This window comes from Christiangramia portivictoriae DSM 23547 (assembly GCF_000423045.1).
Taxonomy (GTDB): Bacteria; Bacteroidota; Bacteroidia; order Flavobacteriales; family Flavobacteriaceae; genus Christiangramia; species Christiangramia portivictoriae.
On record NZ_KE383972.1, the window covers coordinates 81,670 to 138,334 of the forward strand.

Annotated in this window: 63 protein-coding genes (1 of these 63 cut by a window edge); 30 read left to right on the top strand and 33 right to left on the bottom strand. The window is 39.2% G+C overall.

Translation table 11 applies throughout. The annotated features are described in order from the left end of the window. Positions 1-366: 366 nt before the first annotated feature. The 5 genes from G529_RS0112915 to G529_RS0112935 form a co-directional block, all read right to left on the bottom strand. Positions 367-2,352: a hypothetical protein gene (locus G529_RS0112915; RefSeq protein ID WP_026915922.1), complete on the bottom strand. Its 1,986-nt coding sequence runs from the start codon at positions 2,350-2,352 to the stop codon at positions 367-369. A gap of 169 nt (positions 2,353-2,521) precedes the next feature. After that, entirely contained in the window at positions 2,522-3,067 is a 546-nt protein-coding gene (locus G529_RS0112920) for a hypothetical protein (protein ID WP_026915923.1), read from the bottom strand. 185 nt (positions 3,068-3,252) lie between these two features. Beyond that, a complete protein-coding gene (locus G529_RS0112925; protein ID WP_026915924.1) occupies positions 3,253-3,774 on the bottom strand; it encodes a GNAT family N-acetyltransferase in 522 nt (173 codons plus the stop codon). A 172-nt stretch (positions 3,775-3,946) separates the two neighbouring features. Further along, on the bottom strand, positions 3,947-4,747 hold the full coding sequence (locus G529_RS0112930; RefSeq protein WP_026915925.1) for a DUF5694 domain-containing protein: 801 nt from the start codon (positions 4,745-4,747) through the stop codon (positions 3,947-3,949). Positions 4,748-4,908: 161 nt separating this feature from the next. Then, entirely contained in the window at positions 4,909-5,646 is a 738-nt protein-coding gene (locus tag G529_RS0112935; protein ID WP_026915926.1) for an ankyrin repeat domain-containing protein, read from the bottom strand. Between the two features lie 292 nt (positions 5,647-5,938). Between G529_RS0112935 and G529_RS0112940 the strand changes: the two genes are divergently transcribed. Next, positions 5,939-6,403 (top strand): hypothetical protein, encoded by a 465-nt coding sequence (locus tag G529_RS0112940; RefSeq protein ID WP_157514675.1) that lies wholly within the window; start codon positions 5,939-5,941, stop codon positions 6,401-6,403. A 186-nt stretch (positions 6,404-6,589) separates the two neighbouring features. Here the strand turns inward: G529_RS0112940 and G529_RS0112945 are convergent, their stop codons facing one another. The 4 genes from G529_RS0112945 to G529_RS0112960 form a co-directional block, all read right to left on the bottom strand. Beyond that, positions 6,590-7,750 carry a DUF3800 domain-containing protein gene (locus G529_RS0112945; RefSeq protein ID WP_026915928.1) on the bottom strand — a complete coding sequence of 387 codons (1,161 nt, stop codon included), beginning with the start codon at positions 7,748-7,750 and terminating at the stop codon, positions 6,590-6,592. Positions 7,751-7,909: 159 nt separating this feature from the next. Next, entirely contained in the window at positions 7,910-8,560 is a 651-nt protein-coding gene (locus G529_RS0112950) for a hypothetical protein (protein WP_026915929.1), read from the bottom strand. Between the two features lie 53 nt (positions 8,561-8,613). After that, complete coding sequence (xerA, locus tag G529_RS0112955; RefSeq protein ID WP_026915930.1) at positions 8,614-9,771, bottom strand: site-specific tyrosine recombinase/integron integrase; 1,158 nt, start codon at positions 9,769-9,771, stop codon at positions 8,614-8,616. A gap of 165 nt (positions 9,772-9,936) precedes the next feature. Next, on the bottom strand, positions 9,937-11,319 hold the full coding sequence (locus G529_RS0112960; protein WP_026915931.1) for an NAD-dependent succinate-semialdehyde dehydrogenase: 1,383 nt from the start codon (positions 11,317-11,319) through the stop codon (positions 9,937-9,939). A gap of 248 nt (positions 11,320-11,567) precedes the next feature. On the opposite strand from G529_RS0112960, the gene G529_RS0112965 reads away from it, so the two are divergent. From G529_RS0112965 to G529_RS0113015, 10 genes are all read left to right on the top strand, one after another. Further along, positions 11,568-12,200 (top strand): Crp/Fnr family transcriptional regulator, encoded by a 633-nt coding sequence (locus tag G529_RS0112965; protein ID WP_026915932.1) that lies wholly within the window; start codon positions 11,568-11,570, stop codon positions 12,198-12,200. A 68-nt stretch (positions 12,201-12,268) separates the two neighbouring features. Next, positions 12,269-13,069, top strand: a complete 801-nt coding sequence (locus tag G529_RS0112970) for a sulfite exporter TauE/SafE family protein (RefSeq protein ID WP_026915933.1) — start codon at positions 12,269-12,271, stop codon at positions 13,067-13,069. A 196-nt stretch (positions 13,070-13,265) separates the two neighbouring features. After that, positions 13,266-14,567, top strand: coding sequence for a cytochrome ubiquinol oxidase subunit I (locus G529_RS0112980; protein WP_026915934.1), 1,302 nt, complete (start codon positions 13,266-13,268; stop codon positions 14,565-14,567). Positions 14,568-14,569: 2 nt separating this feature from the next. Beyond that, positions 14,570-15,613, top strand: a complete 1,044-nt coding sequence (locus G529_RS0112985) for a cytochrome d ubiquinol oxidase subunit II (RefSeq protein WP_026915935.1) — start codon at positions 14,570-14,572, stop codon at positions 15,611-15,613. A gap of 76 nt (positions 15,614-15,689) precedes the next feature. After that, a complete protein-coding gene (locus G529_RS0112990) occupies positions 15,690-16,004 on the top strand; it encodes a hypothetical protein (RefSeq protein ID WP_026915936.1) in 315 nt (104 codons plus the stop codon). After that, a complete protein-coding gene (locus G529_RS0112995) occupies positions 16,004-16,492 on the top strand; it encodes a DUF2231 domain-containing protein (RefSeq protein WP_026915937.1) in 489 nt (162 codons plus the stop codon). Before G529_RS0112990 ends, G529_RS0112995 begins: the two co-directional genes overlap by 1 nt. A gap of 1 nt (position 16,493) precedes the next feature. Continuing rightward, complete coding sequence (locus G529_RS0113000) at positions 16,494-17,105, top strand: class I SAM-dependent methyltransferase (protein ID WP_051201481.1); 612 nt, start codon at positions 16,494-16,496, stop codon at positions 17,103-17,105. Between the two features lie 71 nt (positions 17,106-17,176). After that, entirely contained in the window at positions 17,177-18,583 is a 1,407-nt protein-coding gene (locus G529_RS0113005; protein WP_026915939.1) for a coniferyl aldehyde dehydrogenase, read from the top strand. Positions 18,584-18,590: 7 nt separating this feature from the next. Further along, entirely contained in the window at positions 18,591-19,292 is a 702-nt protein-coding gene (locus G529_RS0113010; protein WP_026915940.1) for a nitroreductase family protein, read from the top strand. 124 nt (positions 19,293-19,416) lie between these two features. Then, positions 19,417-19,827, top strand: coding sequence for a hypothetical protein (locus tag G529_RS0113015; protein WP_026915941.1), 411 nt, complete (start codon positions 19,417-19,419; stop codon positions 19,825-19,827). A 29-nt stretch (positions 19,828-19,856) separates the two neighbouring features. Here the strand turns inward: G529_RS0113015 and G529_RS0113020 are convergent, their stop codons facing one another. Continuing rightward, the gene (locus G529_RS0113020) at positions 19,857-20,855 is read right to left on the bottom strand and encodes an aldo/keto reductase (protein ID WP_245566931.1); all 999 of its coding nucleotides are present in this window, start codon (positions 20,853-20,855) and stop codon (positions 19,857-19,859) included. A gap of 168 nt (positions 20,856-21,023) precedes the next feature. Here G529_RS0113020 and G529_RS0113025 point away from each other — a divergent pair, with 168 nt between their 5' ends. The 8 genes from G529_RS0113025 (at position 21,024) to G529_RS0113060 (ending at position 29,013) form a co-directional block, all read left to right on the top strand. Then, complete coding sequence (locus tag G529_RS0113025; RefSeq protein WP_026915943.1) at positions 21,024-21,896, top strand: sterol desaturase family protein; 873 nt, start codon at positions 21,024-21,026, stop codon at positions 21,894-21,896. A gap of 29 nt (positions 21,897-21,925) precedes the next feature. Next, positions 21,926-23,266, top strand: a complete 1,341-nt coding sequence (locus tag G529_RS0113030) for an MBL fold metallo-hydrolase (protein WP_026915944.1) — start codon at positions 21,926-21,928, stop codon at positions 23,264-23,266. A gap of 209 nt (positions 23,267-23,475) precedes the next feature. Next, the gene (locus G529_RS0113035; RefSeq protein ID WP_026915945.1) at positions 23,476-23,961 is read left to right on the top strand and encodes an acyl-CoA carboxylase biotin carboxyl carrier protein subunit; all 486 of its coding nucleotides are present in this window, start codon (positions 23,476-23,478) and stop codon (positions 23,959-23,961) included. 31 nt (positions 23,962-23,992) lie between these two features. Then, complete coding sequence (accC, locus tag G529_RS0113040) at positions 23,993-25,435, top strand: acetyl-CoA carboxylase biotin carboxylase subunit (RefSeq protein WP_026915946.1); 1,443 nt, start codon at positions 23,993-23,995, stop codon at positions 25,433-25,435. A gap of 25 nt (positions 25,436-25,460) precedes the next feature. After that, a complete protein-coding gene (locus G529_RS0113045) occupies positions 25,461-27,002 on the top strand; it encodes an acyl-CoA carboxylase subunit beta (protein WP_026915947.1) in 1,542 nt (513 codons plus the stop codon). Positions 27,003-27,068: 66 nt separating this feature from the next. Further along, on the top strand, positions 27,069-27,974 hold the full coding sequence (locus G529_RS0113050) for an NAD(P)-dependent oxidoreductase (protein ID WP_026915948.1): 906 nt from the start codon (positions 27,069-27,071) through the stop codon (positions 27,972-27,974). A 64-nt stretch (positions 27,975-28,038) separates the two neighbouring features. Beyond that, positions 28,039-28,596, top strand: coding sequence for a YeeE/YedE family protein (locus G529_RS0113055; RefSeq protein WP_026915949.1), 558 nt, complete (start codon positions 28,039-28,041; stop codon positions 28,594-28,596). Positions 28,597-28,599: 3 nt separating this feature from the next. Continuing rightward, on the top strand, positions 28,600-29,013 hold the full coding sequence (locus tag G529_RS0113060; protein WP_026915950.1) for a YeeE/YedE family protein: 414 nt from the start codon (positions 28,600-28,602) through the stop codon (positions 29,011-29,013). Between the two features lie 118 nt (positions 29,014-29,131). Here the strand turns inward: G529_RS0113060 and G529_RS15950 are convergent, their stop codons facing one another. From G529_RS15950 to G529_RS0113085, 4 genes are all read right to left on the bottom strand, one after another. Then, positions 29,132-29,656 (bottom strand): nuclear transport factor 2-like protein, encoded by a 525-nt coding sequence (locus G529_RS15950; RefSeq protein WP_051201457.1) that lies wholly within the window; start codon positions 29,654-29,656, stop codon positions 29,132-29,134. Between the two features lie 4 nt (positions 29,657-29,660). Beyond that, on the bottom strand, positions 29,661-30,428 hold the full coding sequence (locus G529_RS0113070; protein ID WP_157514677.1) for a hypothetical protein: 768 nt from the start codon (positions 30,426-30,428) through the stop codon (positions 29,661-29,663). Positions 30,429-30,571: 143 nt separating this feature from the next. Next, positions 30,572-31,264 (bottom strand): LytR/AlgR family response regulator transcription factor, encoded by a 693-nt coding sequence (locus G529_RS0113080; RefSeq protein WP_026915952.1) that lies wholly within the window; start codon positions 31,262-31,264, stop codon positions 30,572-30,574. Positions 31,265-31,325: 61 nt separating this feature from the next. After that, complete coding sequence (locus tag G529_RS0113085) at positions 31,326-31,964, bottom strand: trimeric intracellular cation channel family protein (protein WP_035696128.1); 639 nt, start codon at positions 31,962-31,964, stop codon at positions 31,326-31,328. Between the two features lie 156 nt (positions 31,965-32,120). Between G529_RS0113085 and trxB the strand changes: the two genes are divergently transcribed. Further along, on the top strand, positions 32,121-33,113 hold the full coding sequence (gene trxB / locus G529_RS0113090; protein WP_026915954.1) for a thioredoxin-disulfide reductase: 993 nt from the start codon (positions 32,121-32,123) through the stop codon (positions 33,111-33,113). Between the two features lie 67 nt (positions 33,114-33,180). On the opposite strand, the gene G529_RS0113095 is transcribed toward trxB, so the two are convergent. From G529_RS0113095 to G529_RS16785, 7 genes are all read right to left on the bottom strand, one after another. Beyond that, on the bottom strand, positions 33,181-33,483 hold the full coding sequence (locus G529_RS0113095) for a hypothetical protein (protein ID WP_026915955.1): 303 nt from the start codon (positions 33,481-33,483) through the stop codon (positions 33,181-33,183). 76 nt (positions 33,484-33,559) lie between these two features. Beyond that, positions 33,560-34,402: a GIN domain-containing protein gene (locus tag G529_RS0113100; protein ID WP_026915956.1), complete on the bottom strand. Its 843-nt coding sequence runs from the start codon at positions 34,400-34,402 to the stop codon at positions 33,560-33,562. A 201-nt stretch (positions 34,403-34,603) separates the two neighbouring features. Further along, a complete protein-coding gene (locus tag G529_RS16560) occupies positions 34,604-34,759 on the bottom strand; it encodes a hypothetical protein (protein ID WP_157514679.1) in 156 nt (51 codons plus the stop codon). 1 nt (position 34,760) lies between these two features. Then, positions 34,761-36,536 carry a PspC domain-containing protein gene (locus G529_RS0113110; protein WP_026915957.1) on the bottom strand — a complete coding sequence of 592 codons (1,776 nt, stop codon included), beginning with the start codon at positions 36,534-36,536 and terminating at the stop codon, positions 34,761-34,763. Beyond that, positions 36,529-36,873, bottom strand: a complete 345-nt coding sequence (locus G529_RS0113115; protein ID WP_026915958.1) for a PadR family transcriptional regulator — start codon at positions 36,871-36,873, stop codon at positions 36,529-36,531. Before G529_RS0113115 ends, G529_RS0113110 begins: the two co-directional genes overlap by 8 nt. After that, the gene (locus G529_RS0113120; RefSeq protein WP_026915959.1) at positions 36,870-37,406 is read right to left on the bottom strand and encodes a DUF4870 domain-containing protein; all 537 of its coding nucleotides are present in this window, start codon (positions 37,404-37,406) and stop codon (positions 36,870-36,872) included. The genes G529_RS0113115 and G529_RS0113120 overlap by 4 nt, the downstream gene beginning before the upstream one ends. Positions 37,407-37,424: 18 nt before the next feature. Continuing rightward, the gene (locus G529_RS16785) at positions 37,425-37,550 is read right to left on the bottom strand and encodes a hypothetical protein (protein WP_262489260.1); all 126 of its coding nucleotides are present in this window, start codon (positions 37,548-37,550) and stop codon (positions 37,425-37,427) included. Positions 37,551-37,717: 167 nt separating this feature from the next. Between G529_RS16785 and G529_RS0113130 the strand changes: the two genes are divergently transcribed. The 3 genes from G529_RS0113130 (at position 37,718) to G529_RS0113140 (ending at position 39,370) form a co-directional block, all read left to right on the top strand. Then, on the top strand, positions 37,718-38,179 hold the full coding sequence (locus tag G529_RS0113130; protein WP_026915960.1) for a DUF4442 domain-containing protein: 462 nt from the start codon (positions 37,718-37,720) through the stop codon (positions 38,177-38,179). Positions 38,180-38,237: 58 nt separating this feature from the next. Continuing rightward, the gene (locus tag G529_RS0113135; protein WP_026915961.1) at positions 38,238-39,038 is read left to right on the top strand and encodes a TIGR00266 family protein; all 801 of its coding nucleotides are present in this window, start codon (positions 38,238-38,240) and stop codon (positions 39,036-39,038) included. Positions 39,039-39,172: 134 nt separating this feature from the next. Then, positions 39,173-39,370 carry a hypothetical protein gene (locus tag G529_RS0113140; RefSeq protein ID WP_026915962.1) on the top strand — a complete coding sequence of 66 codons (198 nt, stop codon included), beginning with the start codon at positions 39,173-39,175 and terminating at the stop codon, positions 39,368-39,370. 27 nt (positions 39,371-39,397) lie between these two features. On the opposite strand, the gene G529_RS0113145 is transcribed toward G529_RS0113140, so the two are convergent. The 8 genes from G529_RS0113145 to G529_RS0113180 form a co-directional block, all read right to left on the bottom strand. Continuing rightward, complete coding sequence (locus tag G529_RS0113145; RefSeq protein ID WP_026915963.1) at positions 39,398-40,357, bottom strand: LysR substrate-binding domain-containing protein; 960 nt, start codon at positions 40,355-40,357, stop codon at positions 39,398-39,400. A 121-nt stretch (positions 40,358-40,478) separates the two neighbouring features. Continuing rightward, positions 40,479-40,892 carry a DUF2141 domain-containing protein gene (locus G529_RS0113150; protein ID WP_026915964.1) on the bottom strand — a complete coding sequence of 138 codons (414 nt, stop codon included), beginning with the start codon at positions 40,890-40,892 and terminating at the stop codon, positions 40,479-40,481. A 94-nt stretch (positions 40,893-40,986) separates the two neighbouring features. Beyond that, positions 40,987-42,321, bottom strand: a complete 1,335-nt coding sequence (locus G529_RS0113155; RefSeq protein WP_026915965.1) for a DUF58 domain-containing protein — start codon at positions 42,319-42,321, stop codon at positions 40,987-40,989. After that, positions 42,321-43,325: an AAA family ATPase gene (locus tag G529_RS0113160; protein WP_026915966.1), complete on the bottom strand. Its 1,005-nt coding sequence runs from the start codon at positions 43,323-43,325 to the stop codon at positions 42,321-42,323. Before G529_RS0113160 ends, G529_RS0113155 begins: the two co-directional genes overlap by 1 nt. Next, positions 43,303-44,508 carry a DUF4350 domain-containing protein gene (locus G529_RS0113165; protein ID WP_026915967.1) on the bottom strand — a complete coding sequence of 402 codons (1,206 nt, stop codon included), beginning with the start codon at positions 44,506-44,508 and terminating at the stop codon, positions 43,303-43,305. Before G529_RS0113165 ends, G529_RS0113160 begins: the two co-directional genes overlap by 23 nt. Then, a complete protein-coding gene (locus G529_RS15955) occupies positions 44,501-45,322 on the bottom strand; it encodes a DUF4129 domain-containing protein (protein ID WP_051201458.1) in 822 nt (273 codons plus the stop codon). Before G529_RS15955 ends, G529_RS0113165 begins: the two co-directional genes overlap by 8 nt. Next, positions 45,261-46,121, bottom strand: coding sequence for a DUF7847 domain-containing protein (locus G529_RS0113175; RefSeq protein WP_026915968.1), 861 nt, complete (start codon positions 46,119-46,121; stop codon positions 45,261-45,263). Before G529_RS0113175 ends, G529_RS15955 begins: the two co-directional genes overlap by 62 nt. Next, complete coding sequence (locus G529_RS0113180; RefSeq protein ID WP_026915969.1) at positions 46,114-47,076, bottom strand: stage II sporulation protein M; 963 nt, start codon at positions 47,074-47,076, stop codon at positions 46,114-46,116. Before G529_RS0113180 ends, G529_RS0113175 begins: the two co-directional genes overlap by 8 nt. Before the next feature lie 34 nt (positions 47,077-47,110). On the opposite strand from G529_RS0113180, the gene G529_RS0113185 reads away from it, so the two are divergent. Further along, the gene (locus G529_RS0113185) at positions 47,111-47,824 is read left to right on the top strand and encodes an RDD family protein (RefSeq protein ID WP_026915970.1); all 714 of its coding nucleotides are present in this window, start codon (positions 47,111-47,113) and stop codon (positions 47,822-47,824) included. Here G529_RS0113185 and G529_RS0113190 read toward each other — a convergent pair whose 3' ends face one another. Next, positions 47,825-48,598, bottom strand: coding sequence for a peptidylprolyl isomerase (locus G529_RS0113190; RefSeq protein WP_026915971.1), 774 nt, complete (start codon positions 48,596-48,598; stop codon positions 47,825-47,827). It lies immediately after the preceding gene. Between G529_RS0113190 and G529_RS0113195 the strand changes: the two genes are divergently transcribed. Both G529_RS0113195 and G529_RS0113200 read left to right on the top strand, forming a co-directional pair. After that, complete coding sequence (locus tag G529_RS0113195) at positions 48,597-49,235, top strand: NUDIX hydrolase (protein WP_026915972.1); 639 nt, start codon at positions 48,597-48,599, stop codon at positions 49,233-49,235. The genes G529_RS0113190 and G529_RS0113195 overlap by 2 nt on opposite strands. Before the next feature lie 74 nt (positions 49,236-49,309). After that, positions 49,310-50,113 (top strand): lysophospholipid acyltransferase family protein, encoded by an 804-nt coding sequence (locus G529_RS0113200; RefSeq protein WP_026915973.1) that lies wholly within the window; start codon positions 49,310-49,312, stop codon positions 50,111-50,113. A 33-nt stretch (positions 50,114-50,146) separates the two neighbouring features. Here G529_RS0113200 and G529_RS0113205 read toward each other — a convergent pair whose 3' ends face one another. Both G529_RS0113205 and G529_RS0113210 read right to left on the bottom strand, forming a co-directional pair. Beyond that, positions 50,147-50,782, bottom strand: a complete 636-nt coding sequence (locus G529_RS0113205) for a membrane protein (protein ID WP_026915974.1) — start codon at positions 50,780-50,782, stop codon at positions 50,147-50,149. Between the two features lie 6 nt (positions 50,783-50,788). Then, positions 50,789-51,283 (bottom strand): RNA polymerase sigma factor, encoded by a 495-nt coding sequence (locus tag G529_RS0113210; protein ID WP_026915975.1) that lies wholly within the window; start codon positions 51,281-51,283, stop codon positions 50,789-50,791. A gap of 123 nt (positions 51,284-51,406) precedes the next feature. Between G529_RS0113210 and G529_RS0113215 the strand changes: the two genes are divergently transcribed. The 4 genes from G529_RS0113215 (at position 51,407) to G529_RS0113230 (ending at position 55,715) form a co-directional block, all read left to right on the top strand. Then, positions 51,407-52,714: an NAD(P)/FAD-dependent oxidoreductase gene (locus tag G529_RS0113215; RefSeq protein ID WP_026915976.1), complete on the top strand. Its 1,308-nt coding sequence runs from the start codon at positions 51,407-51,409 to the stop codon at positions 52,712-52,714. A 596-nt stretch (positions 52,715-53,310) separates the two neighbouring features. Continuing rightward, the gene (locus tag G529_RS0113220) at positions 53,311-54,636 is read left to right on the top strand and encodes a 2TM domain-containing protein (protein WP_026915977.1); all 1,326 of its coding nucleotides are present in this window, start codon (positions 53,311-53,313) and stop codon (positions 54,634-54,636) included. After that, positions 54,636-54,950 carry a 2TM domain-containing protein gene (locus G529_RS0113225; protein ID WP_035696129.1) on the top strand — a complete coding sequence of 105 codons (315 nt, stop codon included), beginning with the start codon at positions 54,636-54,638 and terminating at the stop codon, positions 54,948-54,950. The genes G529_RS0113220 and G529_RS0113225 overlap by 1 nt, the downstream gene beginning before the upstream one ends. A 66-nt stretch (positions 54,951-55,016) precedes the next feature. Continuing rightward, positions 55,017-55,715, top strand: a complete 699-nt coding sequence (locus G529_RS0113230) for a LytR/AlgR family response regulator transcription factor (protein ID WP_051201482.1) — start codon at positions 55,017-55,019, stop codon at positions 55,713-55,715. A gap of 316 nt (positions 55,716-56,031) precedes the next feature. Here the strand turns inward: G529_RS0113230 and G529_RS0113235 are convergent, their stop codons facing one another. Continuing rightward, on the bottom strand, positions 56,032-56,665 hold the 3' portion of the coding sequence (locus G529_RS0113235) for an anti-sigma factor (protein WP_026915980.1). The gene runs 170 nt beyond the window's last position; only the last 634 of its 804 coding nucleotides appear in the window; the start codon falls outside the window, past its right edge; it ends in the stop codon at positions 56,032-56,034.

Consider the following 56,665-nt stretch of genomic DNA (forward strand, 5'->3'; position numbering starts at 1 on the left):
TATAAATCCAAAAATATAGAAATTATATAGGAGCAAGAATAATAAACTTAGGATAATTAATGGAAGAATTATATATATGAAAGCGTAACCAATAAGCAATCCATTTTTAATGATCTCCAATCCAAAATAAGCGATTATTAGTATCAAGGAAATAATTAAGAGCGAGTAAAAAGTCCAATGTAAAATAGTTATAAATTTCTTCATCTATTTTTTTTGAAAAATAAAGCACAACGGTTACGGTTATCGCAAGTTGCGGGAGTAGGGATGCGGACTTGTCGGCTTAGTATTGATTCGTTGGTCAAGTTAATTATTTTCTTTCTAACGCTGCCGCCTATTGGCGATGAACCGTTGTTGTAGCCAGTACTTTTACTCAATATTTAAACTTTCATCATACTGTTCACTTTGCCATTCTTGTACCCCATCAACATCATTAAGATATTCAACTAACTCTTTTAAAATAATTGCTTGTATTTGTGATGTGCCAGAATCTAAAATATGTGTTAATCCATGAAATTGTCTATGGTGAAGGTTGTCAAGATGCAATAACGATGTGACCTCATAATTTCTTTTGTAAAGCTCACCTAATTCCCAAGCCACAACTAAATTAACATCTCGTTCTTTTTTATCTTGATTTTCAAACTCTCTAATTAAAGCATCCACATTATATTTATATTCTAAAATATATGGGATTGAAATAAATTCATTTGTTGTTTCTAGCTCAGATACGCCTAATGGATTTGTCACTTTATCAAATACGTGATTTGAAAGCGGTTCTTGAATATAATATTTAAAGACGCCATCGTATTGTTTTATTTGACTTGTAGCGAGTAATTTCAAACCTCTAATAACTCCGCCAGCAATTAATTGATTAAATAAGACAATTACATCTTGCTCAGATTGTGGAATCGATGTAATGGACACTTCATGAATAGGCTTGAAAAAATGTTCATTATTTATTAATAATGGATTGTTTTTCTCATAGGTTTCTTGATCATTAACCCATTTCCTTATTTCTACCTCTTCTTGAATTTTCGGCTTTTCACCTGTATCTTTTTTTAAAAGATGTTTAAATCTCTTAATCTTATTTATTATGGCAACTGAAATATCCTCAGCCAATTCTTTTAGTTCTGGTTGAAATCCTTTTCTTCCTAGGTCTGGATCTGCATTTTTAAAATGAACTAAAATATGAGCTTGATTTTGATAGCCAATATTTGAGGTCAAAGGAATTGTTATTAGATCTCCTTGGGGCATATAATTATTAGCTAATTGTAGACCGCCGCGTAAAATTCGTAATCCTTTTCTAAGATTTGCTATATTATCGTTTAACTCATCCCAAACACTTGTAGAATATGAAAAGTATCCATAGGCAGTTACTTTGAATTCATCTATTAAATTTTTCTCATCATCTTTTATTTTTGTAGACGGAAGTTTTTTCAAATCTTCACTATTATAATATTCAAATAGTCCATTTAATCTTTTAAACTTCTTAGGTAAATTACCAGGATCTTTTCCCGCCTGAATCAAATCCGACTGTGTTTGTAGTATCTGCTTTATGTCACCACTTGCTGTAATTTTAGAATGGGGATAAATATATTTTGCAACCAAATTATCTGATTTGGTGATATTACCGTTTTTATCTACGACCTCAATCTCGAAAAATATTTTATCTTCTTGTTCATCAAATAAATCAATATTGCCCAAAGGAGTTTTAATTAAAAGTAGATATAACCACTGATCTGCATTACTGGCATTGAAATAGGATAAATTTTTTGGCCGAGTATGTTCTCCTCCAAATTTTATTACGAAACTTGAGCCTCTTTCTATTTCATGAAAAATTTTATGTAAATATTCTGACTTTTTTACTTTAGGTCTTTCTATAAGACCTTTAGTATCTTCCACCCAAGCTCTACCATCTTTTACTTCTCCTGAAAAATTAAAATCTGGAGTTTTTGTTGCTATTTGGAAATAATTAAAACCATAACCTAAATAAGTTGCTCCAACACCTTTATTACCCCTAGTTTTTTCTCCATCCTTGAAGGAAATATCTGGAGCTAAAAAATTATAAAATTCTGTTTGTCGAAATCCTATTCCATTATCAGATATTAGAAATGCATTCTCTTGAAGGTCTATTTTTAGATATATTTTTTTAGAATAATTTTCCTCCTCCAACATAATTTTTCGGGTATCAACAGCATCCATTGCATTTTGTATCAACTCAGAAAATGGGTCATATGTTCCAACGTACGATTTCAGAATATTCTTTATCTGTCTTTTTTTTGCAGCAGAAAGCATTTCTGCATCTAAGTTATTATCGGAATTCTGTAGTGGATCCCATTCAGTATTAAAATTCATATTTTATAATTTTCATTAAGTATTGGCTACAACGGTTTCGCTTATCGCAAGTTGCGGGAGTAGGGATGCGGACTTGTCGGCTTAACGTTCTTTCTTTCTTGGTTTCTAAAATTACACTTTTTCGATAAAACCCGTTATTTGCGATGAAGCGGTGTTGGCAGCTGGCTTATTATTTGGATTTTCGTATTAAAACATCATTTTTGTCTCTTAAAGTTTTGAAACTATAGACGCAAGCACATCCTTGTTCCCTTGTACAATTTTCATAAGGAATTACATCATTTTTAATGACTTCTCGTATAGGAAATTCTTTTCCTTCTAATTCTTTACAGGAGTCACAATCTTTAGTAGTTGAAACCACAACATTTAATTCCAAATCAGTAGATTCAAACTTTAATTCTAATTTATTTCTATTCAGACAGTTTTGAATTTCATTGGCTTTTTTTCCTTCTATTTTTCTTCTGAAATAAAGCATTTGAAGATAGATTTCTATATTTCTTTTATAAAATCCAAGAACATCATTTGATTGAGCAGCGTTTTCATTTAAAAGTGTATTAAAAATATGCCATAGAAAATCATTTATATTATCACTGAACTCAATTTTCCATTCTTGATAATAGCTCCGAATATTTTGTTCATTCATACCAAAAGTTTCAAAAAATGACATATAATTTGCAATCAGCCATTTTATTGATTTTCTTTTTTTGGTATTAGTCATTTGTACTTTGTTCGATTTTTCCTAAGCTTGCTGCCAACGGTCTCGATTATCGCAAGTTGGCGGAGTTAGGAACGCGGCATTGTCGGCTTAGACCTGGTTTGTTGGTGAATTTAATTATTTTTTTACTAACGCTGCCGTCTATTTGCGATGAATCGTTGTTAGCTGCTGCCATTGACTACATATCTTTAATTTAAGTCTTTTTTCATTAAAATATCAGTCTGCTTATCTCCACCTAAATCGAATATATGTTTATCAAATTTTTCAAATCCATTTTTTTCATAAAATCGAATTGCTCTTGGATTTTCTTCCCAAACTCCTAACCAAACGTATTGAAGATTTTTCTGTCTTGCGATATTAATTGCTTTAGCGTACAGAGCTTGTCCTATCTTTTTTCCTAAATATTCTTTAATTACATAGATCCTTTCAATTTCTAAAGCATTTCTATCTTTTAATTCTGTCTGTGATTGGTCAAAATTAACTTTCAAATAACCCACTATCTTTTTATCAATTTCAGCGAAATAAATCTCTGAATTTTTATCTGATATTTCCTCACTTACTTTTTCTCTGGAAAAACTTTTCTTCAAATATTCTTCCATGAAAGCTGGAGAGTTTTGAGCACCAAAAGTATCTGCAAAAGTTTGTTTTCCTATATTTTGTAGTTGACTTATATCTTTAAGAGTTACTTCTTTTATTTCAATATTTTCCATTTTTCTTCTTCCTGAATTTTTGTAATGGTTGCAGCTAACGGTCTCGATTATCGCAAGTTGGCGGAGTAGGGAACGCGGCATTGTCGGATTAGACCTGGTTTGTTGGTGAATTTAATTATTTTCTTTCTAACGGTGCCGTCTATTTGCGATGAATCGTTGTTGGCAGCTGTATTTATTCCACAACATATTCTTTTGGATCTACTAAATTTATGTTAGGATTGTGTTCCAAGAACAAATCTAAATATGCTGAATGAGCTCCACCTAAAAGGATTAAAATTCTGTCTTTTGGATCTTTTGGAATATCAGCGAAATGAGAATATATCCCTAAATTTCTTTTATAAAAATCCGCAACAATTTCTACACCTTCAAGACTATCTTCTGTATGCATAGTAGATAAAAAATTATAGAAGTTTAGCAAATCCGATCGCCAGGTTTCTGAATTCATTATTCGAAATTTCTCTAATAAACTCAGATTATTAAATTTCTGTAAGTCTTTAGAATTTTGTTCTAAAAACTCTTGACTATATTCGGAATCTGACTCTTTAGCAAGTCGTATTAGTTTTGGATAGTCAAATCCCAATTTATAATCGATTCCATATATTTTGTTCACTTCTGATAATCTACCAACTTCAAAAGCAATTGAATTTATCTCTTCGCTCCAATTTGTGGTCTGTGTTTGATCAATTTTATATTTCTGATATATCTCGTTTGTGCCTTCTGAAACTTCTTTAGGTACTTCTACACAAATAATAGTCGGGTTAAATTCTACTAATTTTTGAACCAATTTATCCACATCTCTTTTTACAGATGGATTATTTATATCTACTTTAGAAGAATTAGCATCAGTTGTCTTGGAAAGGTGAAATGTTGCAAAATTTAAAACTGTTACTTTATCCCCTTTATTATTTTCTTGTCCAGAAACTTGAGCGATTATTAGGGTTAAAAATAGAAGTGAAATAAATTTAAATTTCATTGTTGAATTTCTTTTAAATATTGCTGCCAACGGTCTCGATTATCGCAAGTTGGCGGAGTAGGGAACGCGGCATTGTCGGCTTAGACCTGGTTTGTTGGTGAATTTAATTAATTTCTTACTAACGGTGCCGGCTATTTGCGATGAATCGTTGTTGTTGCCAGTTATTTTTGTTCTAAGATTTTGATAGTTTCTTCAAGATTATTCTGTTTCGCAAATTCTATAGCACTTAATCCGTGTTTTCCCTTTTTAAATTTATTGGCTCCGTTTTTTAGAAGTAGTTGCACAACGTCATTAAAACCATGTTGTGAAGCAAACATAATTGGTGTAGAATCATCTAAATCGCTTGCGTCTACGTTTGCACCATTTCTAATCAATATGTCAACACAACTGATTTTTCCTGCATTTGCGGCAAACATTAATGCTGTGTATCCAAAATTGTCTTTTTGTTCTATTGAAGCTCCTTTTTTGATTAAATATTCCACAATTAAATCCTTCCCTCTAAAGCTGGCAGACATTAAAGAAGTTAAACCAGTATTTTCGGTTTGGTCAATTTCCGCATTATTTTTAATTAGCAATCTGGTTATATCTAAATTACCTCTTGCTGAAGATGTCAATAAAGCAAAACCATCTTTTATATCCATCTTTTTTGAAGATCCTTTTTTGTTTACGTTAGCTCCTTTATCAATCAATAATTTTACTAATTCATATTGATCTCGATTAGCTGCAATATAAATTGCGGGAAGATATTGATCCGAAAACGAATTTGGATTAGCACCTTTTTCTAACGCTTCAATTCCTTGCTCTCTATTATTGAGAATTAAAGCATTAATTAAAGATTTATCTAAATCTGATTGTTTAGAACTTGGATTATTCTTGAAAAGGTTGGTTAGGAAACTCATTTTTAAAATAATTGGCTACAACGGTCTCGATTATCGCAAGTTGGCGGAGTAGGGACCGCGGCATTGTCGGATTAGACCTGGTTTGTTGGTGAATTTAATTATTTTCTTTCTAACGGTACCGTCTATTTGCGATGAATCGTTGTTGTTGCCAGTTTTATATTGGAAAATTATGATTTTAGTTGTTTCTTAATGAAGGTGTATCCCAAAACCTTCTTTTTTAAAAGGTATATTTATTCTAAATTGGACGTTGTTTGTCTTTTAAAGTTGCTTCTTTTTTAATGATAATTACAATATGAAAATTTTTAGATCTGTATTATTAATATGTTCTCTTTTTCTAAGTATGTCTTTTTATGGGCAAACAGATGATTCTGTACAAAGTCTGAATTCCGTTCTGTATTTCTCAGGTTCGTATTCGACTGATGAACCTATTGGTTTAGAAAAATTGAATGTTCAGGAAGAAATGCCATTTCTTGTGTTATATAATAGAACAACTAATTCCTATGATACTTATTTGAGTAATAATGGTATTTATAGTTACAGTGGCTCAAATACCCATTTTAAAAATAAGTCTAACTTTTTTACAAATCTATTTTTAGGAAATAATTCCTTCTCAGAGAGTAATAGTCTTTTACCAAAAAGTTCTTTATTGTTAGAGGAGGACGGTAGTTATATAGTTCGGGATTCTTTTAATCCGAATGGTGCTTCTAATATTTCTGAAGCTGTGTTAGGTGGAGTTTTAGGTTTACTTTTTAATTAAACCTTTTTTCACTCTTTATATGATGAGTTTTTAACTCTAAACCTCAATTATAAAATTGGCTACAACGGTCTCGGCTATCGCAAGTTGCGGGAGTAAAGACGCGGATTTGTCGGATTAGTTATTTTCTTTCTTGGTTTCTAAAATTACACTTTTTCGGCAATACCCGTTATTTGCGATGAGCCGTTGTTACCTGCTGGCCGTTACCTCAATTATCTCATTTAATAATTCATAATTGTTTTCTTCCAATAGATTTATATTGCCAGAAGTTGCACTCTTTATAACAATATTTGTTTTTCGCAAAGTTTCAATCATAGGCATGATTTGAGAACTATAGTTATTGAAAAATCTAATTAAATCACCTTTACAACACGGAATTTTATAACCACTTTGAGAACTCAATATTAATATTTTATTCTCTCTTAATTTTCCAATTATTTCTCTACTAAACACTCTTTTATTGAAGTTGATATCTCGAATTTTGATCCTTTCGATTATGTCATCGGAATAGATATATTCAAAGGGATCAAGTTTGAATCTATAAATCAAGTAGTTTAGACAAATCAGTTGATTTTTTATTTCTATCTCTGTACTTTCTTGATTAGCATTGACATATTCATTAATTCTGAAGAATATAAAGTCAACTAGTTCTTGATTATAATTTTCATCTTCATTTTCTATTTTACGTAATAATCTAGGAGGATTTTCGGGCCATTCTCTTAGGTGTAAAATATGCCTGTTTAATATCTTAGGAATTTCGTGACTTCTTTGTTCTATCTTTCCTGGTTCATAACATTTTGCAATACTTCCAGTGATAAAGTCTGCAAGTTGAATTAAAGGTTCTGACTTACTATCTGAAAACTGAAATTCTGGACCTCTGAATAATTCGGTTTGATTGTGGTTATTTTCAACATAATTTATAAATCCCTCCATGAATTGATCAGTTCCATGATTATCAGCTACTAGTTTTAAGTAAGGATAGTAGTCATATAATTCGCGATCTAATAAACCATTTACATATTTGAAGAAACTATTTCTAAACTGTAAACCACTATCCTCGAAAATTTTTCTTTTATCTACGATTACACTGTAAATTCTAAAGTCAAGATTTGAAATATCTTTTAGAAATTTTATTCTCTTATCAATATCCCTAAATGCCTTTGAATTAGATTTTACTTCTGGCGCTTGTGTATAGTTGCTTGCAATTTTTTTAAATTCCTCACGAACTTGTGGAATAGATTCTTCGTCAATTATAATTGCACTTACAATGAAAAAGGTCGTTACACCATCTTTTTCAAAGTGTATGCTCTTATCACCAAATTCATCTATGTATCCTATTTTTTTACTCAAAATCTTCTTTTAGGCTTGCAGGTAACGGTCTCGATTATCGCAAGTTGGCGGAGTAGGGAACGCGGCATTGTCGGCTTAGACCTGGTTTGTTTGTTAATTTAATTATTTTCTTACTTACGGTACCGGCTATTTGCGATGAATCGTTGTTGTGAGCTGTAATTATTGCAGGATTTCGTGTTGTTCTAAACCAACTTCAATCTGTTCTTTAAAAACTTTCATTCTTCTATATGCAATTGTAGACATTTCCATTTCGTATTCGATTCCCTTTTTAATTTCCGCATGTAGGTGAATTGCATTTCTTAATCGATAGATGTCTTTTAATTCTTCACCTAGTTTTTCGTTGATCAGATTCAATTTAACTGAAGCATCTACTTTGTCTTCAAATCTAATTGTAGTGATTTCTCTATTAATATCCTTTTGATACATGGTCAGAATTTTTTTTCCGTCATGTTCAAGTTCATTTAATTCATTGCTTACTGAAATCTTTTTATATGTTTTTGTTATAAAAAGTTTTTTTACTTCCAGCTTATCAGGCAGTATTTCAAAAAGTATATGATGGATTACAGCTTCATAAATTGAAGCATAATAAAAAATTTGAATTCTTATCTGTGCATTTTTAAGCCATTCTTCAGCTTGTATGCCTTCAAAAAATTTATATATGTAGCGAATAGCTTTAAATTCTTCTGAAAGCCTTATTCTCAATTTTTGATCATCTATAAAATCGAAATAATTTTCAAACCAATTTTCTTCTGGGAGATGATTAGTTATGTAGCTTTCTATTTCTTGTTTAATTTCGTCTTTAAAGGGCATATTTCAATTTAATTATTGCTCACAACTCGTTATATCCACCCCAATATACATATTTATCCGAGAATGTTTCGGGATAAACGCAGGTCTGACTGTTCTTTATCTCCCTGCTCCAATAGCTTTTTGATGGTGGAATCAAGCGGACTCTCAATTTTCAGCAAATCTTTCTTGGTTACATGCGTATAGATCATCGTGGTTTCTGGTTTGGCATGGCCTAGCAGTTCCTGAATGTATCTTAAATCTGTTCCGTTTTCCAGCATATGGGTAGCAAAACTGTGTCGCAGGGTATGCGGAGTCACCCTTTTCCTGATCTTCGCTCTTTCGCAGGAATCCTTCAGAAACCCACGAATAGCAGAACTGGAGTATTTGCCTCCATTACCTTCAGCGAAGTAACGCTTAGGTTCATAAGTCTGTAAATAATTCAGCAATAATGGCAAAAAACTTTCCGCCATCATTACATAACGGTCTTTCCTGCCTTTCGCCTGTCTAACCAGAATTTGCCTTCGGTCTATATCCAGGTCCCGCAACTCAAGATTGATCAGTTCACCAATGCGTAAGCCTGATGAATAAATAAGAGCTAGAATACTGCGATGCTTCAAATTCCGGGTTAGGCGCAGCAGGTCGATCAACTCTTCCTTGCTAAGAACTGTGGGTAAATAGCTGCTCTTTTTGGGACGCTTTAAGGCATTTAGATCGAATAAAGCGTTTTCTTTAAATTTAAAATAATGCTTTAGCGCGCTAATACACTGCCTGTGTGTACTTATGGAATAACGTTTAAGGGCGACTTCAGACTCTATAAACCTGGCGACATCTTTTTGGGTGTAATTTTCTTTTCCGTAATGAAATTTCAGGAATGCCAGCACAAATGTTGAGTAGGTCTTAACAGTACTAGGGCTATGTCGCAAGCCTTTTAGATAATGCACGAACTTTCGCATCGCCTGCCTCGTTTCAACAGTTTCCACAATGGCGATATCTGGTATCCTGGAAAAATCCAGTAGTGAAGTATTCAGTTCTGCATTCATATCCTCGAAATGTTTGTTTAATGTCTGCAGGTACTGTCTACCAGAAGGAATATAAAAGCAGCTGTGGGTTCTGCTCCAGCGAACATCTTTTAATTGCTTTAGATGGTTCTTTAGCTCCATATCAAACCTAAAATCTATACCAATCTGGTCGGCATTTTTGTGTTTGAAGAGAAACAAATTTAATTGCTTCATAAAAATTTAATTAACCTTCAAACATAAATTAAAATCTGTTTCATCATAGCGTATTACTTGTGAAAACGTTTAAGAACATAATGTGCTGGTCAAGTGGTTAGTAATTGTAAGGCAAAAAAAAAGGGAGCCCAAGCTCCCTTTCCAATTTTAAAATATTTTAAAGGCTTACGCCATCATCACCGCTTTGGCGTTCACAAATTCATGCAATCCAAATCCTCCATGTTCTCTTCCGTAACCTGAATCTTTCACACCACCAAATGGCATGTTAGGTTTTGCCAGACCAAAGGAATTTATAAATACCATTCCGGTATCAAAATGCATTTGTGCCAGTTCTTTAGCTTTGGCTTCATCCTTCGAGAAAATTCCTCCACCAAGTCCAAATCTACTGTCGTTCGCGATTCGCATCGCATCATCTGTATCTTTCGCTTTGATTAGGGAAGCAACAGGCCCAAACAACTCATCATCATAAGCTGGTTGTCCAGGTTCCAGATTTTCAAGCACCGTTGCCGGGTAATAGTACCCGTCTCCTTCAGGAAGTTCACCACCACAAAGGATTTTCGCTCCTTTTTTTACACTTTCCTCAACCTGCTCATGTAGCTCTTCACGTAGATCCTTTCTGGCCATTGGTCCCAGATCGCTGTCTTCGCTGGTAGGATCTCCAAGTTTGATATTCTTCATTTGCTCTACAAAAGCATCTCTAAATTTGTCGTAAACCGCGTCTACTACAATAAATCTTTTTGCAGCAACACAGGTTTCTCCATTATTGTAGAGACGACCCTGTACACAGGTTTTGACTGCCAGCTCAAGATCTGCATCATCAAGTACAATATAAGCATCGTTACTTCCCAGTTCCAGAACGGTTTTCTTCAACGCTTTTCCTGCTTTTTCACCAATTATTCTACCGGCGCTCGGGCTACCTGTCAGGGTGACTCCGCGTACTCGTTTATTTTCGATCACCTCATCACTCTGGTCATGAGAAATCACCAGGGTTTTAAATAAATTTTCAGGTAATCCTGCATCCTTATAGATTTGCTCCAGTAAAATTCCTGTTCCGGTTACATTTTCAGCATGCTTCAGCAATACACCATTTCCGGCCATAAGGTTGGCAATAGAATATCGTACTACCTGGTAAGTTGGGAAATTCCAGGGCTGTATTCCGTAGATCACGCCCATCGGAGAATAGGTGATAAAACCTTTTCCACCTTCCGGCAGTTCTCTTTCTTCATCCTGTAGGCTTTTGGGACCGTTTTCAGCAGTATAATCACAAATGGCAGAACATAGTTCAATTTCCTGGTGTCCCTGCTTTTCCAGTTTTCCCATTTCCTCTGTCATTAATTTGGCCAGTTTGTCCTTATTCTTAGCCAGCTCTTTACCAATATTAACAATGATTTTTGCGCGTTCTTCCGCAGGTTTCATTTTCCATTCCAGAAATGCTTCATGACAGGACTCGATCGCCTTGTTCATTTCTTCATTCGTCATGGTATCATAAGACTGAATTTCCTTCCCGGTTGCGGGGTTGATAGTGGTCATTTTTGAATCCTTCGACATAATTTTATTCTTTTTGTTTAGCAATTTTTCTTGAATACTAAGGTACGCTTTAACAGAGCCGAAGCTTTATAAGACTTCGTTAAATGAATTCTTCGGAAGCAACCATAACTTTAAAATTTTGATAAAACTTACTGCTGAAGCATCCCGTGTATTGGGAAAGCCTGAGTTTTCTTCCGAAGTATCCTATCAAATCGCTGGGAATTGTTCTCAATAATCTTACTAATTTTAGAGGGTAAAATTCCAACCGCATGAAGACCGAATTGAAGGAAGCCTATGGTTTTCTATTTGAAAATGAACTGCTCGAAGAGATTGCCGAATGTGGAACTGTTCGTAAGATCGATGCCGGGGAGCGCATTATTGAATTTGGGGATTATGTGACCGGCATGCCACTGTTGCTTAATGGTGCTATCAAAATCATGCGCGAAGACGGGGATGGCGATGAACTGCTGCTGTATTTTATAGAAAGAGGAGATACCTGTGCCATGACCTTAAATTGCTGTATGGGCCAGACGAAAAGCGAAATTCGTGCAGTTGCTGAGACCGATACCACCATGATTATGGTTCCCATCGCCAAAATGGAGGAATGGACTGCGCGTTTTAAGAGCTGGAGAAATTTTGTTTTTGAAAGCTACCATAACCGTCTGTCTGAAATGCTGGATACCATAGATACAATTGCATTTCTTAATATGGATCAGCGTATTATGAAATACCTCCGGGACAAAGCAAAGATCAATAGAGATGAAAATGTTCAAAGTACCCATCAACAAATCGCGTATGATCTTCATACTTCCAGGGTGGTGGTTTCCAGGATTTTAAAGAAACTCGAACTGGATGGGAAGATCAAATTGCATAGAAACCAGATCAGGGTCATCGACCTTTAAAGCTTTGTAACACTTGTTACTGCCCTTCCTTTATGAACCCGATACATTTGTCCCGAAATTAAACAACTATGGATATTCTTGAAATTCTGGGTTACTTTGGGGCGTTGCTTATAGGAGTTGTGCTTGGGTTAATTGGTGGAGGAGGTTCCATACTTACGGTACCTGTACTGGTATACCTCATGGCGATCAATCCTGTGACCGCAACTGCGTATTCCCTTTTTGTGGTAGGAACTTCAGCTCTTGTGGGAGCACTTCGAAATATTCCGAAGAAATTAATAGATTTCAGAACAGCGGTGGTTTTTTCAATTCCCGCTTTTATCGCAGTTTATCTCACCAGGATGTATGTTGTTCCGGCAATTCCTGAAAAGATCTTTAGTATTGGTGGCCTTATGATCACCAAGAATATCGGGATTATGTTGTTCTTTGCCATCATCATGGTGATCGCATCAATTTCCATGATCACCCAGAAGCGAAGCGTAGATACTCCTGAAGTTCAAAAGGTCCAGTATAATTATCCTTTGATTATCCTGGAAGGGATCGTAGTGGGTCTGCTTACCGGGATCGTGGGAGCCGGCGGCGGCTTTCTTATAATTCCGGCACTGGTCTTACTTGCGAAACTTCCTATGAAAAAAGCGGTGGCGACTTCTTTACTAATCATTGCATTCAAAAGTTTAATTGGTTTTATAGGCGATGTTCAAAACCTGGACATTGACTGGCCGTTTCTACTCATATTTACCGGGATCTCCATTGGGGGTATCTGGCTGGGAGTCTATCTTAATAAATTTATAGACGGAAAAAAGCTGAAAAAAGGTTTCGGTTGGTTTGTTCTGGTGATGGGAATCTATATTATTCTTAGTGAACTGATGTAATTTTTTCTGAAGCGTTTCTACGGAAAATTTTAAAAGTTTTTGAACCTTCTGAAGACTTTATGCGACATGCGTTAAATTCAGAAATTATAGTATTTCTGAAGCGATGAAGCCTATAAAATTCAGTAAATTTACAAGCCGAAAGAACAGGTGTTCCAACCTATTTTTGAGGTAGGAATACCATCCAAATCCTTCCGTCATGGAAAACCTCGATTACGCCAGACTCCAAATGGCTTTTACCCTTGGATTTCATATTATTTTTGCCTGTATTGGTATGGTCATGCCTTTTTTTATGGTTGTTTCCCACAAAAAATGGCTGAATACCAGAAAACCCGTTTATCTAAAACTTACCAAAGCCTGGCAACGCGGAGTTGCTATTTTCTTTGTTACCGGCGCAGTTTCTGGCACCGCGCTCTCCTTTGAACTGGGAATGCTTTGGCCAGAATTTATGAAACATGCCGGCCCTGTCATAGGAATGCCATTTTCGCTGGAAGGTGCAGCCTTCTTTGTGGAGGCCATCGCACTTGGTTTCTACCTGTATGGCTGGAAAAAACTTCCGGAAACTTTTCACTGGATCACCGGGATCATTGTGGGAATTTCAGGAGTGATCTCAGGGATTCTCGTCGTATCTGCCAATGCCTGGATGAATTCACCAACAGGGTTTGATGTGGTAAATGGCGCGTATGTAAATATAGACCCGGTCAAGGCTTTTCTTAACGATGCATGGTTCACCCAGGCTTTGCATATGACCCTGGCTGCTTTTGCCGCTACGGGTTTTGCTGTTGCCGGTCTTCATGCCATACAGATCCTGCGCAACAAGCGACCGGAGCTGCACAAGGCTGCGTTTAAGATCGCCATCATTTTTGGTGCCGTTGCAGCGCTCATACAACCAATTAGCGGAGATATATCGGCTAAAGACGTGGCAGAAAGACAGCCGGTAAAACTGGCGGCTATGGAAGCGCATTTTGAAACCCGGGAAGGAGCTCCTCTTTATATAGGAGGCATCGTGGATGCTGAAAATAAAACGGTGAGCAATAAGCTGGAAATACCAAAAGCACTATCCTTCCTGGCTTTTGGAGATTTTGATGCAGAGGTAAAAGGACTGAATGATTTTCCTGAAGAAGATATTCCCCCGGTTCCCGTGGTGCACTATGCCTTCCAGACCATGGTTGGGATTGGTAGTTTGCTAATGCTGGCGGCTTTGATCTATTTTATCAGTTTAAAGAAAAAAAGCTGGCTGGATAACAAGAAATTCTGGTGGCTGTTCGCGATACTAACTCCCCTGGGATTCGTCGCGGTAGAAGCAGGTTGGGTGGTTACCGAAGTAGGAAGGCAACCCTGGATCGTGTATAATATCATGCGGACTTCAGAAGCTGTAACGCCCATGCCGGGTTTAAAATTCAGCTTTTACCTGTACGTAGCGGTCTACGCCATCCTTGCGGCCATGGTGACCTGGCTCATGCACAGGCAAATCAAAGTACTTAATCATTCAATCGGGTAGGTATGTTATACGTGGTATTGATTTTTACGTTTTTCTCGCTATTTCTATATGTTCTGTTGGGGGGTGCCGACTTTGGAGCGGGCATCGTGGAGCTATTTTCTTCCCGCGAGAACAAAGAATTGAATAAACTTACGGTCTATAAAGTCATGGGACCCGTATGGGAAGCCAATCATATCTGGTTGATCATTTTGATCGTGATTCTCTGGATCGCTTTCCCTGTATACTTCAACATTATCATCATTTATCTTCATATTCCGCTTACGCTGGTTTTACTGGGAATCACCATGCGTGGAGTTGCCTTTATTTTCAGGCATTATGATGCGGTCATTGATGGAACACAGGTATGGTACAATCGCATGTTCAGGATCTCCAGTCTTATTACCCCAATTTTCCTCGGCATGTCCTTTGGATCGCTCGTGAGTGGTAAGATTGCTGTAACAAATGATTATTCCAATATTACCTTTGCTGAAATTTTCATGTACCCCTGGCTGAATACTTTCACCGTTCTTACCGGTTTGTTCTACGCAGCGCTTTGTGCCTTTCTCGCTTCAACATTGCTCATTGGCGAGACCCAAGGAGAAATTAGAAAAATGTACAGTCGAAAATCGGCCATCTTTACCGTAGTGCTGGTACTATTTGGAGCCGCAGTGCTTTTTTACGGCTACTGGTATGACCTTGTGTTCATCAAAGAGTTTCTACAGAACAACATTTCTCTGGCAGCCGTCGCACTTTCTGGTTTGCTCCTCGTTCCTTTATGGTTGGCCATCGGGAAACAAAATAGAATACAAACCAGGATCTATGCGGGATTACAGATCTTACTGGTCATATTCGCCGCGGTTTACACCCATTTCCCACGCCTTATCATAACCAATACTTCGGAAGTGGATATGCTGGCAAACACGGCTCCTGAATCTGTGATGTACATTTTGGGAATTTCCCTTATCATTGGGGGAGCGATCATTTTACCGGGATTATTTCATTTGATGAAATCTTTTAATATGATAAGAATTCCTGCAAGATCTGGAAAACATACTCCTGAAAATTAAATAATACGACACACCTTTTTTGAGCTTATAGATTTTACTTAATTTCAACCCTTCAATCTAAATTAAATTAATGACTATGAAATCAGCAATTTTAAAAGGCATGTTTATGAGCGCGATTCTTTTATTCGTCGCTTGTGGTGAAAGCACAGATGCTGTGGAATCTGGAACTTACCAGGGAACAGTAAAAGAAGTAGAAGCAGATAAAACAGAGATCTACGTAACTACAGATGATGATAAGACTCTGGAGCTTTACTTTACTGAAACTACCAGCCTTACCAGAAATGGAAGTGATGTAGAATTTTCTGAACTGGAAGAAGGACAGAAAGTGGAAGTAGAAGTAGAAAGGAACGGTAAAAGACTGGATCCTGTTTCTGTGAAAATCATGGAATAATGGAAACTCAAATTCCAGAATTTTGGCGGACAGAGGTTTTTCATCCTCTGTCCGTTCATTTTCCAATAGTTTTACTGTTACTGGCCACTCTTTTTAAAATCATAAGTTTGTGGTCTGGAAGAGAAACCTGGCATTTCGGCGGCCGTCTTTTACTCATTCTTGGGGTTATAGGGGTCTGGATTTCTATTTATACCGGTGATCTGGCAGATGGGATCGTTGCCCGTCAATTATGTGATCCAACTATTTTAAAGGATCATGAGAATTTCGCCTATACTACCGCCTGGCTTTTTAGTATAGGGCTTTTATTGGAGATCGTATGTTATTATTTAAAAAGCTTCAGGAATAGAATCACCAATCTTGTGGTAGTGGTGCTTTTAGTAGCAGGTTCAGTTTGTTTGTTCTATGTAGGTCATCTCGGGGCTAGCCTGGTCTACCAACAAGCCGCTGGAGTAAATATTCCTTCTGATAACTGTGCAGAATTTAATTGATTTGGATTTAAAAGAGCATTGGGAAAAGATTTATAATACCAAGCAGTTTGAAGAAACCAGCTGGTACGAGTCAAGGCCGGAATACAGTCTGGAAATCATCCGTTCCCTGGGGCTTTCGCCCGAAGCGAATATTATCGATGTTGGCGCTGGAAACAGTTTTCTGCCAGATCACCTATTGGAATTGGGGTATAAGAACATTCACGTGCTGGATATTTCAGCCAAGGCCTTAAGGGATTCCCAGGCCAGGTTGGGAGAGAAGGCGAATAAAATTATTTGGTTAGAATCTGATGTGACCAGCTTCAAGCCAGAAGTGTCTTTTGATCTATGGCATGATTGTGCGGCACTGCATTTTTTAACGAGTGACGAACAGGTAGAGAATTATGTTTCTGTTTTAAGGGCATCTCTCAAAACGGGAGCTTACTGCCTGCTATCAGTTTTTTCTGAAAATGGTCCCGACAAGTGTAGCGGAATCAACATCAGGAAATACGCTACTTCAGATCTTGAACAATTACTAAAAGCAGATTTTGATACGGTGAGACTTGAAAACAAGGATCATACAACTCCCTGGGGAGCAAAACAGAATTTTTCTACAGGACTCTTCAGAAGAAAATAAAGAGCGATCTCCGCCGCATTTTCATAGAAAACTTTAAATTTAGAATGTTCCTTCAATTTAAAGGCTACTCTATGACATCACAAGAACTATCAGATCTACTAAAAATTCAGCAAAAGGCATTTACAAAGTCACCTCCAGATTATGAGCAGAGAATGGAGGCATTGGCGAAGCTTTCAGAAATGGTAGAGAAAAACCAGGAACGATTGATCGCTGCCGTTTCTCAGGATTTTGGACATCGCAGTTCAGAAGAAACCACCATTTTGGAGTTATTTCCTTTGCATGACGAAATTAAGCATGCCCGGAGGCACCTTAAAAGCTGGATGAAAAGAAAGTCGGTGAGAAGTTCCTGGTTTTTGTTGCCTTCTGCAGCATATTATCAATTTCAACCGTTGGGATCTGTAGGTATTATGGGTGCCTGGAATTACCAGATATTATTGACCTTAAGTCCTTTGGTAGATGCCATCGCCGCGGGAAATCACGCGATCATCAAACCATCAGAGATTGCACCTGCTTCTGCTGAAGTGATCAGGGAGCTTATTAACGATACATTTGATTCTTTTTATATTCATTGTGTAACCGGCGATGCAGAGCTTGCCAAAGATTTTTCGTCGCTCCCTTTTGATCATTTATTCTTTACCGGTTCTACCCGTGTGGGAAAATTGATCATGGAGGCAGCTGCACCAAATCTTACACCAGTGACCCTTGAATTAGGAGGTAAATCTCCTGCGATCATTCATAAATCCTACGATCTTGAACTGGCCGCCAAAAGGATTCTGGCTGGGAAACTTTTTAATGCCGGGCAAACCTGCGTAGCTCCAGATTACCTGGTCATGCCAAAAGACCTGAACGATCAGTTGTTGCAGTACAGCAAGGAAGTGGTCGAGAAGTTTTATCCCGAAATTGAAAACAACAGACAATACTCTTACATCATTAGTGACAAACATTTTAAACGCTTGACATCTTTACTAGAAGACGCCAGACAAAAAGGCGCCAGAATCATTGAATTATGCGAAACACGGGAGTTGCCTGAGGGAATGATGACCCCAAAGCTGGTATTTGATGTTAGTAGCAATATGGAGATCATGCGGGAAGAAATCTTTGGTCCGCTTTTGCCAGTCTTAAATCTTGATTCCGTGGAGCAGGCGATCGATCACGTAAACGCCAATGCGAAGCCGCTGGCACTATATTATTTCGATGATAACCAGGATCGTATAGATCATCTTTTAAAATACACTCTTTCCGGCGGGGTGACCATCAATGACACTATCTATCATCTCGCACAGCATAGATTACCATTTGGCGGAGTAGGAGCAAGCGGGATGGGTCATTATCACGGTTTTGACGGTTTTAAGACCTTCTCGAAAAAGCGGGCGGTCATGCAACAGAAGAAATTTGCAGCGACAGATGTTCTGCATCCGCCTTATACAGATATCAAGAAAAAATTAATTGGTGTCATGGGAGATATTAGCAAAGTATAAAGGTTTTATGGAAGAAAAATTTGCAAAGAAAGTAGTTGAGGTAAACGGTTTCCCGCACATTCCCTTATATTCTGAAGAGTTTACTGAAGCTGAAATGCTGGCTAGAACCGGCAAATTTTATTCGGAACTCTCGGCGCGGAGATCTGTACGACATTTTTCAGATCGTCCTGTTTCAAAAGATATTATTGAACAGCTGATTATTACTGCTGGTACGGCGCCTTCAGGAGCACATAAACAGCCCTGGAAATTTTGCGCGATCTCTTCCGAAGAAATAAAGCGGCAAATTAGAATCGCTGCGGAAGAAGAGGAGCGGTCAAATTATAACAGCAGGATGAGCGAACAATGGCTGAAGGATCTCGCTCCATTAGGAACCGATACAAATAAAGAGTTTCTGCAAATTGCTCCATGGATTATTGTGGTTTTCAAACAGGTATATGAGCTGGGACCAGAAAAGGATAAACGAACGAATTACTATGTAAATGAATCGGTTGGGATCGCCTGCGGCATGTTGATCGCTGCGATACACCATGCCGGGCTGGTCACATTAACCCATACGCCCAGTCCAATGAACTTTCTTTCCAAGATTCTTGAGAGACCAGAAAACGAAAGACCATTTCTATTACTACCGGTGGGTTATGCAGCAAAAAATGCCCTGGTGCCAGATCTCCAAAGGAAAAGTCTGGAAAAGATCTCTGTATTTTATGAATAAAAACCGCCGCATCTGTAGGGGACACGGCGACCAATTTTAACCTGTAATCTAACCACGGGCAAGGTAAACCAAAAATGGGATCGTGAATGTAACATTTGTTACAAAACCAGTAATAAACATCTAAATGTCAGCAATCTACATAGAGCGTGATTCAGAATGGGCGAATAAACTGAGAAATTTTGAGTTGTATCTTAATGGTATTAAACTGGGAGAAGTTGGTGATCGGCAAACCAAAAAATTCGTCGTCCCGCCTGGCACTTATAAACTCGAAGCCAGAATAGACTGGTGCGGCAGTAAACCACTCGCGTTTACGCTGGGCAGGGAAGAGAGTATCCATGTTCAGGTATCTGGGTTTGTGATGTCCAAATATTTCATGCCTTCTGCCATGTTGATCGCTTTGCTTTATTTTTTCCTGTATTTAAAATATGATTATAACAGCCTTATCCTTGGGGTTATTTTAATGGCGTTTCTGGGGTATCTCATATTTTTTCTGAGTTTCGGAAGAAATTATTATTTAAGACTGGAACTAAAATAAAAACCCCGGCCGAAGCCGGGGTCAATTCATTATGCAGGAGTTTCACATCTGCTATCGATGAGGTTCCTGTCTTTTAGTTCCTGCCAGAAGTCTGCCGGGATCTTTGTATCAAAAGCTTTCATGTTTTCCTTAACCTGCTCCGGCTTGCTTGCACCTGCAAGTACCGTATTTACCACTTTTGGAGCATAAGAGAATTGTATGGAAGCTTTGCTGAGGTCTACATTAAACTTTTCTGCAACTTCTTTAATTCCGTTTAATTGCTTCACTTTTTCATCTGGCATTTCACCGCCATAATTATAGCGCTTTTGACCAGATAAAAGTCCGGCGCTAAAGGGCGCGGCTGCAATAAGCCCTACATTATGTTTATCGATCACAGGAAACAGTTCGTCCAGTGATTTTTTATGGTCTATCATGGAGTACTGTATGGCAGAGAGAAAAAGATCTGGATCTGCATCGGTTTCTTCCAGTGTTTTCACAATAGGTTCAATGGTATTCACTCCAAGTCCCCAACCTTTAATGATTCCTTCTTCACGCATCCTGGTAAGTTCTGGCATTGCACCCTTTTTCGCAATTTCGAAATGATCCAGCCAGGTGGTCCCATTTTTATATTCCTCATTGTGATCTGGAGAAAGATCATGAATGAATACATAATCTATGCTTTCCACTCCCAGTCTTTGTAAACTGTCTTCTACAGATCGTCTTACCGCTTCCGCAGAATAGTCGTATTCATAATCGAAAGGAGCAGGGTCATTCCACATGGTTTCCGGCTTATTTCCATTAGCCTTTAGTAATCTTCCTACTTTGGTCGTGAGCACATAATCCTCACGCTTTTTATTATGCAGGAAATGTCCAAACCTTCTTTCGCTTAAGCCAAGTCCATACCATGGTGAAGTGTCATAATAGCGAACACCCGCATTCCAGGCGCCTTCAAGGGTTTGCTCTGCTTCCTTATCGCTGAGTACTTTGAATCCATTTCCAATGGCTACACCACCCAGTCCAAATTTTTGTTTTAAAACTTCTCTACTCATCATTCATTTTTTTAGCAGTATAAATTTAAGTAAAAGCTGGTGCTTCAGGACCTGGTTTAACTCACTCTAACATACAAGGTTTTCGTACGTTAAGGTTCTCAAAAAACAACTGTAACCAATGTTACTTCCTTTCCCATTAGATATTTCTATTTTTGTAAGGCAATGAAAGTGGAGAAATATCTAGAGATCATGCAAAGTTCTTTTTCCGGGTATGCGAATTACCTCTGGAACGAGATCAGCAGTCCTACCTGGACCAGTTATTTTTACTGGCTGATAGGTTTGTCCCTTTTGGTCTGGACATTAGAGGTATTAATTCCATGGAGAAAGGAACAAAAACCGATTCGTAAAGGATTCTGGCTGGATTCCTTTTATATCGTATTCAATTTTTTCCTGTTTTCCCTTATTGGATATAATGCGCTGAGTAATGTGGCCGTGGAAATTTTTAATGATTTCCTTGGACTCTTCGGGATCCATAATATCGTAGCGATCCAGATCGATCAACTGCCGGCCTGGTCTCAATTGCTATTAATGTTCGTGATCGCCGATTTTGTTCAGTGGAATGTGCACAGGCAATTACATCGCAGAACATGGCTCTGGGAATTTCATAAGATCCATCATAGTGTCAAGCAAATGGGATTTGCGGCGCAGTTCCGGTTTCATTTTATGGAGACCATCATTTACAAGACAGTGCAGTATGTCCCGCTGGCCATGATTGGTTTTGGAATTCAGGAATTTTTTGTGGTACATATGTTCGCGGTGCTGGTGGGCCATTTAAATCATGCAAATTTAGGCTGGAGCTATGGACCACTTGGTTACATTTTTAATAATCCTAAAATGCACATCTGGCATCATAGTAAAGAATTGCCAGAAGACAGGCCTTACGGCATGAACTTCGGATTAAGTCTGAGCATCTGGGATTATCTTTTTGGAACTGCCTATATTCCGAAGAATGGAAAACAGATAGAACTGGGATTTCATGGAGATGAAAACTTCCCTGAAACCTTTAAAAATCAGACCCTTTACCCTTTCAGAAAAAAATAAAATTAGAGACAATCAATAAAGATTATAATATGGATATAAAGCAATTTAAAGACGAGCCTTTGGCACATTACTCTTACGCCATTGTAAGTGAAGGAAAAATGGCGCTGGTGGATCCATCCAGGAACCCGATGCAGTATTATTCTTATGCTGAATCCAAGAATGCCAGGATCGTGGCGATATTCGAAACACATCCACATGCCGATTTTATTAGCGGACATATGCAAATTCACCAGGAAACGGGAGCTACGATTTATACCAGTGAGAAGGTGGGAGCAGATTATCCTCACCAGGGATTTGATGACGGCGACAGTTTTGAAATGGGAAAGATCACTTTCAGCGCGATCAATACTCCAGGGCACTCACCAGATAGTATTACGATAGTTGCGAAAGAGGACAAAGACACTGCACTTTTTACCGGTGACACTTTATTCATTGGAAATGTAGGAAGACCAGATCTTCGCGAAAAGGCTGGGAATATGACCGCTAAACGAAAGGAACTGGCGAGTGATATGTATCACACGATCAAGAATAAATTTACAGATCTTCCAGATGATGCGTTGGTGTATCCTGCCCACGGTGCCGGCTCTCTCTGCGGAAAGAATATGAGCGATGACTCTTCCAGTACCCTTGGAAACGAAAGACAGGGAAACTGGGCATTTAAAGAACAGACGGAAGAAGAATTTATTGAAGAAATACTGAAGGATCAGCCATTTATTCCCAGCTATTTTGGATTTGATGTAGATCTGAATAAAACAGGACCAGAGAATGTGCAACGCACGAAATGGGCAAATGAAATACGCCTTCATGTGACTGAAAAGGAGGATGAGGATATGCTGGTAATAGATACCAGGGATGAAGAAACTTTTAAAAATGGTCATTTGTCCAACAGTATCAACATTATGTGCCGTTCAGAAAAAGATAAGTTCGAAACCTGGTTGGGAGCGATCGTTAAACCGGAAGAAGCATTCTACCTGGTTATTGAATCTGTAGACCAGCTTGAAGAAGTACTGGAAAGAGCAGCCAAGATTGGTTATGAAAAACAAATTAAAGGTGTTTATACTCTTGGAAAAGATCTTCCCGTAGAAAGCAGGGAATTTGATCTCGAAGATTTTAAAAATAACCAGAACAACTACACGATCGTGGATATAAGAAATACCAGTGAGGTAAATGAAGGTAAGTTTTTTGAAGATGCGATTGCAGTTCCTTTAAATGAACTTAGAGAGCAACATATCGAGATCCCTTCACACAAACCTGTGGTAGTTCATTGTGCCGGAGGTTATAGATCTGCTGCAGGAAGTAGTATTCTTGAAAATATCTTTGAAGCCACCCGGGTATATGACCTTAGTGACGATATCAAGGAATTTAAATAATAGTAACTAAATTCAAAATTGAAGCCCGGGAATTTCCCGGGTTTTTTATGCGTAGCTGTGAAATTTTTAAAGATCGGCTTCAAATTGAGAATCCTTTAGATAGAAATTGAAAAATTTTGGGCTTTTTTTGATATTTCAGCAATAGAAATTACTTTGTAATTTTTCTATATTTACGCTCCTAGGGTTAAAATCATTACATAAACGTATTTATGAATAAAAAATACAAGGTTAAAGTTAATGAAGATTTTGAGTTCGAATTCAGCCAGGAAGAGATCGCTGAATTAGATACCCAGAAAACTTCAGAAGCACATTATCATATCTTAAAGGATAACCGATCTTTTTCCGCAGAAGTCTTTAAACCAGATTTCCTTCACAGAAAATATGACATCAAGATCAACTCCAATATCTACTCGGTAAGGATCAATAACGATCTGGACCAGTTAATAGAGGAGATGGGACTTTCCCTGGGAAGCTCGCAGCAGGTGAATGATATCAAGGCACCTATGCCGGGACTTATCCTGGAAGTGAATGTCAAAGAGGGTGATGAGGTGAAGGAAGGTGATTATCTGCTGGTTCTTGAGGCCATGAAAATGGAAAATACACTTACTGCACCCAGAGATGGTGTGGTGAAATCTGTTAGCGTAAGCAAGGCAGATACGGTGGAAAAGAATCAGTTATTGATCGAAATGGAATAAGGGGAATATTCAAAATCTCAGGATTAGAAATATGAAGAAAATATTAGTAGCAAACAGAGGCGAGATCGCGCTTAGAGTAATGAAAACTATAAAACGTATGGGTATAGATACGGTAGCAGTTTATTCTGAAGCAGATAGAAACGCGCCTCATGTTCGGTTTGCAGATGAGGCGGTTTGTATAGGACCAGCGGCATCCAGCGAATCTTACCTAAAAGGAGATAAGATCATTGAAGTTGCAAAACAACTTGGTGTGGACGGGATTCATCCAGGTTACGGTTTCCTTAGTGAAAATGCGGGTTTTGCTGAAGCTGTTGAAAATAACGGAATTACCTGGATAGGTCCAGGTAGCAAGGCCATCAAGGTAATGGGAAGCAAGCTTGCCGCGAAAGATGCAGTTAAAGCCTATGATATTCCCATGGTTCCCGGTATTGATGAAGCGATTACCGATACTGAAAAAGCCAAGGCCATTGGAAAAGACATTGGCTTTCCAATTCTTATCAAGGCCTCTGCCGGTGGTGGTGGTAAAGGGATGCGTGTTGTCGAAAAAGAAGAAGACCTGGAAGACCAGATGAAAAGAGCGATTAGCGAAGCAGAATCGGCTTTTGGCGATGGCTCGGTCTTTATCGAGAAATACGTGTCTTCTCCAAGACATATTGAAATACAGGTATTATCTGATACTCATGGAAACTACCTGCACCTGTTCGAAAGAGAATGTAGCGTACAGCGTAGACACCAGAAGGTTGTGGAGGAAGCACCTTCTGTGGTTCTGGATGATGAGCTGCGCGCGAGAATGGGAGAGGCAGCGGTCAAAGTTGCCAAAGCCTGTGACTACGTAGGTGCGGGAACAGTAGAATTTCTTTTTGATGAAAACAGGAACTTTTATTTCCTGGAAATGAACACGAGATTGCAGGTAGAACATCCTGTAACCGAATATATTACCGGTGTGGATCTTGTTGAACAGCAGATCAGGGTCGCGCGTGGTGAAGCGATTGCTTTTAGCCAGGATGACTTGAAGATCAAAGGACACGCCATGGAACTCCGCGTTTATGCCGAAGATCCTCTGGAAGATTTCATGCCAAGCACGGGAACCCTGGAGAAATACCAGATTCCGCAGGGTGAAGGAATCCGTATGGACAATGGTTTTGAAGAAGGAATGGAAGTACCCATCTATTATGATCCCATGCTGGCCAAGCTGGTCACCTACGGGAAAACCCGGGAAGAAGCGATCGAGGTGATGATCAAGGCGATCGACAATTATATCGTGGAAGGTGTTTCGACAACCCTTGCTTTCGGAAAATTCGTTTTCCAGCATGATGCCTTTAGAAGCGGTGATTTCGATACGCATTTCGTCAAGAAATATTATTCCCCGGAAGCGCTGAAGGAGGAAACAGAACAGGAAGCCCGACTGGCAGCACTGTTGGCCCTGAAACAATATCTAAAAGATAAAGAGCAGTTGAGGCTGCCTTCAAACTAATTCTATATAATTCAGAATCATACCAATGAGTCAGAATCTAGAAAAATTAAAAGAAAAAATTGCTGAAGCCCACAAGGGTGGAGGTGAGCAGAGAATAGCCAAGCAACACGAAAAGAAGAAACTAACCGCCAGAGAGCGTGTGGATTATCTTCTGGATGAAAACTCCTTTGAAGAAATAGGCATCCTGGTGACCCATCGTACGACCGACTTCGGAATGGAAAATCAGAAATTCTATGGTGATGGGGTGGTGACAGGTTATGGAACAATTCACGGCAGGCTGGTGTATGTATTTGCACAGGATTTTACCGTTTTTGGAGGTTCACTTTCAGAAACTCATGCCGAGAAGATCTGTAAGATTATGGATATGGCGGTAAAAGTTGGTGCTCCACTTATCGGATTAAACGATTCCGGTGGTGCCCGAATCCAGGAAGGGGTAAAATCTCTGGGAGGTTATGCAGATATCTTTCACAGAAATGTAAAGGCTTCAGGCGTAGTTCCTCAAATTTCAGCGATTATGGGACCTTGTGCCGGTGGTGCTGTTTATTCCCCGGCGATGACCGACTTTACCCTGATGGTAGAGGATACCTCTTACATGTTCGTGACCGGTCCAAACGTAGTGAAAACAGTGACCAATGAGGAGGTGACTTCCGAACAACTTGGAGGAGCCAGCACGCATTCCACGAAATCGGGTGTAACTCACGTAACTGCTGCCAATGACATTATCTGCCTTGAGAATATCAAGCAATTGATAAGCTACATGCCGCAGAATAACAAAACCGCACCAGAAAAGCTGGAATTCAAATTTGGTGATGAACACAGGGAGATACTGGAAAGTATTGTACCAGACAGTTCTAATAAACCTTATGATATGCATGAGGTGATCACCGGTATTATAGACCAGGATTCGTTTTTTGAAATTCATAAGGATTATGCCGATAATATCATCGTAGGTTTCTCCAGGATTGGAGGCCGTTGCGTCGGGATCATTGCGAACCAGCCTATGAGCCTTGCCGGCGTTCTGGACGTGGACGCTTCAAAAAAAGCTGCGAGATTTACGAGATTCTGCGATTGTTTCAATATTCCGCTATTGGTGCTGGTGGATGTTCCAGGTTTTCTTCCGGGGACAGATCAGGAATGGAACGGGATCATCCTGCATGGTGCCAAATTATTATACGCGCTTAGTGAAGCAACGGTTCCTAAAGTCACCGTGATCACCAGGAAGGCTTATGGTGGTGCCTATGATGTAATGAATTCCAAGCATATTGGTGCCGATCTTAACTTTGCATGGCCAACTGCGGAAATTGCCGTAATGGGAGCAAAGGGAGCTTCGGAAATCATTTTCAGAAAAGAGATTTCACAGGCAGAAGATCCTGAAAAGAAACTGGCTGAGAAGGAAGCTGAATACGCTGAAAAATTCGCCACTCCCTTTGAAGCTGCACAACGTGGTTTTATTGATGAGGTGATCATGCCGAAGGATACGCGTCGAAAGTTGATACGTGCGTTTAGCGCGCTGGAAAATAAGTCGGTACTAAGACCAGATAGAAAACATGGCAATATACCGTTATAGGAATATGTAAAATTTTAATAAATGCTGAATGAGAATTCAGCATTTATTTTTTACTGAAATTTGAACATGAAAAAATTCAATAAGATCGTTCTGGTAGACCATACAAAAATGAACGATGAGTCCATAGAGAAGCTGAAACAATACTCAGAAAACGGGGTAGTGGTGTACGACGATTACCCGGAAGATGAGCAGACAGTTGAAGATAGGATTGGCGATGCAGAAGCGATTATCGTATCCTGGCATACTCAAATCACTGAAAACATCATAGACTCCTGTTCCAGCTTAAAATATATAGGAATGGCCTGTAGCCTTTACGATGATGAATCGGCAAATGTGGCGGTGAAGTTCGCCCGGGATCGCGGGATTGAAGTCCGCGGTATTCGCGATTATGGAGATCCAGGTGTAGCTGAATTTATAATTTCTGAATTGATTCAGTTATTAAATGGTTATTCTGGGAAACAATGGAAAGATATGCCACTGGAGCTTACCAATCTTAAAATTGGAATCGTAGGTTTGGGAACTACCGGCAAGCTTCTGGCAGATTGTTTAAGGCCATTTGGAGCAGACCTGTATTATTTTGGCAGAACAAGATTTTCAGAATATGAAGATCACGGAGTACAATTCCTGGAGTTGAATGACCTGCTGGAAACCTGTGCTGTATTCAGCTTTCACCTGCCTAAAAACACGCAGCTATTCTCTTCCGAAGAATTCAGGAAAATGGGTGATGACAAGATCATTATCAATACCAGCCTGGGATTACCATTTGATCTTGATGGTTTTACCAACTGGATAATGAATACATCCAATTTTGGGATTTTTGATGGAGATGGTGGGAAAGAGCTATCCGAAGAAATAAAGAAAAGAGTTAATGTGATTGCTCACGATAAAAGTGCGGGCTGGTCTTCGCAAACTCTTGTAAGGCTTTCTGACAAAACACTACAAAACCTGGCAGACTATGCCGGGCAGAAATAATGTAACCATTGTTACTTATAGATTGTCGTACTTCTCGCATCTTTGCGAACACTAAAATTACAATATGGATCTAATTTATCAGGGATGGCCATGGTATGTGGCCGGCCCGCTCATAGCACTCGTGATGTTCCTTCTCATCTTTATGGGAAAACAGTTTGGAATGTCTTCAAACCTTCGAACCTTATGCACCATGTGTGGAGCAGATAAGACCGCAGGATTTTTCGATTTCAACTGGAGATCCCAGAAGTGGAACCTAGTAGTTATATTGGGTGCTGCAATTGGTGGTTTTATTGCCATGAACTTTTTAACTGCAGATCCCGCAGTGGACATCAATCCAGATACCGTTGCCAATTTGAATGAACTTGGATTTGCCAGTGCAGGTGAAGCTTACCTTCCATCAGAATTATATGGCATGGATGCTTTAACCGACTGGAAAGCGCTTGCAATTTTAATCATTGGAGGCTTTTTGATAGGTTTTGGCGCAAGATGGGCCGGTGGATGTACTTCGGGACACGCGATCTCAGGACTCAGTAATTTGCAGTTACCGTCATTGATCGCCGTAGTTGGATTTTTTATAGGTGGATTATTTATGATCCATGTGTTATTCCCTTTAATTTTTTAAGAGATGAGAGTAGTTGGATATTTAGTAATAGGAATCATGTTCGGTATCGTGATGTTCAAATCTGAAGCAGCATCTTGGTTCCGGATCTATGAGATGTTCAGGTTCGAATCATTTCATATGTATGGAATCATTGGATCTGCACTTGTAATAGGTGTTCTTGGAACTTTACTGATCAAGAAAAATGGAATGAAAGACGTGCAGGGAGAACCAATTACCTTTCAGCCTAAGGAGAAAAGCTTTAGCAGGTATATGTTTGGAGGAATCATATTCGGACTTGGCTGGGCGCTTGCCGGAGCCTGTCCGGGCCCTATATATACGCTTATTGGTGCAGGGTATATACCGGTTATTGTTGTTTTCCTGGCAGCTTTGCTTGGAACCTTTGTTTACGGTTTACTACGGGACAAACTTCCGCATTAATCGCAAGTTTTAAATAATGAAGTGGCTGAAATGAATAGTTTCAGCCACTTTTTATTTGCTCAAAACTCATAATCATAAGCTTTGTAGTTTGATCTTACAAAGCAGTTTTCAAGATTTTTCAGTTGATACTATCCTTCAAATTCCTGGACTCATTCAGTAATCTAAGTGCATCGCTTATCCCGGCGTTATTAAAATACAGGTACTCCTTAACGATTTTGCCATTTTCAAACCTTGCGGTGATATGAACCGGGATCACGATGACAGAATCATTTTCTGCGATCGTGCCTTCCCAGGCACCCCAGAAATTCACCCAGGTTTCACCGGCATCTGTAACCACCATTTCGAACTCACTTTCAGAATCCTGGAAATCGTATGAAGATAGCACGGCGTTATTTTCTTTGTGCATTGCGACTGCTGCAGCCAGATCTATGGGTTGCCGACTATTATAAAATAATTCCATGCTGTCTGCAAAATGGGATTGATACTTATCCCAGTCTGCATTCTCATAATCCTGCAAAACAGTTTTAAAAATGCTTATCTGTTCAGAGTCTTGAGAATACCTGATTGCTTTTTCTTCTTTCTGATGCTCATTGCATGATAATAGAAATAGGCAAAAGCATAAAATTGTCCATGTTTTACTCATGATGTTAATCTTCAGACTGGTACGAAATCTCAGGCATTATATTTCCAGTGACAACTTCCCGTTTAGAGAATACCTTCTGAATTTCTGAAGATAATTTTTCACCTTCCTCGCCAAGTAACTCTGCATTTTCCTCTCTTAGTTTTTCTACGGAAGCAGCATCTTTACCAGATATGGCGACCATGAAATATGAATCCATAGTTCCGAAGCCACTTTTATAAAGCCTGTAATACGCTTTAGAACCTTTTTCCTCGTATAGTTTTTTGGCGGCTTTGGCCAATTCCACAGCCTTATCCATTTTACCTGGAGGGATATGATAAAACACCAGTTCTCTGTAATTCATGCCTTCCATATTTTGATCCATACCTTCTGGCATATAAGAATGTTCCTTGTCAAGATTCAGAATATAATCACCATGCTTGCTATAGGTTTCAGCAAAAGGTTCAAAGAGCTTTTCGAAAGCTTCCTCACCCATTTTGTCCTGCAGATCCTGGAATGGATTTTTATCAAGTTCAGCAAAATTGTCGATCTCGGTAAGGTACATAACGCTGTTGTCATCTGCCTGAAAGGCAAGCCACTCCATTCCTTCCATTTCGTGTTCCCTGGCAGCTTTCAGCAAGGCCTTATCGGCTTCAAGATGCTTGTCCATCATTCCTTCTTTCACGTGATCTTCATGGACCACGAACATTTGATAATGATCACTTTGTGCTGTTGATATATGGCTTGAACAGAGTACAAGTGCCAAAGTCATTAAAAAGCTTCCTAATACTTTCATTGGTCTGGTTTTTATGGTTAATAAACCTGAATTTAGGAAGTATATATGGATAGCTGAGCGGTATCTGGACGTAGGTAGTTGTAAATTGTCCAAACCTGGCAGAAAACTTTTCGAAGCAGTAAATATGGAAAGATATGATCGTTTTAAATGATCTGTAAGTGGTGAAAAAGTTCGGTCCTCGTATTTTTACTTATAGGAAGTGATTTCGAGGCGATAAGAACGTGATTACTTCCAATTTCATCTATATGGGAGAGATTGGCGATATAGGAGCGATGGATTCTTAAAAAGCGTTTATCGGTGATCTTCGAGCTAACTTCCTTAAGGCAACAAACCAGTAAAAATTTTCGATTCCTCGAGTACACCCTGCAATAATTACGGTCTGCTTCTATATAATGGATATCGTCCAGAGCGATTTTGACCATAGCATCCTGGTAACGAACAAAAATACGATCCTTCAGTATCAGGTGATAATTCTTAGTGTCAGCAGTTTCAGGTAATTTCACAAGTCTTTCAGGAATTGCTCGCTTTATCAAATGTTTCCTGTTCTTCAGCTTTTGGTAGATTAAGTTTTGAAGAGACTTTGTTTTGCTTCCGCTGAAAAAGAGAACGGAATGATTCATTTCAGACTTATTGGATGCAAAGCCATTCAGCTCGCTTTTAAGGTGATCTTCCATAAGAATAAGATCTGGAGCATCCTGCTCAACAAAGCTCAGGGCGTCTTTAGCCCTGGAAAATATCCCCGTGATTTGATAACCCAGTTTATTCAGCTTTAAAGATAACTTTGCAGCCATGGGTATATTATTCTCCACAATGATGATTTTCGCTTGTCTGTTCATCAATTTCAGTTATACTATAAATATACTGAAAGTATTGATAATCAGAGAGATAAATATTATATTATCTCAAACGGGAACTGCCGGGTGAAGAAGGGTAGAAGTGAGGTAACGTAACTTTGTATTTCACCACGACCAGCCGTATACTTATTACTGTAAGTGCCGTAGCAAGATATATAAAGTCTGCATTCATGCCCAGATCATAAAGCAGAATGTAGGCTAGTGCACCAATAAGACAGGCAGTGGCGTAGATCTCTTTTCTAAAGATCACCGGGATCTCGTTACAAAGAATATCCCGTATCACCCCTCCAAAGGTACCGGTCATCGCACCTAGAGCTACAGATATGATGGGGTCAAGGTCATTCTGGATTCCGGTTTCAACCCCTGTGATCGTAAAAACACCAAGCCCTATCGTATCGAATAGAAACAGTGATTTTTTTAAATAATTAAGTTTATTTCTGAAAATGATCGCCAGGATCGTTACAACACCAATTAAATATACGTACATGGTGTTTTCCATCCAGGTAACCGGCGTATCTCCAATTAGAATATCCCGCACGGTTCCACCGCCAATCGCTGTGACGAAAGCGATTATAAAGATGCCGAAGAGATCAAGTCTTCTATTCATGGCAGACAATGCACCGGAAATCGCGAAAGCGATCGTACCGAGAATATCCAGAATGTTAAACAAACTTATTTCCATACTTTGCAAAGGTAGTTTTATCTTTTAAATTTGCCTGAGTGTGAGTTAGTTTCGTAGCGATTTGATCTGGAATATTATGAATAGATGAAGTTGATGGCTAATATTGTAAGTTTTAGTGCGAACTACCTACTTTTATAACATAGAAAACCAAAAATCATGAGTGATACTATCGAAAGAATAAAATGCCTGATCATAGGTTCTGGTCCTGCAGGTTATACCGCAGCGATCTACGCCGCCAGGGCAGATATGAAACCAGTTATGTATACCGGGATGGAACCAGGTGGACAGTTAACTACCACTACAGAAGTTGACAATTTTCCAGGCTATCCGGAAGGTATAGATGGTCCAAAAATGATGATGGACCTGCAGCAGCAGGCAGAACGTTTTGGAACCCAGGTGAGAATAGGAATGATCACTGAAGTTGACTTTTCAAAAGAAGTGGGCGGGATTCATAAAGCTCTTGTTGACAATAAGACCTGGATCGAAGCTGAAACGGTGATCATATCAACCGGCGCTACCGCCAAATATCTTGGTTTACCCAGTGAACAAAAATTACGAGGTGGAGGAGTTTCTGCCTGTGCCGTATGTGACGGATTCTTTTATAAGGGTCAGGATGTGGCGATCGTAGGTGGAGGTGATACAGCTGCTGAAGAAGCAACTTATCTTGCCAATATCTGTAACAAAGTAACTATGCTGGTTCGAAAGGATTACATGAAAGCTTCCAAAGCGATGCAACACCGAGTGGAGACTACCAAAAATATCGATCTTCGTTATAATACTGAGGTAGATGAAATTCTTGGGGAACAGGTAGTTGAAGGCCTTCGAATGGTAAATAACCAAACGGGTGAAAAGGAAGAGATCGATATTACAGGTTTCTTTGTAGCCATTGGACATAAGCCTAATACCGATATTTTTAAAGGTTGGTTAGATATGGATGAAACAGGTTATGTGATCACAGAGAGCAAGACTACCAGAACTAATATCCCTGGTGTATTCGCTTCAGGTGATGTGCAGGATAAGGTTTACAGGCAGGCGATTACCGCTGCAGGAACCGGATGTATGGCCGCTCTGGATGCAGAACGATACCTGGCAGAAATTGATATCGAAGAGGATATCCAAAAGCCACAAACCAGACCGGAAACTGTATAATCTGGTTAGGATACGATAAAAAAATGCCCGCAATTGCGGGCATTTTTTTTGATACTGATTCAAGATCTTAATTGTCGGTTTTCACCTTGACTTCTCCATCATCAATCTTTACCTTCGTTTCTGAACCATCTGCTCTGTCAACCTTTTTCTTATACTCGCCATCGTCTTTTTTGATCTTAATCTCATCTCCTTCCGGAGTTTCAATCTTGATCTTGTCCCCGCCATCCTTTACTTCAACTTTATTGTCAGGGTCTTCCATCATTCTTTCAACTTCAGATTTCTCTTCCTCTGTATCTTCATTTTCTCTACAGGATACGAATGCCAGAGATAAGAGCAATATAAAAGCAATATTTTTGGTGCTAATTTTCATTTTCCCATTAGTTTAATTGGCTGCAAATGTATTCAATAGGTTTATCCATTAATGTGAAATCCAGAAATTTTATCAATTATTTAAACAGTCCTTTACTAAATTCCTTCTTGGATAGGCTGGCTTCGTCTGAAAATTTTAGCAATTTTATGACCGGTGTATTGTATACTTCGATCTCACTTTTACCAGAAGCGGTAATATTCAGCGTATCGCTAACATTTACTTTTGCTGAAGAGTTTCCCTGTGCCAGTACTTCCGCCTTTATGCTGCTCAGGTTTTCTCCATCGAATTTGGAAGACTGGTCTGCTCTCAAACGGAAGGTCTGCGTTTCACGGTCTATCCTGGCGGCTGCTTTTTCATAAATATCGATTTCCATAACGGGTGCATTCAGAAGTGCTTCCACTTTAGAGGATTGATTTAGCTGGCAAACAATTTCCCTGGCTGTGACATTCAATTCAGCTTCTGCATCATCTTTGTGTACAAAATTGAACTTACTGGCAGTAAGGGTTAGAAAAGCCTTGGCGTCCTTTCCTGTTTCAAGCTTGAAATCATTCACATAAAGATCCTGTAAGGATTCCAGTTCCACATCACCTCCAATGAGGATGCTTTTTAAGGTATCAGAAAAAGTGATCTTTAATTCCTGTTTCTTCGTTCGGGATAGCTTTTTGATGGGCTTGATATAAAGTGTTCCATCGAGAACTTCAGTCATGATTAGATCATGAATATTATCATCGGCCTCAATCTCGATCATGGATCTTCTTCCCTTCAGGATTCCAACTTCAAATTCTCCCTTGATCTGGATGGAATGAAATTTTTCCAGATCATATTGTTCAGTCTTTACATTTCGACTTCCTTTTACTTTGTCCTGGGCTTTACAACTGCATAATATAATGAGTAGTAATAATGGTAATTTCTTTAGCATCGTATTTTAATTTTCTAAATCGTTAATTCCCGACCTGCAGATCCGGAAACTTTTTTGCAAAAGATAGGACTATTTATTTCAAAGCCCGTAATAGGCTGGAAAAAAATATGATCCCGTTTTCCCAGATCATTTTACAATGTTTTATAAAGCTGAAATCCTTTCAGTAATGAAAAAAGCCTCCGCAAGGGAGGCTCTCAACTTTTAACTGTCCAGGATTTTTTGATAATGTTCCAGCTTCTGAAATATTTCAGTACTGTTCAGTGGTTGTTCAATAGTTGCAGTTTCTTTCTCTGCTGGCTGAATATACAATACCAGGCTTATAAAGAAACTAATGATGAGATTGATTATTGAGCTCATACTAATTCTGTATTTGTACTCCGTTGCTGTCTATTCTTACCCGGTCGCCATCCTTATCCTGAATTTCCACGCCGTTATCATTCAACCTGATGTTAACTTCTTCACTATTTACATCTACCCGTGCATTAAAGTCATCTGAAGTGTCATAATCATCTTCCCAGGTATCTTCGCTTTCCCAGTCGCCATGATCATCATCCCAGGTATCTTCTACGGGACAATCTGCACAGCTTGTTCCACCATCGATGATCTTGAGAAAATGCTCTTCTTCTCCATTATGAAGAATGTCTTCATAAGAATCTGTATTGCGGTGAAAAGTAGAAGTATTATCATCGGCATAAAGCGTGGTGCCTTCAGGAAGATATAAAGTGATTTGTACTTCCTGATCACGGTAACCTGCCTTGGCTTCAGTAATAAAATAACTATCCAGTAACAGCTCGTTTCCTACAAGACTCCGACCGTAACGTATCGCCTTCGCGCGGTCCCTGGCTTCGTTGTAGTTCTTACCTTCAGCCGACTTCAATATCTCCATTTTTCCTACTGAATCTCTGGTAGATCGTACGATCAGCCTGATATCATTTCCAACGATCATTTTTGTGTCTTCTTCGTATACAATTCTAAAATCTGATGATCTTATGGTTCGGTTACTCATTTCAGGATTGTGCTTCATCCGAAGGTAGATGGTATCTTCAGCAGTAACCCGCAGGGTTTCAGTAGTCGCAACTTCCCCATCGAACGCGCGATTGGTAGCCTGGCTGATCCCGATTACTGATAGTCCTATGACTGAAATTAACCAGACTCCAAGCAGTGTTAGCAGCGCAATTCTTCCCACAGATCTCAAGTTTCTTACCAATATTTTTAATCCCAGCACGAACAAAAAGAAGAATGGAATTCCCACGGCGAAGAAAACGAGCAGCGAAGTAAGCCAGATAGGCGCGCCACTGTTCACAACATCTATATACTCTGTCCATGGTGCATCAACCAGTCCAAAAGTACCTACTGCAAATAAACCTACGAATAGCGCAATAAGGGTGGATCCGGCAAAAAGGATGAGGATGATCCCGATGAATTTTACAAATAGTTTCAAACAGAACTTGATAATATTCCCTAGCGTGGTTGCTGCGGAAGTTGCTCCGGCAGACGCTCTTTTCCCGAACTTATCATAGTCTACATTCTTTATACTGTCTGAAACATCATGAAAACCCTCACGAATCTTCTTTTCAATGTTGCTAACGGTAACTTCTTCACCACGCATGGCAAGTTTATCAGCCGTGGTTTTAGCTTCAGGAACAAAGATCCAGAAAGCAATATAGATCAATAGGAAACCACCACTCGAAAAAATGGTAAGCAATACCCAAAGCAAACGTACCCAGATGGCATCGATCGCCAGGTAGTGTCCAAGTCCTGAGGAAACACCGCCTACAAAACCATTTTCGGTATCTCGATATAGTTGCTTGCCGCGGGTTCTGCCAGCCCTGTGCGTGGTGTTCGTTGGTTCATCTTCGAAGATCTCCTCATCAACCATATAATCTTCGGGTTGTCCCATGATCGTGATGACTTCTTCTACTTCCTTGATACTTATTACCTGGCGGTCATTCTTAACCTTCTCATTGAACAATTCAGCAATACGAGCTTCGATATCTGAGATGATCTCATCACGACCCTGCGTATTTGAAAACGAATGCCTTATGGTCTCCAAATATCGTTGAAGTCTGGCATAAGCATCCTCATCTATATGGAAGAAAACGCCGGCAAGATTTATGTTAACTGTCTTATTCATGATTGTTCTTTTTTTGAGTGGTTACGATGTTAACGGCAGTTTGTAATTCATTCCAGGTACCCGTTAGCTCCCTGAGAAATATTTTTCCTGTTTCGGTAAGTCCGTAATATTTACGGGGCGGCCCGCTTGTAGATTCTTCCCAGCGATAATTGAGAAGTCCCGCATTTTTCAACCTGGTCAATAAAGGATAGATGGTACCCTCAACTACCAGTAACTTTGCGTCTTTTAATGTGTCCAGAATTTCTGCTACATAGGCATCTTCGTCTCTAAGGACCGAGAGAATGCAATATTCCAATACACCCTTACGCATCTGGGCTTTGGTATTTTCAATCTTCATAGTGTTTGTTTTTGGGTGTCATTAAACTGTTCATTTTTTGATTGATGATTTTGATGATTTGTTTTATCCGGTTTATCCGAACTTAAAAAATTGATGGTTAAAGGATAACTGTATTCTTTTCCTTCATTTGCTGAAAGACTTGCAGAGATGACTGTAAAAATTTCCAGCACAAATAATCCAAGCAATAGAATCCCCAGTATTCCCATGATGATGATAAAAGGTAATGCTTCTGAAAACTGGTTAACTTCAAATGAGTCATTCGTCATAAGGGGTTCTACCATATTAAACTTCAAAGCGAAGAATAAGAAGGTGGCACCTCCAATAGCTACCAGTAACACCGTATAAAGAAAAGTGCTAATTTGAAAATTAAGCGCATTTCTCCCGTGGCGATCTACAAATGGATCTTCCTTACTGCTCAACCAAAGCAACATCGGGAATATGAAATTCCCGAGGGGAATAAAATACTTGGTAAATACCGATAGATGAAGTACGGTAGTTAGAGTTTGGTTTTTATGTTCGCTTACGTCCTGCATGATTCAATATTTATACTATTAAAAAATAAGTGTAGAGAAGACGTATACATAGATCGCAAAAATTGTTACGTAGATCTTGATCCTATCTGCTAGGGTAGCGGGTAAAACGCTGGTGACCGCTTGTCTTTTGATTGATTTTTTCATCGTGATTTAATTTTTTGATGATTTATAACCTATTAGGTTCTTATGCAAATATATATCTAAAAGAAGGTATTATGCAAAACAAAGTACTAAAAGTTAACATTAATTTAAGGATTTACTTGTCATTGTTATTTCCTATTTTTATGAAAATTTGAATGAAAAAACTGCGCATGAAGCTAAATCCCTCAAAACTGAATTCCTTTTTAATGCTCAAACTTCCAAGTGCCTGGTTGTGTGGTGTTAGGGTGAAACATATAGATGAAACCGAGTGCAGCGTTGGAGTTACCCATCGCTGGATCAATCAAAATCCTTTTAATTCCATGTATTTTGCTGTTCAGGCGATGGCAGCAGAGCTAAGTACCGGTGCATTGGTGATGGGAAAGATCCAGAATTCTGGAAAGAAGATCTCCATGCTGGTTGCACAGAATAAATCGGTTTTTTCCAAGAAGGCAACCGGAAAGATCAGGTTTACCTGTCACGATGGTCAGAAAGTTAAGGAAGCCATTGAGCGAACGATCGCGACCGGGGAAGGGCAGACCATGTGGATGAAAGCCATTGGTATTAATGAGGAAGGCTTAGAAGTTTCGGTATTTGAATTCGAGTGGACTGTTAAACTTAAACAAAGAAAGTAACACTCCTCTCAAAACAACTACTCATCTTATATAATACATCAATCAAAATACAATCACTATGAATGCACATGAAATAGATTACCAGATTTTCGGAGAAGAGATGCAATATGTTGAACTTGAACTTGATCCAAGAGAAGCGGTCATTGCCGAGGCTGGAAACTTCATGATGATGGATGATGGTATTCGAATGGATACCATTTTTGGCGACGGATCGAAGCAGAACGAAGGTTTCCTGGGAAAGGTCCTTGGCGCCGGAAAGAGACTGCTTACCGGTGAAAGTTTGTTCATGACCATTTTTTCCAACGAGATCCAGGGGAAAAAGCGAATTAGTTTTGCCTCACCTTATCCTGGAAAGATCATTCCTATCGACCTCACTCAGTTCAACGGAAAATTTATTTGCCAGAAAGACGCTTTTCTATGTGCTGCGAAAGGGGTATCCATAGGGATAGAATTCAGTAGAAAACTTGGTCGCGGGTTCTTTGGAGGTGAAGGTTTTGTCATGCAGAAGATCGAAGGCGACGGTATGGCGTTTGTCCATTCCGGAGGTACCATGGCCAGAAAAGAACTTGGTCCCGGTGAGAAGCTGAAGGTCGATACTGGCTGTATCATAGGTTTTACGCAAACCATAGATTATGATATAGAATTTGTGGGTGGAATTAAAAATACCATTTTTGGAGGAGAAGGTTTGTTCTTTGCAACTCTTACAGGTCCTGGTACGGTTTACATCCAGTCATTACCTTTTAGCAGGCTGGCCAATCGTGTCCTGCAGGCTGCACCACAAATGGGCGGTAAAGATAAAGGAGAAGGTAGTTTACTGGGAGGAATTGGAGATGTATTAAGCGGAGACAATCGCTTTTAATTTGTTAAAAATTTAACAAATTTATTTCTATTATTCTTATAATAACTATATTGTTATGATGAAAAATCTAAATGCTTATAGTAAATCTCTACCCTTATTTTAAACCTAATCTTTTAACCTAAATCTTTCAAATTATGGCGAGAGCGATGTTTGAATACACCAAAACGATACTTGATAAAGTAAGTTTTGATCCAAACTTGTTCTGTAGAGAAGTGAAGAAAGCGATCGATAGATTGCTTCCACATGAGATCGAAGAGTTACGACTCTGGATTCTCGGGCTAACCAAACAGAACCCAGAATTAAATCAATGTTTAATTTACTTGAACACTTAAATAAAAAGCGGCTAATAGCCGCTTTTTTTAGTTCTTTTGAAAGTCTTTTTTATGGTTTAACGGACTTATAATTTTTACGTTCTGGAAAGTAATGGCACCTTTTACAACACTGGCTATGGTGCTGCGTAAAGCTTCTATGATCTGCATCTTCAATTCACTACGATTATAGATCAGGCTTACTTCACGTGCCGGGACAGGGTCGTTGAACATTTTCAGATTCTTTTTCTCAGAATCTTTGAGTTCCAGGGTGTGCAGGTAGGGAAGAAGGGTCATCCCAAGACCTTCGTTAGCAAGTTTGATCAATGTCTCAAAACTACCGCTTTCCAGTTGTAACTGGTCACCATCATATTCACGGTTCGCCTTGCACAGGTTGATGATCCCATCTTTAAAGCAATGTCCATCTTCCAGCAGTAAGATCTTATTAATATCAAGACTGTCTATATCAATTTTTTCACTGGAATGCATCTCCATTTCCTTTGGGATATAGGGAACAAAGGGTTCATAATACAATACATTTTCCTTTATTCCTTCAATCTGCAGCGGTGTAGCTGCAATGGCCGCATCAAGATGTCCTTCCTTTAACTTTTCAATGATGGCCTCTGTATGCAGTTCTTCAATTTTCAATTTTACCTTCGGAAATTTTTTCATGAAATTCCCAATGAACATAGGTAACAAGGTAGGCATGATCGTAGGGATCACTCCTAAGCGGAATATTCCTCCAATAAAACCTTTCTGCTGGTCTACAATGTCTTTGATGCGGTCACTTTCATTGACGATATTTCGGGCCTGCTGAACGATTTTCTGCCCAACTTCAGTAAGCTGGATTGGTTTTTTGGTACGGTCGAAGATCGTAATATCCAGTTCTTCTTCTAGCTTCTGTATCTGCATACTCAGCGTTGGCTGGGTAACAAAGACCTTTTGAGCAGCTTTGGTAAAATTCTTATGTTCAGCAACAGCCAAAACATAATGCAACTGGGTAATCGTCATAGGAATAGATTTGAACTACAAAGGTATAAGAATTTCCTATACCGGGTAACCTTTAACTTTGTTTTATCTATGCAAAACCCCCCCCCCCTATTGGCGGGTTTTTGATGGATTCTTATATAATTTAGAATCTTAAGCTCATGGCTTTTGTAGAAGCATCCAGCTTAAAATTTGTATCACTCCACATTGGTGGTCCCATCGCTGCGCTGTCGCCGCTACTGGCGTAGCTTTCTTTCGGCATTCCATTGGTTTCGAAATCCATTCTGCCGTTCGCGTTTTCGTCATGCATCACCATAAGGGCATAATTTCCTTCAGGAATATTCTCAAAAGTCACTGTTGCTTTTCCATCTTTAATTTCAGACTTCTTTGCATACGCTGGCTCTCTCATAAAGTTTTCTTCGGTGTAAAGTGCGAACAGTACTTCACCATTGTCATTAGTAACATTCGGTACGCTTACTTCCAGTTCGTGGGTTGCGGCAGTTTGAGCATTGACAAGGCTACCGATAAATAAAGCGAGTAATAATAATAAAGTTTTCATAAGGATTGGTTTTAATTATATTTCAAATGTAGATGATAACCTCCTTACTAATAACTAATTATGTCTGAACTGTAGAATATGGATGCTGAACTGTTTACAGGAGTCCGCGGGCTTTTATTTCCAGGTATTTATTGATTGCGTTTATACTGAGATCTTTTGGGGGAGTGAGTATGGTCTGGATCCCGAACTTTTCCAGTTCCTTAACCATCATAAGCTTATCCTGCTGGAAAGACTCCGCAATGGTCTGGTGCGCCAGGGTTGTAACATCCTTTCTGGTTTCCTGATTTGTAAGCTGGTTGATTTCAGTATTTTCAAAAAATATGACAACCAGCAAATGCTTTTTACTAATGGCCTTTAAAAAAGGTAGCTGTCTTCGCAGCGCACTCATATGTTCAAAATTAGTATATAACATCACTAGACTTCGATGGGTAATACTTTTTTGAATACGCGCGTATAATCTGCTATAATCGCTGTCAAGATATCCAGTATCCACTCGATATAAGGATTCCATGATCTGTTGCAACTGGCTGAGTCTGGAACTGGCTTTTAAGATTTGATGTACTTTATTGCTAAAATTAAGCAGACCAACCTTATCCTTTTTACGCAGCGCAATGTTGGAAAAAGCCAGGGAACTGTTGATGGCATAATCCAGTAACGACAATCCTGAAAAAGGCATTTTCATGACTCTTCCCGTATCAATGATACTGTAAACCGGTTGAGAGCGTTCATCCTGAAATTGATTGACCATAAGAGCATTTTGCTTAGCTGTTGCCTTCCAGTTAATGGTACGCACATCGTCACCACGCACATATTCCTTGATCTGTTCGAATTCCAAGGTGTGTCCAATCCTTCTAATCCGTTTCATCCCCTGTAAATTGATCTTTTGATCCAAAGCGAGAAAATCCAGTTTTTTCATTTGTACAAAAGACGGATAGACTTTTACAGATTGCTCCTTACCGGTGACATACCTTCTTTTAATCAGTCCAAGTCTGCTGAAAACGTAAATGTTCAGGTTGCCAAAGATAAATTCTCCGCGCTCCAGAGGGATCAATTGATAGGCGATTTTTTCTTCGGAACGGGTGTCTATCTTGGTTTTTCTTAAAAAATCTCTTTTCTGAAATTGTACAGGAATTTCATCAATTACTTCAGCTGTTACCGGAAACCGGTAATTATTCCGAAGTTTAAGTAATACTTTATTGGGATCTGAATTGGAAAATTTTTCCGGAAGTATTCGCTGCGCCAGTATCGCTTTATCTGAATATAACGCGATGATGTCCAGAAGAGTTGCTATTGCCAGGCACATGCAAAAAATCCAGGAAACGCTGTACAGCCAGTCCACCCAGAAGGAGACCAGGAACGCCACTGCGATCCCTACAAGACTGTAGAAGAACAGCTCTTTGAAATATAAACTTTTCAGAAATTTAAGCACTATCGGGGGATTTCTACAGATTGAGTGATCATGTCTACCACATCTTCAGCCTTCATACCTTCCATTTCCCTGTCTGGTGATAGAATAAGCCGGTGACCTAAAACAGGTTTCAGGACATTCTTGATATCTTCCGGAATCACAAAATCCCTTCCATTGATCGCCGCATAAGCCTTGGATGCATTCATGATCGCTATGGACGCTCTTGGACTTGCCCCAAGATACAGATGAGAATGATTTCTGGTTTTCATCACCAGCTCCGCGATATAACTCATTAGTTTATCCTCAAGGACGATCTCATGGATCTGGGAACGCAAAACTGCGAGCTCAGCCGGATCGAGTACCGATGATATTTCGGTCTCTGGTGACTTGCCTTTTCTTAAATGATGACCTTTCAGGATCTCGATCTCTTCTTCAAGTTTTGGGTAATCCACTTTGATCCTGAACAGGAACCTGTCCAGTTGAGCTTCCGGCAGGGCATAGGTCCCTTCCTGTTCAATGGGATTCTGCGTGGCCAGTACCATAAATGGTGGCTGCATGGGATACAGGTTTCCGTCGATGGTTACCTGTCTTTCCTCCATGACCTCGAACAAAGCCGACTGGGTTTTGGCCGGAGCCCTGTTGATCTCATCGATCAAAACGACATTCGAAAAGATAGGACCTTTCTTAAATTCAAATTCTGAAGTCTTTACGTTAAAGATTGAGGTTCCCAGAACATCGCTGGGCATAAGATCTGGTGTGAATTGAATTCTGCTGAAGTCGGTTCTCAGGCTTTTCGCGAATAACTTGGCGGTTACGGTCTTTGCGACCCCGGGGACACCTTCGATAAGTACATGCCCATTGGAAAGCAAGCCTACGATAAGTAGTTCTACAAAATTGTCCTGTCCAACGATCACCTTTCCCAGTTGTGATTTTAAACTTTCTACAGATGTCTTCAGGCCTTCCAGTGGGATCCTGTTTTCAAATTTTAATTCATCCGGTTGTTTATGTTGTTCCTGGTTTTCCATCGGTAAATTTGTATTGATTAATATAAGTACTAAGCTCCAGAAACTCCTGTTTTGAGCTGTTCTTATTTTTTTGAAATGCGGTTAACTTATCGAAAAGCTCCTGAGTCCTTGCCAGTGAATTTGAACTTTTCGCAGCCAGATCTTCTTTAAATCCATTATCTATTCTGGAAGTATCCAGGCGATATTCCCGGCGGATAAATTCGAGAAATAACGCAATTTTTTTATCACCAAGTTCCTGAAATCGATTTTGTTCGAGGTATAAACTCGAGATGATTCCTGTATACTCGTAAGATCGGTTCTTAGGCGGTTCTATAACCGGGATGGCGCGTTGCTTTCTTTTGCCTTCAAAGATGATATACAGGACCACACATAATAGGATTGTGTAATATGCCCATTTTAGGGATCGGTTATTCAGTAGAATATAAAGGGAAGAGCTGTAAAAAGATTTGCCCGTTTTATAATAAGCATCCCAGTATACCTTTCCTGCGGGAAGATAAGCCAGAAGATTGGAGGTGTATGTATAATTTTTGTCCTTCAGCATGAAATAATTGCTGAAAACCTGCGGTGCCGTATGGAGAAGAATGCTTCCGTCACCAAACCCTGTTTTTATAAAATTGATTTTTGGTAACATTTTGTTCCTCCTGGTAAACCCAAGTGCGGTATGATTTAACGTATCAATTTCAGTAAAAAATGCCTTTGTAACCTGTTTGTCGAATTCGGCATCTTTCTGCAGCCTGATTTTGGAATTATAAAAGTTAAGTTCTTGAGCTTCAGTAAAGCCTTCCACATCAATTTCAGAACCTGTTTCGATATTTAAGGTATCCTTTAAGTTATTGCTAAAATCGTGTGCAGAAATAAAAACAGTATTGCCTTCAGCAACCCAGTTCAGCAAATGATCCAGTTCATCATCGTCAAAATTAATTTGCCTGTCAAAAAAGAAATAAGTGCCCCCAGACTCTTCAGTATTTAGAAATTCATAAGGCGGGATTTTGAGTAATTCCAGGCTATCTCCCGAAATTCGCTTCCAGGATTCGTAAAAAACCCTGGAGCCAAGCGGTATCTCATCAATATGAGTATAACTGGGATTCCAGTTGATCTCTTCTTTTACTGAAGTTTCCAGCCAGGTAAGCACGAGAACCACGACCACAAATAGTGCGATAGCAAACTTATAGGATCTATGCATTCTTCAAGGGTTTTAGTTCATTTTCGATCTTGCTGAATCCATTCGCCGCTATGCGGTAATCTGCGGAAGAAACATCAAAATTTCCATACCAGATAAATTCATAGAATTTTGTAACCTCTGCAAAAAGCTGCTGTAAATGAGTTTCTGGAATTTCCTGCAAATATTCTTTATTGGTCTTTTGAAATTCATATTGAATAAAACCATTTTCATCCAGTAACTTCAAACTCAGCAGGTATTGATAACGCACAGCAAACCTATAATTCTCTTCCAGTACAGCTTGCTTAATAAGACCTTGAAGATCTTCATTTTTAACCAGCTCTTCTTCCTCGCTAAGAAGGACTTTACTCACTCCAGGTCTTGCAAGGATCTTAGCACCAGGATTTAGCCTGGTAAACAACCATATAATAAAGGCCAGGACGGCCATTATGATCAGGTATGGAAAGATTCTAATGAAAAATGCGAGAAGGCCATTTGCATCATAACTTCCAAAAAGCCATGAGATGAACTGGTTGTATTTAAGGTTTAGCCATTTTTTAAAGCGTACCCACCAGCTGTCTTCTTCGGTATTTTCTTTATAATTGTAAGCATCCTGTTGCCTGTATTCTTCAAGCTGAGTGTCATCGAATTCGATGGGAAAGAGATCTTCAGTAGTTTCCATCTGAATAACTCTCTGAGAAATCGAATCCTCCTGAGCTACCATTTCCTGAGGAGCACTCAGCAAAAGAAAAAAATACAGCAGATATAACTTCAAACTATCGGTTCTTTCCCAGGTTTTGTATCGTTTCGTAGGTACCGGTGAAGTTCTTCTTTTCATTGAGATGAAAGTACACAAAAGCGACTCCAACCACGGTCATACTATAAATGATATATTGGATTGCTGAAGAGATCGCATTAATTATAACATATCCTGTCCCAAACATATCCTGAGGTTCTGCAGCAGAAGATTCAGCAGCCACAGTAAACGCCCGAATAAATATATAAATAAGCGCTGGTAGTTGAAAAATGAGACCTATCACATAGATCACCAGGTAAATGCATAAAAGTGTGGCAAAGGTCATCCACCAGTTATCCTTAACCAGCTGAAAGCTTTCAGAAATACTATCGGTCACTCCATTTCTACGGAAGACCAGGATCGCGGTGACCAGTGACAGTGGCACAAAAACATAGATTCCCGGGATCACAAAGAACATAAATGCGGCAAAAGTGATGATTCCGGTAAGTATGGATAACAAGAGGATTTTTCCGAAGTCCTGTTTCAGTCCGCTTTTAACCTCTTCTTCCTGAATTTTGCCGTTATTATTGATATATGAGAGAATGATATGATTAATAGTGCCGGTCATGGAGGTGAAGTAGGCAAGGTAAGCGATCATCAGTAAGATAAGCGCAATGATCACATTCGAAGCTTCGAGGTTTCCATTAGTAAATAGACTGCTTCCAAGAGTTGCGTAAGTGTAAAAACTTATCGCAGCTACCAGAAGTATGAAAGAAGGTCCCACGAGTTTAAAGAACAAACGTAGTCCGGTTTTATAATTCTCTCGAATAAATTTAAAGGTAACGCTCAGGATCTCACCAAGTTCACGCTGTTGTTTAAAAATAATGTGGTTGTTATGCATTGTGGGTTTTATTAGATAAGTGGATTGGATAAATAACGTAATAGAAAAGGATAAGTATCAAAGAAGTACCAATAATGATGATGGCTAGCCAGTCTGGCATTTGCGTGAGCCTGGTAACAAAGCCTTCCAGAAAACCGGCTATGATAAAAAATGGAATGGTACTAATCACAATTTTGAGTCCGTCCTTGATTCCCATCGTAAAAGCCTTCAGTCTGCTGTAAGTCCCGGGAAATAGAATACTTTTTCCAACAACCAGGCCTGCAGAACCAGCTACGATGATCACTGAAATTTCTATGGTTCCGTGGATCCAAATCGTTCTGGCAGATTCCCATAACATCCCCTGTTCGTAAAAAAAATATTGAAAACTACCCAGCATCACGCCATTTTGCATCATGACGAAAACAGTTCCTATTCCTGCGAGAACTCCCAGCGAAAAGGCTGTAAGCGCCACACGAATATTATTAATAGTGATTCCCAAAAACATATTTGTCTCTGATGCTTGTTTATAAACAGCCAAGGGATCCTTATTTGCAATATTCTCCAGGGTCATGTTAACATAGGCATCACCCAGAATGGATCTTACGAAGGAACCATCTGTAGCCGCACTATAAGCGCCAATAAGGCTGAAAACTATAAATATTAAAAAACTCCATAGCAATTGCTTCTGGTGTTTGTAAAATTCCTGCGGAAATTCCTTTGTGAAAAATGTGATAAATCTGCTCTTCGATTCTTTTTTGGCTTTGTAGATCTTCTGGTGGGCAGCAGTAGCCAATCCATTTAAATACTGTACAGTATTGGAACCCGGGTAGAAGGTGGAAGCGTAACTCAGGTCATCGCTAAGCTCTACGTAAAGATTGGAAAGCTGATCTGGATCCAGAGCTTTATATTTCTGAAGCAGACTTTCATACTTGACCCATTTATCTTTATTTTGCCTTACAAAAGCTGCCTCGCGCATTCTTAGATTTAATTGAACCAAAGTAACATATTTAATGGATAATTTTCAAATCGAAACTGCCCAAAATATCAATTTACAACACAATATTGCGGGAGTGGGAGAGAGGATCCTCGCTTTTTTTATCGATCTCGCAATTATCGTTATCTATATGATCCTGGCCGGCCTTATCATTGCGGGAGCCACGAATGGCGCAGGAGATCAATGGATGTATTATACGGTTCTTGGACTGCCTACACTTTTGTATTATTTGCTTTGGGAAACATTCTGGAACGGTCAAACACCGGGCAAGGCAATTCTTGACATCAGGGTGGTGCGTAAGGATGGCAGTCGTCCAACTTTTTCTAATTACCTGACCCGCTGGTTACTTAGATTGATCGATATTACGGCAAGTAGTGGTGGGGTTGCCGTGGTGACCATTTTGTTTACCGGTAAAGGACAACGTTTGGGAGACCTCGCAGCGGGTACAACGGTTATTACTGAAAAAAAGAAATTTAGGATAGAACATACATTAGGCACCAGTTTTCCTGAAAATTATGCGCCAAAATATCCGCAGGTCACTGTTCTTTCAGATAAAGACGTACAGGAGATAAAGAATTTGTACCAGAACGCTAAAGCGGAAGGGCATCACCATATCATCCTGAATCTTAGCAATAAGGTAGCTGAATTGCTGGAAGTGAAATTTGAAGAAAAACCCATGGAATTCCTGGATAGAGTGGTGACCGATTATAATTATTACACCAGCCAGTAATTAGTTTAAAACTTCTATATCCATTTCAACATTATCTACAGGCCATTCAGAATCTCCGGTGGTAACCTGTGAAATCTTTTCGGCTACATCCATACCACTTATTACGCGTCCAAAAACGGTATGATCGTTATTAAGATGAGGAGTTCCATCTTTAGCCATGACAATAAAGAATTCAAAAGGAGATGAAGCTTTGCTTACATTTTGCTCTGCATATTTCGCTGCTGAGAATGCTCCGTAGCTGTGCTGGTGCCCGGCTTCATACTCGCTGGGAATTAAATAATTTCCAACATCCCCACGATTATCTGCTGTGATCTGGTTGTCTGCATTGCCACCCTGTATCACGAATCCCGGGGCCACCCTATGAAAAAAAGTATTATTGAAATAGTCGTTCTTCGCAAGCATGATAAAATTAGCCCGGTGTAAAGGCGTATCCCGATACAGTTCAACATCAATATTGCCGAATTCTGTCTTGATTCTAACCCGGGTTTCAGGATGCTCCTTGCCGTACTTTCTCAAGGTAGGCATCAATTCTTCCTGTGCAATGGGGTACATATCATTCTTTTCAAATTCAGTTTTGACATTTGCCCGCTTGATTTCTGCTTTTCGAACCTTTAGGATGCTATCCCTGGCCTGTTGTATAGAATCCTTTTTTCTTTGTTGCTGAAGCTCTTCCGGAGTAGGTTGAGCCGACTTTTCTGAGGAACTTTGCTTATCTTCACAACTTGCGAAAAAGAGAACTGAAAAAATTGTTAGTAAAAGAGACTTTCTAAACATGGAATTCAACGAATTTAAAAACAGGATTTCAAAGTTAAAAAAAATGCCGTTGCCGGGAGAGCAGGCGCATCGAAAACTGGCTCCCATGATGCGAATTAAGGAACTGGAGGAGCTGGATATGGAAAAATTAAAGCCCCAGGAAGCCGGAGTCATGGCTTTATTCTATCCAGATAAACAGCAGGAAACCCGTATGGTTTTGATTCTTAGAAAAACTTACAAAGGAGTTCATTCTAACCAGGTAGGATTTCCTGGAGGCCGGGTAGAGCCAGAAGACAGGAATATGGAACACACTGCTTTAAGAGAAACTGAAGAGGAAGTTGGCGTGCCACAGGATTCAGTCGAAGTGATCGCAAAACTTTCCAGACTGTATATTCCGCCTTCCAACTTCTGGGTACATCCGTTCATCGGGATCCTGGACCATACTCCAGAACTCATTCCGCAGGAATCTGAAGTAGAAGAGATCATGGAAGTGCTTCTCAGTGATTTTTTGGATGACGATAACCTGGTGAATGAAACGCTGAGTACCTCTTACGCTACTGAAATAGAGGTGCCAGCGTATAAGTTGAATGATAGGATCGTATGGGGAGCTACAGGAATGATGCTGGCTGAAGTTCGGGAAATGCTGCTCATGATTTAATTTGACAGATATTACTATATTTGCCCGGTTTTGTTAAGGAAATCTAAAAATTGCAATAGGAAAAAATCAGAAACATGGGATTGTTGAAGAAAAATCCGTTTGGACATTATAATTTTTTGAAGAAGTGGCTTATTCGCATATTTGGTGTTCTAACACACAGGCGTTATCGAGGCTACAACGAATTACAGATAGAAGGCTCTGAAATTATCAAGAATCTGCCTGATACCAACGTACTTTTTGTTTCCAATCATCAAACTTATTTCGCAGATGTAACGGCCATGTTTCATGTATTCAACGCCAGTCTAAGCGGTCGTGTGGATAGTATAAAAAACGTGGGTTATATCTGGCAGCCAAAACTGAATATTTACTATGTAGCTGCCAAGGAAACCATGAAAGCCGGACTCTTAACCAGGATCATGGCTTATGCCGGGGCCATTACCGTGGAACGAACCTGGAGGGCGAAAGGCCAGGAGGTAAAGAGAGATGTGAACCCCAACGATACTCAAAATATTGGTACAGCCTTAAATGATGGCTGGGTGATCACCTTTCCGCAGGGAACCACGAAACCCTTCAAACCTATTCGTAAGGGAACAGCGCACATCATTAAAAATCATAAGCCTATTGTAATACCAATTGTCATCGATGGCTTCCGAAGATCGTTCGACAAAAAAGGACTTCGAATAAAAAAACGAGGTATCCTTCAAAGTTTCCAGATCAAGGAACCTCTTGAGTTTGATTATGAGAATGAAAGTATTGAAGACATTGTAAAGAAACTGGAATTTGCGATTGAACAGCATCCATCATTCCTGAAAGTGATTCCTTCCGAAGAAATTCAGGCGATGGAAGATTTGAACGAACAAAGAAGATTTGGATATTAATAGAAAAGCCGGAAGTGATTCCGGCTTTTACATTTACATTTCCAGCTTTTTCAATTCCTTATAATTTCGGTGTAATCTTCTGAGCAATATTCCGTAGACCAGGGTGTAGATTAACCAGATGACTCCAAGGATGACTGCAAGCGCCAGTAGCGTTCCTCCAATAAATAATAGCCATTGTTTCCAGTCAAAACTCATGTTTGAAGCTACCGGCTCGGCGGTTAGAACATGGTTTCTTAGGATAAAGATCATGGAAAAAACGAATACAAAGGCACTGGAAATCAATATGAAACCAATATAATATTTCACCGTTTTCCTGACTTTTAAAATGGTCTTCATGAGTACTGAGGCACTGTCTGTTGCATTGATCGCCTTATAATTCGTATAGAATTTATAAATGAAATAGAATGTGATGATATAAGACACCACATAGGTACAAATGAGAAAAATGGTTAAATTATATTCTTCCATTTTTGCCCAGTATTCGTCATCTGCAATAAAAATGTTCAGGACAGCACCAAGTGCAAACTCGATGATACTTATAAAGAATATCCATTTCACGATCGAAGAAGAACGCTTCCAGATAAGTTTATATATTTCGTCGTAGGACAGCTGGGGAATAGATTTCTCCTGCTTCTTCCAATCCTTTTTCAATAGATCCAAATTATCCATAGGCTATCAAGGATTTATAATGTTTTGTAATTTCGTTTTTACTCTATTCATTTTTACACGTGCATTAACTTCAGTGATCCCCAGAGTTTCAGAGATCTCGGCATAGTTTTTATCTTCGAGATAAAGAAAGACCAGCGCCTTGTCTATATCGTTCAATTGTTTGATCGCGTCGTACATTAGCTTCAAATGCTGTTCCGCAGTATCATCATAAGCTTCCGATTTTATTTTAAAGTGTACGCTGTCATAATCCTGGGTTCGTATACTTTTCTTCTTTTTTCGATACAGCGTGATGGCAGTGTTCAGGGCGACCCGGTACATCCAGGTACTAAACTTTGAATCTCCTCGAAATTTGGGGTAAGCTTTCCATAATTGTATGGTAATCTCCTGAAACAGATCATTGTGTGATTCCTGATCATTGGTATAGATACGGCAGATTTTGTGTGCAATGTTCTGGTTCTTCTCCAGGTTGGTTACAAACTGATGTTCTAATTCTTTGTTCACGAATACTTGGTTAGCTCTAATAGGTAGACAAAACGCCGCTTACGTTACAAAATTCTTTAATTTATAGTTAATCCATCCACTGTTCCTTTTAAGAATCTTAAATTTGAATAAAACCAACCGAAAATGATAATTCCAAAGTCTGATTTACCTAGAGTTGTAGTAGTTGGCGGAGGATTTGCCGGGCTGGCACTGGCGAGGAATCTGTTAAAGCAGGATGTACAAATGGTTCTGCTGGATCGCCATAATTACCACACCTTTCAGCCATTGCTTTACCAGGTTTCCACCTCGGGACTGGAACCAGATTCGATCGCTTATCCCTTAAGAAAAATTACACGTTCGAGCGATCGCTGTTTTTTCAGACTGACCGAAGTGAAATCAATTTCTGCGGAAAAAAATACCGTTCATACCAGTATTGGTGATATTATCTACGATTACCTGGTTATCGCAACCGGTTCAAAAACAAATTTCTTCGGAAACGATAGCATCGAAGAGCATGGAATGTGGATGAAAACCGTTCCACAGGCTCTGAACATTCGTAGTCTGATCCTGGAAAACCTGGAACAGGCTACCATCACAGATGATCCTGAAAAACGGAAGGCACTACTAAATTTTGTGTTAGCGGGTGCAGGACCCACTGGAGTGGAGCTTAGCGGGGCAATCGCTGAACTAAGAAATCATATAGTTCCCAAGGATTACCCAGATCTGGATCCAAACGAAATGAACATTCATCTTCTGGAAGGGATGGACAGGGTGTTACCTCCCATGAGTGAACATGCTTCCAAAAAAGCACAGGAAATGCTGGAAGACCTGGGAGTGAAAGTACACCTTAATACGATGGTGGAGAATTATGATGGCCACCTGGTCACCACCAATACAGAACTTGCTCTTAAAACAGAAACTTTTATCTGGTCTGCCGGGGTGACCGGTGCACCTGTAGAAGGTTTGAACGCTTCGGCGATGGTAGAGAAAGCGAACCGCTACGAGGTCAATGCTTTTAACCAGGTGAATGGTTATGAAAATATCTTTGCGATAGGAGATATCGCCCTAATGGCCACAGAAGACTTCCCCAAAGGTCATCCAATGGTAGCGCAGCCTGCTATACAGCAAGGGAAACATCTAGCCAAGAATATTAAGAGATTAATTAAGGGAGAGCCATTGGAAGCATTTGATTATTTTGATAAGGGAACCATGGCGACCGTAGGTAGAAACAGGGCAGTGGTAGACCTTCATAAATGGAAGTTTTCAGGTTTCTTTGCCTGGTTTGTATGGATGTTCGTACATCTCTGGTTTCTGGTAGGCTTCCGTAACCGAGCAGTTACATTTTTTAACTGGCTGTATAACTATGTGAATTTTGATAAGGCTGCGAGGTTGATCATTAGACCTTTCAAAGGTCATGAAGAACGCATGTCTATGGATAAGGACAAAGCATGATAAAAGCCCGTTTTAAGACGGGCCTTTTTTATATACTTTTTCAGATAATTATGATAATTCGAAGCTTAAAGGGTTTTTTAGATTCGTTAGCAAACTTCTTTTGAAATCATAAGGCCACCAGCTATTCGATGTTAGATTGAAAAATTTGCAGTTATTAAATTTCAGGTCCCAGGCACTTGAAGGCCTTCCTTTAAGGTTATATCACTTTTTCTTTTCAGTTAAATGATAATAATGTCGGCACTTAGAGATTATATTCTCTTTTTGTCTATCCCATTTCCATCAGTAGACTGTAATGGTGTAGGATATTCAAATTTTTAGCTGAAGTATTTGAATTTTTTATTTTTCTGTTTTTTCTTCGATTTGCAGCTATTTTAATCACTTTGCCTAATTTCCTGATTTATCCATTTCAGCCAAATGATTACTCAGGCGCTTTCCAGGATTTGTCCTCTACAAGTCCGATTTATGTTAAAGATTTTTTAATTTCCCATACAGTATTTGTTTTGATCCATACAGTTCAGCCATTCAAAGTAACAGTTCGGTAATAAAACTTTTAGTATTAGCATTTAAGCATACATCTTTGACATAGAATTTTAGCAATGAAGAACCTTTTAAAAATAGTAAAGATTAGTGTCATCGTAAGTTTCGTGATCGCGTTACTGGATGCCACTTTTAATGGATTTAGTTTTAAGGCACTTGCCGATTGGGAGAACCTGGCCATGTATTTTTTCTATTCTTTCGTACTCACAACCATCAATGTACTTTACTTCCATTATTTCAATAAGAAGGTAGGTTGGAAAAATGCCGGACTCAAAAGGGCCTTTATCGCTTCCTCTGGTTCTATCATTTTAACCTTACTGGGATATTTTTTATGCAGGCTCGTGGACAGATCGGTTTTTGCAGAACAGCCTGTTGCTGAATTTCTGGCGAATGAACGTCTGAGCTTTTATTTTTTTCCGCTTCTGTTTACCACGATCGTAACCCTGATCTTTCATCTTATCTACTTTTATAAAGCTCTTCAGGAGAAAAAAGTCAAGGAGCAAAAGATCATTGCAGGAACGGCCTCCGCCAAATTCGACGCGTTAAAGAATCAGTTAGATCCTCACTTTTTATTTAACAGTCTAAATGTTCTCGCGTCATTAATTGACGAAGATCCTTACCAGGCACAACGTTTTACGACCTCACTTTCTAAAGTTTATCGCTATGTACTGGAACAGAAAGATAAAGATCTCGTACCACTTTCAGAAGAGCTGAAATTTGCGAAAACGTATATGAAGTTACTCGAAATGCGATTTGAAGACAGTATATTTTTCGAGCTACCAGAACAATTATCTTCAGAAGAAGCAAAAGTGGTACCGCTGTCTTTACAATTACTTCTCGAAAATACAATCAAACACAATGTGGTGAGTGAAAGCAGACCATTGCATATTAAAATTATTGAGGAAAACGGCTATCTCGTGGTTGAAAACAATTTTCAGAAAAAGGAAGTTCTTGGGAATCGCAAGGGTGTGGGGCTTCAGAATATTGTAAACCGTTACGATGTGGTAACTGAGCGTAAAGTTTTAATCGAACAAAATGAAGATCACTTTAGAGTGAAACTTCCAATACTAACTAAACAAATATCAATTATGGAGACAACGATCATCAACGAAGAGAATGCTTATTTTAAGGCGAAACAAAGGGTAAAGGAAATCAAGGAATTTTACGGCAACTTAATATCATATTGTGTAGTTATCCCATTCCTTATTTTTATAAATTACTTCACTTTCTGGGGATTTCAATGGTTCTGGTTTCCTTTATTTGGTTGGGGTATTGGTGTGGTTATTCACGGTTTCTCGGTATTTGGATATGGATCTGAATGGGAAGAACGTAAGATCAAAGAGCTTATGGAAAAGGATCAACAACAAAACAAAAGCTGGAACTAATGGAAATCGATTATAAAAAAGATATGCGCTACAGGCAGGCGCAAAAAAGAATCAAGGATATCAAAGGTTTTTATGTACACCTTATGATCTACCTTTTCGTTAACATCGCCATCTATGTGGTAAGTACCCGGCAAACAGGATTTATGGAAGGCCTGGGCATGTGGCAGAACTATTCCACGCTATTTTTCTGGGGTATAGGTTTGTTCGCTCACTGGGCAAGCGTTTTTGGACCCAATTTTATCTTTGGGAAATCCTGGGAAGAGCGTAAGATCAAGGAGATCATGGATAAGGACAAGAAGCAACTCTGGAAATAAATCTGTACTGTGACGAAAGTAGTAATTATTGAAGACGAAAAACCTGCAGCAAGACGTTTGCAGCGCATGCTCACTCAGCTGGGAATAACTACAGAAGTGATGCTGCATTCGGTAAGTGACGCGGTTGAATGGTTCAGGAATAACCCAGATCCTGAACTTATTTTTTTAGATATTCAATTGAGCGACGGACTCTCTTTTGAAATTTTTGAGCAGGTCTCTCCGAAAAGTGCCATCATCTTTACCACTGCTTATGACGAATACGCTTTAAAGGCGTTTAAATTAAATAGTATCGACTATCTCCTGAAGCCAATTGATGATGAAGAACTCGAAGCAGCCATCACCAAATTTGATCAAAACAGGAAGGCAGAAGGCTTGGACCTCCACGAAATCAAGACTATGTTAGCGGGTCAATCATCACTCAAAACCTATAAAACCAGATTTACAGCGCAGGTAGGACAGCATCTAAAACTGGTTGAAGCCAGCGATATAGCCTGCTTTTATTCAGAAAATAAATCGACGTATATGCATTGCTTTAATGGTAGAAATTATCCCATTGATATTCCCCTGGAGCAGTTACAGGATGAGTTAGATCCAGAAAAATTTTATCGCGTCAATCGAAAGTGCATCATTAATATCAAAGCGATTGAAGATATACTAACCTATTCCAATTCAAGACTCGAAGTAAAGGTGCAGAACTTTGCTGATTTTCAAATCATTGTAAGCCGAGAACGGGTTAAAGACTTTAAGGCCTGGCTAAACAATTGATATTGAAATGTTAAAGTTGGTTATTTAAAAACCGTAAGGAAAAAGCTTCCGTATATCTTGATATATAAACTCGGTTTGTTTGAATAATTTTTGGTCGAATTATGTCGATTTGAGTTTTTGATTTTTTTGGTTGGTTAGATGTTAGGAGTGAGGACCCTCGGTAATCCTTCTAACGTTTGCAAAGTAAGCCCCGTGCACTCGTACGGGGCTTATTCGTGTTTATAATTCCTGGCTAGGGTAGTGTCATCGCAAAAACAAAAAATCCTGCATTTAGAAGCAGGATTTTTAAACTGTCCTTATATACTCTTTAAATTAACTAGGGGGCAGATACCGCACCAAGTACATAAAGTTGCTCCATGGTTGGTGATTCGCTTCCACCTTCAGGTTCAAGCGTAATTCCAAAAGCTTCAGAATGGTTTGCGTTGTCCAGTTCAAATATTTTGTTGTCATCTACTGCATAAGTTTCTAAAAGGCCTATGCTTGTAGGGGTTAAAGGATCCATTTTAAGAGACCAGACCTGATATACCTTTCCTCTTGGAGGTTCTGGTAATTCCTTGGCATCAATATAAGCCTTATTCTCTTCTTTGTTCCAGTAGACAGCTGCGTAAGCATCTGGAGCTACACCCTGTCCCTGAAGATTTACTCTGGAGATGTTCTTACTTCTAAGAATGGCGAGTAAATTTTCGCTTTTTTCAGCATCTTCACGAATATCAACAATTTGCTGTTCCATTCGCGCACTACGTACTTTTTCAGAATTTAGTTGCTCCCTCAAGTCATTATTGTCTTCAAACATAAAGAACAATCCAACTAATAGGAGAATACTGGCAGCCCACCCAATATAAGAGACCCATGGGGTTCTGCTTTTAGTTTCCATGGAGACTACTTCGCGATCTCCTTTCTTTGAAAGTTTGGCTTTGATGCTGGATAGCAAGGCTTCCGGATTGTAAGGA

Coding starts and splice junctions, on each gene's coding strand:
- G529_RS0112980 (WP_026915934.1), top strand. CDS start 13,266: ATGGAAAACCTCGATTACGCCAGACTCCAAATGGCTTTTACCCTTGGA.
- G529_RS0113120 (WP_026915959.1), bottom strand. CDS start 37,406: ATGCAGGACGTAAGCGAACATAAAAACCAAACTCTAACTACCGTACTT.
- G529_RS0113015 (WP_026915941.1), top strand. CDS start 19,417: ATGTCAGCAATCTACATAGAGCGTGATTCAGAATGGGCGAATAAACTG.
- G529_RS0113100 (WP_026915956.1), bottom strand. CDS start 34,402: ATGCTAAAGAAATTACCATTATTACTACTCATTATATTATGCAGTTGT.
- G529_RS16560 (WP_157514679.1), bottom strand. CDS start 34,759: ATGAGCTCAATAATCAATCTCATCATTAGTTTCTTTATAAGCCTGGTA.
- G529_RS0113200 (WP_026915973.1), top strand. CDS start 49,310: ATGGGATTGTTGAAGAAAAATCCGTTTGGACATTATAATTTTTTGAAG.
- G529_RS0113165 (WP_026915967.1), bottom strand. CDS start 44,508: ATGCATAGATCCTATAAGTTTGCTATCGCACTATTTGTGGTCGTGGTT.
- G529_RS0113095 (WP_026915955.1), bottom strand. CDS start 33,483: ATGAAAATTAGCACCAAAAATATTGCTTTTATATTGCTCTTATCTCTG.
- G529_RS0113205 (WP_026915974.1), bottom strand. CDS start 50,782: ATGGATAATTTGGATCTATTGAAAAAGGATTGGAAGAAGCAGGAGAAA.
- G529_RS0113160 (WP_026915966.1), bottom strand. CDS start 43,325: ATGGAAAACCAGGAACAACATAAACAACCGGATGAATTAAAATTTGAA.
- G529_RS0113030 (WP_026915944.1), top strand. CDS start 21,926: ATGGATATAAAGCAATTTAAAGACGAGCCTTTGGCACATTACTCTTAC.
- G529_RS0112915 (WP_026915922.1), bottom strand. CDS start 2,352: ATGAATTTTAATACTGAATGGGATCCACTACAGAATTCCGATAATAAC.
- G529_RS15955 (WP_051201458.1), bottom strand. CDS start 45,322: ATGAAAAGAAGAACTTCACCGGTACCTACGAAACGATACAAAACCTGG.
- G529_RS0112940 (WP_157514675.1), top strand. CDS start 5,939: ATGAAAATTTTTAGATCTGTATTATTAATATGTTCTCTTTTTCTAAGT.
- G529_RS16785 (WP_262489260.1), bottom strand. CDS start 37,550: ATGAAAAAATCAATCAAAAGACAAGCGGTCACCAGCGTTTTACCCGCT.
- G529_RS0113115 (WP_026915958.1), bottom strand. CDS start 36,873: ATGAAGATTGAAAATACCAAAGCCCAGATGCGTAAGGGTGTATTGGAA.
- G529_RS15950 (WP_051201457.1), bottom strand. CDS start 29,656: ATGAGTAAAACATGGACAATTTTATGCTTTTGCCTATTTCTATTATCA.
- G529_RS0113190 (WP_026915971.1), bottom strand. CDS start 48,598: ATGTTTAGAAAGTCTCTTTTACTAACAATTTTTTCAGTTCTCTTTTTC.
- G529_RS0112970 (WP_026915933.1), top strand. CDS start 12,269: ATGGATATTCTTGAAATTCTGGGTTACTTTGGGGCGTTGCTTATAGGA.
- G529_RS0113145 (WP_026915963.1), bottom strand. CDS start 40,357: ATGACGATTACCCAGTTGCATTATGTTTTGGCTGTTGCTGAACATAAG.
- G529_RS0112985 (WP_026915935.1), top strand. CDS start 14,570: ATGTTATACGTGGTATTGATTTTTACGTTTTTCTCGCTATTTCTATAT.
- G529_RS0112990 (WP_026915936.1), top strand. CDS start 15,690: ATGAAATCAGCAATTTTAAAAGGCATGTTTATGAGCGCGATTCTTTTA.
- G529_RS0112960 (WP_026915931.1), bottom strand. CDS start 11,319: ATGTCGAAGGATTCAAAAATGACCACTATCAACCCCGCAACCGGGAAG.
- G529_RS0113195 (WP_026915972.1), top strand. CDS start 48,597: ATGGAATTCAACGAATTTAAAAACAGGATTTCAAAGTTAAAAAAAATG.
- G529_RS0113110 (WP_026915957.1), bottom strand. CDS start 36,536: ATGAATAAGACAGTTAACATAAATCTTGCCGGCGTTTTCTTCCATATA.
- G529_RS0112995 (WP_026915937.1), top strand. CDS start 16,004: ATGGAAACTCAAATTCCAGAATTTTGGCGGACAGAGGTTTTTCATCCT.
- G529_RS0113225 (WP_035696129.1), top strand. CDS start 54,636: ATGGAAATCGATTATAAAAAAGATATGCGCTACAGGCAGGCGCAAAAA.
- G529_RS0112930 (WP_026915925.1), bottom strand. CDS start 4,747: ATGAAATTTAAATTTATTTCACTTCTATTTTTAACCCTAATAATCGCT.
- G529_RS0113050 (WP_026915948.1), top strand. CDS start 27,069: ATGAAAAAATTCAATAAGATCGTTCTGGTAGACCATACAAAAATGAAC.
- G529_RS0113080 (WP_026915952.1), bottom strand. CDS start 31,264: ATGAACAGACAAGCGAAAATCATCATTGTGGAGAATAATATACCCATG.
- trxB (WP_026915954.1), top strand. CDS start 32,121: ATGAGTGATACTATCGAAAGAATAAAATGCCTGATCATAGGTTCTGGT.
- G529_RS0113045 (WP_026915947.1), top strand. CDS start 25,461: ATGAGTCAGAATCTAGAAAAATTAAAAGAAAAAATTGCTGAAGCCCAC.
- G529_RS0112935 (WP_026915926.1), bottom strand. CDS start 5,646: ATGAGTTTCCTAACCAACCTTTTCAAGAATAATCCAAGTTCTAAACAA.
- G529_RS0113180 (WP_026915969.1), bottom strand. CDS start 47,076: ATGCGCGAGGCAGCTTTTGTAAGGCAAAATAAAGATAAATGGGTCAAG.
- G529_RS0113135 (WP_026915961.1), top strand. CDS start 38,238: ATGAATGCACATGAAATAGATTACCAGATTTTCGGAGAAGAGATGCAA.
- G529_RS0113230 (WP_051201482.1), top strand. CDS start 55,017: ATGCTCACTCAGCTGGGAATAACTACAGAAGTGATGCTGCATTCGGTA.
- G529_RS0112925 (WP_026915924.1), bottom strand. CDS start 3,774: ATGGAAAATATTGAAATAAAAGAAGTAACTCTTAAAGATATAAGTCAA.
- G529_RS0113185 (WP_026915970.1), top strand. CDS start 47,111: ATGGATAATTTTCAAATCGAAACTGCCCAAAATATCAATTTACAACAC.
- G529_RS0113005 (WP_026915939.1), top strand. CDS start 17,177: ATGACATCACAAGAACTATCAGATCTACTAAAAATTCAGCAAAAGGCA.
- G529_RS0113035 (WP_026915945.1), top strand. CDS start 23,476: ATGAATAAAAAATACAAGGTTAAAGTTAATGAAGATTTTGAGTTCGAA.
- G529_RS0113150 (WP_026915964.1), bottom strand. CDS start 40,892: ATGAAAACTTTATTATTATTACTCGCTTTATTTATCGGTAGCCTTGTC.
- xerA (WP_026915930.1), bottom strand. CDS start 9,771: ATGAAGCAATTAAATTTGTTTCTCTTCAAACACAAAAATGCCGACCAG.
- G529_RS0113010 (WP_026915940.1), top strand. CDS start 18,591: ATGGAAGAAAAATTTGCAAAGAAAGTAGTTGAGGTAAACGGTTTCCCG.
- G529_RS0113060 (WP_026915950.1), top strand. CDS start 28,600: ATGAGAGTAGTTGGATATTTAGTAATAGGAATCATGTTCGGTATCGTG.
- G529_RS0112950 (WP_026915929.1), bottom strand. CDS start 8,560: ATGCCCTTTAAAGACGAAATTAAACAAGAAATAGAAAGCTACATAACT.
- G529_RS0113140 (WP_026915962.1), top strand. CDS start 39,173: ATGGCGAGAGCGATGTTTGAATACACCAAAACGATACTTGATAAAGTA.
- G529_RS0113055 (WP_026915949.1), top strand. CDS start 28,039: ATGGATCTAATTTATCAGGGATGGCCATGGTATGTGGCCGGCCCGCTC.
- G529_RS0113175 (WP_026915968.1), bottom strand. CDS start 46,121: ATGCATAACAACCACATTATTTTTAAACAACAGCGTGAACTTGGTGAG.
- G529_RS0113220 (WP_026915977.1), top strand. CDS start 53,311: ATGAAGAACCTTTTAAAAATAGTAAAGATTAGTGTCATCGTAAGTTTC.
- G529_RS0113070 (WP_157514677.1), bottom strand. CDS start 30,428: ATGAAAGTATTAGGAAGCTTTTTAATGACTTTGGCACTTGTACTCTGT.
- G529_RS0112965 (WP_026915932.1), top strand. CDS start 11,568: ATGAAGACCGAATTGAAGGAAGCCTATGGTTTTCTATTTGAAAATGAA.
- G529_RS0113085 (WP_035696128.1), bottom strand. CDS start 31,964: ATGGAAATAAGTTTGTTTAACATTCTGGATATTCTCGGTACGATCGCT.
- G529_RS0112920 (WP_026915923.1), bottom strand. CDS start 3,067: ATGACTAATACCAAAAAAAGAAAATCAATAAAATGGCTGATTGCAAAT.
- accC (WP_026915946.1), top strand. CDS start 23,993: ATGAAGAAAATATTAGTAGCAAACAGAGGCGAGATCGCGCTTAGAGTA.
- G529_RS0113215 (WP_026915976.1), top strand. CDS start 51,407: ATGATAATTCCAAAGTCTGATTTACCTAGAGTTGTAGTAGTTGGCGGA.
- G529_RS0113130 (WP_026915960.1), top strand. CDS start 37,718: ATGAAGCTAAATCCCTCAAAACTGAATTCCTTTTTAATGCTCAAACTT.
- G529_RS0113020 (WP_245566931.1), bottom strand. CDS start 20,855: ATGAGTAGAGAAGTTTTAAAACAAAAATTTGGACTGGGTGGTGTAGCC.